The organism is Kitasatospora sp. NPDC001527 (assembly GCF_040298605.1).
GTDB lineage: Bacteria > Actinomycetota > Actinomycetes > Streptomycetales > Streptomycetaceae > Kitasatospora.
Genome location: NZ_JBEPAM010000004.1, coordinates 223,603 through 281,273, shown reverse-complemented (window position 1 = coordinate 281,273; position 57,671 = coordinate 223,603). Strand labels below are relative to the sequence as shown.

Here is a 57,671-nt window from a genome sequence, read left to right as displayed (position 1 = left end):
CACGATCACCACCACGTCGTCGCGGTGGTCCTCCATCAGCTTGACCAGGGTGTCGATCGCCTCGCGCCCGAAGTCCGGGCCGGAGCCCGAACCGGACCCGGCCGAGAGGGTGTACGCCTCGTCGATGAACAGCACGCCGCCGAGCGCCTGCTGGAACACCTCGGTGGTCTTGATCGCGGTGCCGCCGATGATCGAGGCGACCAGGTCGGCCCGGGCCACCTCGGTGAGGTGGCCGCTGCGCAGCACGCCCAGCTCGGCGAGGATCGCGCCGTAGAGGCGGGCGACGGTGGTCTTGCCGGTGCCGGGCGGGCCGGCGAAGACCAGGTGGCGGCTCATCGGGAGGGCCGGCATGCCGGCCAGTTCGCGGCGGCGGGCCAGCTTGTTGAGGTTGACCAGGGTGGCCACCTGCTCCTTGACCCCGGCCAGGCCGACCAGCGACTCCAGCACCTCCAGCGGGCCGGGCGGCGCGGCCGGGGCAGGGGCGCCGCCGGGCGCGCCGCCCGGCTCGGCGGCGGGTCCGCCGGGCGCCGCCGGGCCGGAGGCGGCGCCCTGACCCTCGGCGCGCGGGCCGCCGGACGCGGAGCTCGCGGTGCCGTGGGCGTCCGGCAGACCGTTCTCCTCGCTGGTGAGCTGCTCGACGGCGAGGCGTTCGCTCGGCGTGGTCTGCCGCAGCCCGGAGCCGCGGTTGCGGGAGAGCGTGCAGCCGGTCAGCCGGACCGCCTCGGTGGAGTCCAGCCGCACGCCGTCGCCGATGTTCTCGACGGCGTCGACCTGGGAGAGCGCGGCCCGGCCGCCCGCCCCGATCCGCACGCCGTGCCGGCGGTTGCCGTGGCTGCGGGCCCGGGTGCAGGTCAGCTCCCCGCCGTCCTCGACGGCGAGGCCGTCCTCGCCCGAGCCGCTCACCTCGCAGTCGCGCAGCGCGGCCCTGCCCACCTTGCCGACCACCACGCCGCAGTTCCTGGAGCCGCGCACCACTCCGGCGCCGACGAAGGTGTCCGCGCCGTCGGTGATCCGCAGGCCGGCCCGGCCCGCGTCGGTCACCTCGACGCCCTCCAGCCGGCCGCGGCCCTCCCGCAGCACCTCGACGCCGTCGGTGCCGGCGTTGGTCACGGTCAGGTGGCGCACCCGGGGGTTGGCGCCGCCGCCGATCGACAGGCCGGCGCCGGTGACGTCCCGGATCTCCAGCCGGTCGATGTCGGCGGCGCTCTCCTCGGCGAGTTCGACGCCGGCCGCGCCGCAGTTGCGCACCACGGTGCCCTTGAGCACCGGACCGGACTGCTCGCCGATCCAGATGCCGGTGCCGTCGGCGTCCGCCACCTCGCAGTTCTCGAACTGCCCGCGCGAGCGGCCGGTGACGTGGATGCCGTGCCCGGCGGTGCGGGAGGTGGAGCAGCGGCGCAGCTCCGGGTCGGTCCCGGCGGCCAGCGCGATGCCGTGGCCGGTGGTCGCGCTGACCACGCAGTCCTCCAGCAGCACCCGGGCCTCGGAGCTGATGTAGACGCCGATGGTGGTGTCGCGGACGGCGGTGCGCACCAGCCGGGTGGTGGAGCGCTCCTCCAGGGCGACGGCGGGCTTGTCGGTGACCGAGATCTCGCAGTCCTCGAAGGTGCCGCGCGCCTCGCCGTTGGCGCACACGCCGTTGCCCCGGGCGTCGCGCAGCACGCAGTTGCGCAGCAGCGGGTTGGCCCGCTCGCCGACCACCACGGCCGAGGTGCCGAGGTGCTCGATGACGCAGTCCTCGATCACGCTGGTGCCGGTGGAGGTCTCGACGATGCCGGCGCCGGCCGGGTTGGTGACCCGGCAGTCGCGCATGGCGAGCGAGCCCTGCTGGCGGGTGAGGACGGCCGTCCAGGAGCTGCCGACCACCTCGCAGTCGGAGAGCGCGGCCTGCCCACGCGGCACGTCGACGGCGGGCATCTCCTCGTCCTGGCCCTGCACCACCAGGCCGGTGAGCTGGACGGCCTCGGCCACCACCTGGACGACGCAGCCGCGCCGGGCGGTGATCCGCACGCTGCCGCGCGGCTCCTCGGCGGTGATGGTGACCATCTTGGTGATGACCAGGTTCTCCTCGTAGCGGCCGGGGCGCACGGAGATCACCGCCCCGCTGCGGGCCGCCGCGAGCGCGTCGCCGATCGTGCGGTACGGGCCGCCCCGCTGTTCCGGGCACACCGTCAGCACATGGCGCGACATGGCCGTCCTCTCCTGGGGTCTTCGTCGTTCGTCGGGGGTGGGGCGGTGGTCGGGACCGTCAGGAGGCCGTGCAGTCGGCGCGGACGGCGGAGGCCGCGATGTGCGCCTTCTCGGTGGAGGTGCCGGCCCAGTCGAGGCCCCGCGAGTGCAGCATCACGGCGATCTTGCCGCCGGTCACCGCATAGGTGCCGCCGGCGGTCACCCAACTCCCCCGGCTGCTGGTCTGGTTGACCGAGAAGTCGCCGATGGTGCCGGAGTTGGGCGTCGAGGTGTTCTGCACGGTGTAGTAGGCGGGCGCGCCGCCGACCGCCTTGAGGTCGGAGTTGTTCGGCACGTAGACGGCGATCTTGCAGGTGCCCGTGGTGACCGGTGCGGTGGAGAACGTCCAGACCACCCAGTTGTCCTTGTCGTCGGTGTTCGCGGCCCCGGACATCGGCATCGAGACGTACTTCCCGTTGCAGCCCGAACCGGTGTAGCCGCCGGCCGAGTTGGTCAGCCAGCCGGTGCTGCCCTGCTCCCACCAGCCGTGCTGGGCGTAGGCGACGGAGGAGGTGCCGCACCCGTTGCCGCCGATGGCGCTGTAGGTGGCCTTCGCCGCCGCCGGCGGCGGGGCGGGCTGCTGGGGGGCGGGCTGCTGCGGGGCCGGCTGCTGCGGCGCGGGCTGCTGCGGGGCCGGCTGCTGCGGCGCGGGCTGCTGGGGAGCGGGCTGCTGCGGGGCCGGCTGCTGACCGGAGGCGGGCTGCTGGTTGGAGGCCGGCTGGCCGCCGCCGGTGGCGGGCTGGGTGGTCTTGCCGCCCTGCGCGGACGAGCCGCCGCCGACCGAGGTCTTGGCCTGCGGGGCGGGCTGGCCGCCCGGCTGGGAGCCCGTGTTCGCCGGGACGCCGGCCGTGCCGGCGCCGCCCGGCTGGAGGCCGGGGACGGTGCCGGAGGTGTCGACGGGCACGGTGGGCTGGGCCGGGGTCTCGGCGTTGACCAGCGGTGCGGTGGTCTCCGCCGGGGTGCCGGTGGCCGGCGGCTCGGTGGGCACCGTCGGCACCGGCGCGTCCTCGATCTGCGGACCGTCGGGGAGGTGGTTGTCGGGCTGGTTCACCCCGAGGTTGTCGCCCCGCTTGTGGTCCTTGTCGGCGCCGTCGGTGATGAGGAACGGCAGGCCCATGAGCACCACGCCGGCCGTGGCCGCGGCGACCAGCGCGGGCCGCTTGAACCGCCGGCGGCGGCTGTCCGGCTCGGCGGGCGCGTCCGGGTCGTCGGCCCCGATCGGCTCCAGGAGGCCCGGCTCCTCGGCCGGCCCGTACCCGGCGTCGGGCGGGAGCTCCGGTCCGGCACCCGTCTCCGGGGTGGCCGGCCCGTAGTGCGGCACGGCGACCTGCTCGGTCGGCGACTCGGCCGCGACCACGCCGGCGGCGGCCCCGGCGCCCTCGGCGGCCTCCGCCGCCGGGGCCTCGGCCGGGCCGCCCTCCTCCTCCATCTCCCAGTCCATCGACGGAAGTTGGATCCCCGTGTTCCCGCCCGTACTCGTGCTCACCGCAGCTCCTCCGGCCTCGGATGCAGTCCCTGTCGACGGGACCACCCGGCCGACAGGTCTTCGGATGCTCCCACTGCGTCTCTACGGCCCGCCCGGGCCGAACGGTTCACGCCTCCCGCCGCCGGTCCGGCGGCGGGGTGGGGTTCAGGACGGCGAGGACGAGGTCCAGGAACTCGGGCTCCGGATCGCGCTCGATGGGCACGAGCTCCGGCGGCTCGGCTCCCGCCGGGCGCGGCGGCAGGTCGCGGTCCGGCTGCGGGGGGCTCGGCACCATCGGCGGGTTGGCCCCCTGCGCGTACAGGTCGGAGCCCTGCGCCTGCGGGGCGGGCCGGCCGAGGTCCACCCACGAGTCCTCGGACAGCTCGCTCCCGGTGTCCGACAGGTAGCCGCCCTCCAGGTCCGAGTCGCCCTCGTACTCCTGGGCCGTGCGGAACGTGGCGTCCGTCGGCCCGCGCCCGTGCGTCGGCTTCTCGTCGCCGTCCTCCTGGCTGAACTCGCGCCGGATCGATCCCTTGAGGGACGGGGCCGTCACCATCGAGTCCTCGGAGAGCACGCGCTCGTGCCCGAGGTTGGCCGGCGGCTCCTCGGGCGTCGCGTGCCGCAGCGACCGCTCCGTGTCGTTCGCGTCGTAGGCCGGCACGTACCGCACCGGCCGGACCGGACCGCCCGGGTTGCCGAAGGGCCGCACGGGCGGCGCGACGACGACGTCCTCCCCGTCCGGCAGGTCGCCCGGCGTCTCCTGCACGCCACCGAGGTCACCGTCGCGCGGGGTGAACGGCCCCTGGTCCCCGCCCAGCGGCCGGAAGGCCGGGTACGGTCCGGCCGCTGGGATCCGGTTCCCGCGCCGGTTCACCGGCCCGAGCAGGGTCTCCTCCTCGCTCTCCTCGCTCTCCTCGGAGTCGTCGTCGGCGTCCTTCCGGTTCTGCGGCTGCTCCGGGAGGTTCACCGTCGCGGCCGAGTCGTCCTCCGGCGCGCTCGCCTTGATCACCTCGGGCACCTCCTCCGGCACGTCGGTCGGCCGCTGCCGTGACAGGTCCTGGGCCGACGAGTCGTTCCCGTCCTTCACCCCGGCCCCGGCCGGGGTGAGGTCCGACTCCGGCACCTCGTGCAGGGTCTCCATCGGCGTGAACCGCTCCCGGGGCCGTCGCCGGGTCGGCGGAACGTTCTCCACCGTCGTCTCCCGCAGGTCCTGCGGACCGGGCCGCCGGACCGTGGTGTCGTTCGACCCGGCCGGGGCCGAACCGATCTGGAACTGGCGGGCGGCGCCCCTGGTCCTCGGCGGCCGGACGCTCTCCTCCGGGTTCGGCACCGGGTTCTGCCCCTGGTCGCGCACCGGGGCCTTCCCCGCGTCGGGCTTCGGCGGCGTCACCGGGTCGTCGGGGGTGACCACGATCACGTCCACCTCCTGCTTCAGACCCCGGGTCAGCCGCCGGAGCGTCCGCTCCAGGTCCTTCGCGTGCCGACGCGCGTCCTCGGCCGCCGTTTCCAGGGTGATCTCGACCAGCGGCCGGGGCGCACCCTGGGCGGCCGGCTCGGAGAACGCCGTCCGCAGCCCCGTGACCACCTCGTTGAGGTAGGTCGAGGAACCAGCCCTGACCGTCCAGCGGAAGTCCGGCTCGGTCGGCTCGTGCAGGACGAGGTCCGACTGCCGCTCGGTCACCGGCCCGTCCCACCGGTCGCGCACCTGCTGCTCCGACAGCACGTGGGCGGCGGCGACGTGGTCGACGACGTCCTGGAGCCGGTGGCGGTCCGCCCTCGGCAGTTCCTCACCGGCGAGCAGGTCGCGGATCCGGTCGAACGGCGCTCCGGACGCGCCGGCCCTGGCCAGGTCGATGACCTGGCCGAGGCCGTGGAGCCACTGCCGCGCCCGTGGGGTACCCGCGGTGAGCGACTCCGGGAGCAGGCTCCCGGCGGCCCGGCCCACGAGCGCGATCCTCGCGTGGTGGTCCGTCGTCGAGGCGTTCAGCCCCAGGGCGTCCGCCACCGCGCCGGCCGCGCCGGGCGGCCGACCGTGCAGCAGGATCTCGCCCTCGGCCGCGTTCTCGCTGAACCTGAGGTAGCCGTTGCCCGGCACCTGCTGCCCGGCCTTGGTGTGGGCGGTCGGGATGTCGATCTGGATCGCCATGAGCTCCTTGCGGGCGAGCGTCCGGTCGCCCTTGTGGTAGACCACCTCCACCTCCGCGAAGCCGTGGTAGCGCGCGGTCTCGTTCTTGATCTTGGCGTTGTTGACGAGCTGGCCGGCGGTGCCGGTGGAGAGATCGGTCCGGCCCTGGTGGCCGAGGTCCCCGTAGCCGCCGATCCGGCCGCTGACGAAGGTGCCGATGTCGCCCTTGAAGCCGCCGGTGGCCCTGGCCGAGATCTGGAGGGTCCGCTGGGCGTTGGTGCCGTCGGCGACCGAGGTGGTGTTGGTCGGGTTGGACTCCGAGGCCGTGTCGATCCGGACGAACTCCAGCTCCGTGATCCTCGTCCGGACCTCGACCCGGACGTCCCCGCTCAGGTCCGGCGGGCCGATCAGGAAGGTGGAGTTCCCGGGACGGCCCGTGGGCACGGGCGCCTCGCCGTCCGCCGTCGGGCGGGGCGGCAGGGCGGGCGGGGTGAGCGGGGTGGTGAGCTTGCTCGCCAGTGACACCGGGTCGATCATCCGGTCGACCGTGCGCCGGATCCGGTCCCAGTCCTTCGCACCGAGGAACTCCTCGGCACCCGCCGTCAATTGCCTGCGGGCGGCCTCGTCCATCGTGACCGAGCGCACGACGTCGGTGTCCACCAGCCCGTGCGTCCACACCCGGTCCGGCGGCGCCTTGGCCGTCGTGGCGCCCGCGGCCTGGTCGACCAGGGAGCGCAGGGCGTTCCCGCGGGGCGCGGACGCGCTGTCGAAGGCGTTCAGCGGGTTGGGCCGGTCGCCCGCCGGTGCCTTGGGCATCGTCTCGTTGAAGTCGATCACCGTCTCCATGCCCAGGGCGCGGCGGTAGTAGGCGAGCTTGGTGCCCCCGAGCGCGCTCTTCGTCTCGACCCAGAAGTGCAGGTCGGCCTCGCCGGTGAAGACGCTGCTCTTCAGCTTCACCTTGGTGGTGTTGCCGGAGCCCGCGCGGTTGGCCCAGGTCTCCTGGATGTCGTGGCCGGTCGCACCGGCCACCGCCAGACCCGCGTACCAGTTGCCGCCCGCGACGTTGCCGGTCACGCGCAGTTGGTGGCCGCTGCCCTTGCCTCCGCCGGTGGCGCCGTCGGCCGCCGAGTGGGTGTGCTCGGTCTGCGTCCCGGTGTTGAACTCGGTGGTCGCGGTCGTGCCGGTGTTGGTCAGGTTCCTGACGGACGCGCCGATCCTGATGGTGACGTCCCCGTCCGAGACCACCAGCCGGCGGCCGTTCATCATGCCCTTGAGCCGGTCCTGGAGGTGGTCCGGCGTGAGGGTGTCGTACAGCTTGTGCCGGAGGCCGGACCTGCCCGGTCCGTGCAGCCAGGAGTAGAGGTCCTTCCCGCCGGGTTCCGCCGTCTCCTTCGACCTGCCGAGGATCGCCTTGGCGAAGTCGAGCCGCTCGGTCACCGCCATCCGGTCGACCGCGACGGAACTGCCGGTCCGGTCCGACGACACGGAGGAGTCCTGCGGGTGGAGCGACGTGGAGCCGCCGCCCGGCTGCGACGAGGCCGAGCCGCCCCCCGGGTGCGGCGAGGCCGAGCCGTTCCCGTCGAGCGCGGACGAGCTCGCGTTCCTGCTCGCCGCGGTCGAGCCGGTGTTCGCGCCGCCCGGCACGAAGACGTTGGTGACCACGTCGGAGGAGCCCAGCACGTGCGTCAGCCAGACGCGGTCCGGGACGGCGCGCACGTCCTCCGGCTCGACGGGGTCGTACCTCGGGGTGAACACCTCCGTCCTCATGGTGATCGGGCCGAGCTTGGTGGTGCCGGGAATCAGACCCAGCGTCCGGCCGCGGATCTCCACGTCGAACACCACGTCGGTCTCCGACACGACGGCCGTCGAGACGTTCTTCGCCCGGTTGACGGTGCTGCCGGCGGTCTCCAGCGCGATCCCGGTCGACGTGTCCCTGCGGTAGGAGTAGTCGACCGTGACCCCGTTCTTGGCGACGGTGGCGTTGACCCCGAGGGTGCCCGTCACCCGGCTCCGCTCGTCCTGCGAGACGCCGTGACCGGTCCGGTTCTGCGCGCCGACCTCGAACTCGGCCCCGCCCACCTCGCGCACGGGCTTCGGCGCCGTGTTCAGCCGGGCCCGGACGATCACGTCGGCCGACCAGCCGACACCGCCGACCGGCACCTTCAGCACCCCGCCACGGGTCAGCTGGGAGATGTTGGCCTGCAGCGTGGTCGGCCCCAACTCCTCGGCGAGGATGCGGTCCAGCGACCGCGAGACCCCGCCGACCGGGCCGAACCGGCTCTTCAGCGCGCTGCGGACGTCCGCGAGCACCTGCCCGCCGCCGCTCTTCCCGTCGCCGAGCTCCTTGAACGAGACGACGGAGGCGGCACTGATCTCGTTGCGCGGCAGGACGACCTCCCCGCCCGACGTCTTCGCCGCCTTCGGCGATCCCACGCTGAACTCGGTCGAGAGGCGTTCCTCGACCGGGCGCGGCGCACCCCGGCCCTCCAGGACCAGCGTCAGCCTCACCGTGCCGCTGTGGACGTTCTGGGCGTCGCGGATCTTGCTGTTCATGTACAGCTTGTCCGCCTCGGAGTCACGGGTGCCGACGCGGACCCGCTTCTGGTGGCTGAGCTCCGTGCTGCCGGAGGGCGGGTTCCCGGCCACCGGGAAGCCGACGGCCCCCTGCTTGACGTCGTGCTTCCCGCTCTGCCGCCGCTCGGAGGTGAACGTGCTGCTCTCGTTCTGCCGGCTGAGGTCGGCGTCCTTGGAGTGCCGGACGAACGCCGTGTCCTCCAGCGTGGCCCTGACCGTCACCTTGAGACCGCGGCCCAGCGCGGAGTCCGTGAACGCCCCGGGCTTGCTCCGGTCGAAGGAGGTCAGCACGAACTCGTCACCGCGGGTCATCGCGCCGAGCCGGGAGGCCAGCGCGGGCTGGGTGGCGAGCTGCATCACCTCGTCCCGGATGGACGGCCAGAGGCTGCCGTAGTACTCCCGGCCGGCCTTCTCCAGATCGGCCCTGAGCTTGCCGACCGATCCGAGATCACGGATGACGGTGGCCTCCGGCAGCGTGGTGAAGGTGCGCTCCCATCCCTCCGGCCCCGTGCTCCCGGCCTCCTCCGTGGTCCTCCTCGGCGGCGTCTGGACCGTCAGGTCGGCCTTCGGCATCAGGGAGCGGAAGCCGATCGGCACCTCGACGGCGTCGCCCACCTGCGTGTCGCCCCTTCGGACCACCACCTCCAGGTAGCCCTGGCCGTCGAGGATCGAGCCCGGCTCCTTGGTCTTGGTCGTGACCGCGGTCTCCAGCGTGCGGCCGGAGATCCGGATCTCGTCCGAGCCCCTGCGGATGCCGTAGCCGCCGCCGACGTTCCGGTCGTCCGCACCGAGCCGCCCGGCGCCCTGGATCTGCCAGAGCCCGCTGACGACCTTCCGCCGGAGCTTGGTGACGATGGCACCGGCACCGGTGTTGAACTCGGTCTCCTTGGTGTCCGCCACCAGCTCCAGCCGACGGCTGGCGGCCTTGACCTCGATCACGACGTCGCTGTCCGGCAGCCGGAGGACCACCGACTCGCCGTTCGTCATGCCCTTGAAGTCCTGCTGGAGACGCCGCTGACCGAACTCCGCCACCAGCTGGTCGGACAGCTTCCGGCTGTTCCCGCGGAACGCCTGCCGGACGTCGTCGTGCTGCATCAGCAGGTCGACGACACCCGCCATGACCTGACGCTGCACGGGGCGGCGGCCCGCCACCCCGAGGTCGGTCAGTTCCGTGCTCCCGTCCGGGTTCGGCCCCGCCGGCCGGATCCGCGGCTCGCCGCTCACGTGGACGTCCAGCATCACGTGGGACAGGTGCAGCCGCGGGTCGGTCCGGATCCCCTCCTTGAAGTCCGCCGGCCAGGGCTTGTGCGCGGCGTCGGGGGCATCGGCGGTGGCGCGGGCCTCGCGCTGCGGGATGCCGACCTCGATCGGCGTCGACGTGACGTTCTCGGCCTCCCGGTTCAGCCGGCCCGTGAGCGCCGGGTCGTCCCGCCGCCCGGCCGCCTGGTACCCGACCTCCAGGAACAGCCGGCCGTCGAACGTCAGGGTGGTCTCGGTGGTCTTGGAGCGCGAGAACAGCCGGGCCCGGGTCGTCAGACCGTCCCAGCCCGTGACGTCGCGCTGGTAGCCGGCCGAGCCCTGGAGGCGGAACAGCTTGAAGAAGTCGAACCGCCCCTGCGGACCGAGGCCCCAGCGCCCACGACCGCCCGCGACCGTGCCGAGCGACACCACCCGGTCACTGCCGCCCTCGTACTCGAACTTCTCCTTCGCCTTCTCGCCCACCCGGTGGGCCAGGTTCCCCACCTCACCGCGGACGGTGATGGTGCCGTGCCCGGCGTCCGTCCCGACCGGGATGTGCAGGACCTCCCCGCGGGACAGGGCCGACACCTGGGCGCGCAGGCCGGAGCCGCTGAAGACGCCCTCCGCGAGCGTGCGGGCGAGGGCCTGCGGGTTGGCCGTCCCCTCGGGGAGCTTCGCCTCGATCAGCTTCGCGACCTTCACGACGAGCGCGCCGTTCGGTTCGCCGATCGAGGTCACCATGTGCGCGCCGGAGAGGAGACCGGATTCGTCGACGGCCCTCGGCGGCAGCAGCGGCGACGGCGGTGGTGGCGGCGGCGGGTCCGCCGGGAGCTCCTTGACCTCGTCGGCCTCCTTGCGCTCCTCGACGATCTCCTCGATCTCGCTCTTCGCCTTGGGCTTGAGCGGCCCGGCCGTGCTCTCCTCGACGTCCCCGTCCTTGCGGCCGGTCGTGAGGTCCCCGTCCCGGTGCGAGGTGACGGACGGGTGCGTGCCGGAGCTCCCCGCTCCTGTCGCGGCGGTGCTGGTCGCCGCGTCGATCAGTGCGACCTGCCGCCGGAGCTCCTCCATCGACAGGTGGTCCTCGGCCTCCGGCTCGACGAACGCCGCCTTCGCCTTCGCCTTGCCCTTCCGCCCCTCCGACTCGTCGCGCGGCTGGAGGTGGACGCCCGTGTTCCCCGTCCCCTCGTCGTGGTGGATCGAGAGGCGGCGCCCGTTCACCGGGCCGAACACGACCATCTCCCCCGGGCCGTCGGCCCGGGTGTCCGAGCGGACGATCCGCAGGTCCAGGGCGGAGGCCATCAGGACGAGGAACACGTCCTGCACGTGGCGCTGGGCCCGCGCGGGATGGACGCCCCACTCCCGCCAGGTGGCGAGTTCGTCCCGGAGGGACTCCCTGAAGGACTCCCAGTCCACCGTGTCACGCCGCTGGCCGCCGGCCCAGTCGAGGTAGAAGCGGTACGCCTCGTCCGCGAGGTCGGGGTCGTCCAGGAATCGCCGCTCGACCTCCTCGCGCAGCGCGCGCTCGGCGGCGTCCGGGTCCCCGGCCACCCGGTCCGCCCCGTCCTCGCCGAGGGCGTGGACCAGCAGTTCCCGGGGGGCCGCACCGGCGATCGACCGCAGCACCGGCAGGCCGCCGTGCTTCCCGTCCTCGTTCTCCGGGAGCACGGCGTTCCGCAGCCGCGGCGCTCCGTTGTCGGCCGGCGTGGAGTGCTGCCGGGAGTTCTCCTGGCCCGGCTCGCCCCAGATTTCGGCGATCCGGCCTCCCTCCCGCCGGACGTGCACGGTGACGCCACCGGCGGTGCCGTCGACGACGCCGTTCTCCGGCAGCCGCCCGGACCGGTGGGCGCGGTCGAGCACGACCCCGGCCGCGTAGCGGATGTCGTCGGCCGACCACTCGCGCGGCAGGCCGGAGCCGCGCGGGTCGCGCCAGGCGTCCTCGGTGAACTCCTGCCGGAGCCGCCGGACGTCGTACTGCGGGGCGGACGCGGGGATCTGCTCGTCCTGACGGCGCGGGCCGGGCTCGCGCAGCGCGTTCGGCCCCTCGGTCGGCATCACCCGGTCGGACAGGGTGGTCACCGGGCCCGCGTGCCTGAACAGCTGGGCCGGCGGGCCCTGTTCGTGGTTCGGGCCGAACCCGGGCAGCAGTCCCCCCAGCAGCGTCGGGAGGCCGGTCTCGCCGGCCTGCCGCGCCGTGAGGCTCCGGTAGGCGCCCTCGGGACGGTCCACCGGTATCACGGTGACGTTGACCAGCAGCGGCTGCCCGCCCCGGTTGCCCTGCGCCCACTGCTGCCGGACGCTCCGGTTCAGCTGGTCGGTGTAGGCGTGGACCTGCTGCTCGGTGATCCCGCCCTCCCGGCTCACGTGGAGGGGGACGACGATGTCGACGCCCTGCTGTCCGGAGTTGAAGAGCACCCGCCGGACCTGGAGGAAGCCGTCGCCGGCGGCGATCCGCCGGCCGTCGCCGGTGGCGATGATCCGGTGCCGGTCCCAGCCGTCCGTGCGCCCCTCGGGCTGCACGTCGGTCGGGCGGTAGGCGAGGTGCTGGCCGTCGCGGCTGAGACCCTCGATGCGGACGCCCCCGGCCTCGCCGACCCACCGGTAGGTCCGGTCGTCGATCCGGACCTTGTGGAACGCCGAGGCGTGCGCCGACTCCACGGCGTCCAGGACGGTCCGCCGGTTCCACTCACGCGGGAACATCGTCCGCGCGGAGTTGTCCGGCTCCCGCCAGTGGTTGCGGAACTCCGCGAGCGGCGCGTCGGGAGCGACGGTCGCGTCCAGGAAGCGCACCCTGGCCCGGTAGGTGCCGTTGACGTGGACGGGGCCGCGCTCGATCACCTCGACACCGCGCCGGCGGAGCCAGGTCGCGGCGTCCACGCCCGAGCCCGGGGTGATCTCGTGGTGCAGCCCGGTGAGGAACTGCCGGTCGCCGTAGCGGGCGATGTCCTGCGCCCTCTGCCCGTACCGCAGCAGGTCCCACGGGCGCGAGGGCGCGTGGGCGAGGTCCGGGTCGCGGGGCGGGAGCGGGCCCAGGTCGGACAGGCCGTCCCACGGCACGGCCTCCCGCCTGGGCCGGGTCGGCGGGGGCGGCACCGGTGCGTCCGGCGTCGTCGGTGGGTCGGGCGTCAGCGCCGAGTCCGGCGTCATCGGCGGCTCGTGCGGCTCGTGCGGCTCCGGCTGGGTGTCGGAGGGCCGGAAGGACAGGAACCGGTCGCCCCGGATCTCGCCCTCGATCCGCACCCCGGCGTACTCGCCGACCCAGCGGTGGCGCCCGCCCCAGAGCGGGGTGACCGCGTCGTGGGCCAGCGCGTGGAGGTACGCCTGCTCGGCGGCGTAGACCGCGTCCGCCTCCGTCCAGTTGCGCGGGAACAGCCGTCGGCGGTCGGCGGTGTCGGTGGTGTCCAGGATGCCCGCGGCGCTCTCGGTGTTCACCGTGGCGGCGCGGCGCCGGCCCCTCGGCGCGGCCTCGTACTCGACGTGCAGCACACCGTTGGCGTGCTGCTCGACGATCCCCGTGGGCAGCCGGCGGTCCGCACCCGCCACCGGGAGCAGGTGCCCGCCCTGGCCCCGGCGGTCGCCGTACAGCGCGGTCTGCCGGGCATCCGCGTCGAACGCGGCCCGGGGCGGCAACGGCCGGCCGTCCGGCGCCCGGTGGGTCGGGGTGAGCCGGGACGGCTGGGTGCCGAAGACCTCGTCGATGGCGGCACCCAGCTCGCGCAGGCTGCGCGGCGCCAGGTTCTGGACACCGTCCAGCCTGCGGGACGGGATGCCGGCCACCTGGTCGGAGGAGACCCGGCCGTGCTCGACGTGCGGGCTGTTCATGATCGTGGCGTCGTTCTCGACGACATGCCGGTTCTGGAAACGGCGGTACTCGTCGTCGAAGCCGATCAGGTGGCCGATCTCGTGGGCGAGCGTCTCCGGGGTCGATTCGAGGGACCAGGTCTCGTTCTCCTCGTGCAGCTCGCGGCTGAACAGGTCGACGATGTGGACGTGGTGGTTGACGTCGGCCGAGTGGTCGACGAACTCGGGACGGACCCGCAGCACGCTGCCGTCGGGCAGCCGGTGCCCGGTGTTGTACACCAGGTTGACGCCCTCCCAGGCGCGGTCGATCACCAGACCGATCTGTTCGTCGGTGAACTGCTCGACCTGCGCGTCGTAGCCGTAGCCCTCCTCGATGCCCGCCTCGGCGGGCTCCCGGCGGATGTGGATGCGCACCACGACCTCGGTGGCCGGCTCGCCGTTCTCCAGGAAGCCGCGCCGGGCCTCGTACCCCCGCAGGAACGAGGCCGAGACGGACCGCTGGAACGCGTCGACGGGGGCCCGGACCTCGCGGGCCCCGGTGACGCTCGCCAGGGCGGACTCGTCGAGGTCCACCAGCATGGTGAGGTCGTCGCCGTGGTCCGTCCCGGCGACCGAGGACTCCCGGTCGGACGCCATGTCGGTGTCCTGGTCCTCCGTGACGTGCTGCTGCGCGTCGTCCTCGGAGACCCGCACCACCAGCTCGCTGTCCGGGCCGTACTGACGGACGGTGCCGTGCCGGTCGGTCACCTCCAGCCGGACGTGCAGGGCGTGCGCCAGCAGCGGGGCCAGCGCGCCGCCGAGCCCGGCGTCGTGGGTGCCGTCCCCGGCCTCCAGGGCGTCGCTCAGGCCGTGGAGCTGCCGGGCGGTGGCCGGGTCGGGCACCGCGCCGGGCCGGAACGCGGTCAGCGCCTCGGCGGGGAGGTGGTCGGGCGGGGTGTTCCGGAGGTAGTCGGCGACCTCCCGGGCCATCAGCCGCAGCAGTTCGGGCCGCGGGGTGCCGGCCGGGAGGTCGTGGTGGGCCAGCAGGGCCGCGGCGAGTTCGGGGGACGCGTCCGCGACGGCGGTGAGCAGCGGGTCCGCGGCCGGCGGCGCGAGGTGCGGGACCGCGGGGCCGCCGGGGCCGCCGGTGTGCGCCGGCGCGTAGCCCGCGGGCGCCTGCGGGGCGTGCAGCTGCGGAAGGTCCCGCTGGTCGCCGATGCCCCGGTAGCCGTGGATCATGCCGTCGACGATGTCGACCTCCAGCAGGACGCCGCGGAAGTCGCCGAAGACGACGCTGTTCTCGTTGGGGCGGACCTGGTGCCGGTCGACGAACTGCGTCACGGCCCAGCGGGCGTCGGCGGCCGTCCACTCGCGCGGCAGGCTCTCGTCCTCGGGCAGGCCGCGGGGGTCGAGGTCGAGGCCCTCCCGGCTGAAGCGCTCGTCGACGGCCTCGGCGAGCGGCCGGCTCCGCGGGTGGCCGTCCTCGGTGACGACGACCGCCGGGTGCTCCTCGGTCTCCCGGCGCGGACCGGGCTCGCGCAGGTCGGCGGGGACGTCCGGGGTCCCCTCGGCGTCCCGGTGGCCCCGGAGCACGTCCGCCCGGGTGGGGGCGGACTCCTCCAGCAGGTAGAGCGTCCCCTGGAAGCCGTCCGGGTCGTACGGGTCGGCGAGCGGGCCCAGCAGGGACCGCACGTCGTCGAGGTCGACCGCCATCCGGTCGTCGGGGCGGGGCGAAGCCTCGTGGTCGGCCGGCGGGGTGGCGGCGTCCCGCGGCCCGTCCCCGAAGTCGAGCCGGACGGTGACCAGCATCTCGGGCAGACCGTCCGCGTCGGCGGTCGCCCGCACCCGCTCCCGGACGAAGGTGTCCACCTGGCGCCGGAGTTCGGCCCGGTCGCCCTCCCGGTCGCGGTGCGCGAGGTCGCCGTCGACCCGGACGGTGATCTCCAGGCCCAGCTGCCCGGAGTCGAACAGCACCCGGGAGAGGCCGACGGTCCGGCCGTCCAGGTCGGTGTCCGCGCCCCGTTCGACGTGCAGCACCCGCGCGTCGTCCCAGGCGTTCAGCGGCGGCGCGGGCTGCGTCCCGGCCGGGCGGTGGGCCAGGTGGGCCCCGTCCCGCGAGAGGCCCTCGATGCGGACGCCGTCGGACTCGCCCACCCAGTAGTAGGTCCGGCCGTCGTCCAGGGGGACCCGCAGCTCGTGCGGGACGCTGTCGTGCGCCTCGTCGACGTGCGTCAGCAGGTCGGTGGACGACCAGCGCCGCGGGTACATGACGCGCACGCCCTCGTCGTCCGCCCGGACCCGCCAGCGGGTCCGGAAGTCCGCGAGCGGCGAGTTCGGCGCGACGGTCGGGTCCAGGAAGGCCACCCGCGTCAGGTAGGTGCCGTTGTGGGCCCGCGGCCCGGTCTCGACGATCTCCACCCCGTGCGCCCGGAGCGCGCTGCTCCGCTCGGACCGCGACAGGTCCAGGCGGTGGTGCAGGCCGGTGAGGTTCTGCCGGTCGCCGTAGTGGACGACGTCCTCGGCGCGCTGGCCGAAGGTCCCGAAGGCCCGTCGGCGCGCCTGCGGGTCGTCGGTGAGGGTCGTCGGGTCGGGCCGGTGCGGCGCGTTCAGCGGCGGGTCCGTGTCCGGCTGGTCGTCGGCTGGACGGAACGCCGGGAAGCGGTCGCCGTGGACCTCGCCCTCGATCCGCACCCCGGCGTACTCGCCGGTCCAGCGGTGGCGGCCGCCGCCGAGCGGGACGACGTTCCGGCGGTCCAGCGCGTCCAGGTACGCCTGTTCGGCGGCGTACACCGCGTCCTCGGACGTCCAGTTGCGCGGGAACATCCGGCGCAGGCCGGAGCCCGCGACGAGGAGGTCGTCGACGGCCGCGGAGTCGCCGGTGGTCCGCCGGGGGCGCGGCAGGTCGCTGCCGGGCTGGGAGGAGAAGTCGGCGACCACCACGCCGTTGCGCTCGACCCGCACCACCCGGTCGGGCACCGGCCGGTCGGAGCCGGCCGGCACCAGCAGGTGGCCGCCCGGCGTCCGGGTGTCACCCTCCAGCGAGGACCGCCGCGCGTCCAGGCCGAAGGAAGCCCGCGCCGGAAGGTCGTGCACGGCCGACACGGTCGGCCTGGCGCCCAGGCCCCGCACGATCGCCTCGCCCAGCTCGCGCAGGTTGTGCGGGGGCAGCGAGAAGTGGACGACGGTGTCGTCCGCGTGGATCCCGGCGTCCTGGTCGATCCGGACCCGGTCGCGGGCGGCGTGGGTGCTGCCCATGAGGACGCCGGACCCGTCCACGGCCCGCGGCGGGATCCCGGTGACGAGGACCCGCTCGTTCCCGTCCTCGTCCGTGGTCGTCTCGCGGGCGCGCCGCTCCCGGTACTCGTCGGGCAGGCCGAGCAGGTGGCCGATCTCGTGCGCCAGGACGGTGCGGCGGGTGTCCAGGGACCACCGGGCGCTGTTCTCGCGGATGTCACCGTCGACGACCTCGACCCGGTGGTGGGCCGTCGCCGGATCGTCGACGAACTCGGCGCGGACCACCAGGACGTCGCCGTCGGGCAGCCGGTGCCCGGTGTTGTAGTAGTCGTCCACGCCCTGGCGAGCGCGGTCGCGCAGGCTCCGCAGCTCCGAGCCGTGGTCCCCGGCCGGCAGCCCGGCGGTGTCGAGGTGGATGCGCACCACGACCTCGACGGCCGGGCGGCCGTCCGTCAGGACGACCCGGCTCGCCTGGAAGGCGCGGAGCCCGGTGGCGGTGCTGGAGTGCAGCGCGGGGTTGTCCGGGGCCCTGACCTCGGCGGTGTCCAGGACCCGGGCGACCGTCAGGTCGGGCGCCGCCGCCGCGTACGCCGGCCGCGGCGGGGCGGCCGGGTCCGGGGTCTGCGACCGGGTGTCGGAGAGCGCGTCGGACTCGTGCACCGACGCCATGTCGTCGTCGCTCATGAAGTAGCGCGTGGAGTCCGAGTAGGAGCTCGCCACCGACTCCATGTCGTCGTCGGCGTCCCGGTACAGGTCCATCTCCTCGTCGGTGAGGGGCCTGCCGGACGGGGAACCGGCGCCGTGCTCGGAGCCGCGGTCGTGTCCGGGGGTCCGCGGCCACTGGCCGGGCGGGAACGGCCAGACCTCGTCGAAGCCCTCCGGCGTGTCCGGCCGGTAGCCCGGCGAGGAGCCCGTGGACTCCTCGTCGAAGCCCTCCGGCGTCGCCGGACGGTAGCCCGGCGAGGAGGCGGCGGAGCCGTCGTCGGCGCCGGGCGTCCGCGGCGGGGCGCCGTCGTCGTGCTCCGGGGACGAGGGCACGGAGCCGTCGTCCGACCGCGGCGTGGACGGCACCGAGCCGTCGCCGGCCCCCGGGGTCGACGGCAGGTCCTGGCCGGGGTGGAGCGGCTCGTAGTCGTACAACGGCTGGTAGGTCAGCGTGGTCGGATCGACCCGGTACCTGCCGGGCTCGTACACCGGCACGCTGAGCTGCGGCGGCGGGACGTGCCCGTCGGCGATCGAGAAGTCGACGATCCGGTACTGCTCGTCCCGCCACACCGTGATCTCGACACCGGAGAACCGCACCCGGTCCTGGAAGGTGCCGTCGGGCCGCAGCATCTGGTTCTCGATCTGCGCCCCGTAGTAGGCCGCGTAGAGCCGCTCGGCCGGCGTCCACTCCCGGGGCAGGCCGCGGCCCGCGGTGGCGTCCAGGTCCGGGCTGATCCGGTCGGCGGGCACCGCGTCCGGCGGCGCCGACCCGTGGAAGGGGGGCCGGTCGTCGGGCCGCCGGGCGCTGCTGCCGAGCGGCAGCGGCTCGGTGAGCGGGACGGAGCGCTGCGCGTGCGGCGGCAGCACCACGCCGGGCTGCTCGTCCGCCGGGCGGTGGACCAGGTGGCGGCCGTCCCGGGTGATGCCCTCGATCCGGATGCCGTCGCCGCCGGTGCCGGTCCAGTGCACGGCGCCGTTGACGTTCCGGTCGTCGGCCCGGTTCCGGTGGAGGTACGCGTCCTCGACGGCGTCGTGCACCCGGCCGGTCGTCCAGTTCCGGGGGTAGAACGTGTTGGTCGGGTGGTCCGCACGGAGGCGCCAGCGCGAGGGGAAGGACGCCATCGGCGCCCACGGCGACACCGTGGGGTCGAGGAACCAGACGGCGGCGCGGTAAGTCCCGTTGGGGTGCTGGGCGAACGGCTCTCCGATCTTGATCCCCTTGCGCTCCCCGGCCATCGGGCCGCGGGGGCGGCCGCCCGGCTCCCGGGGCGGCGGCCCCGGCGGCTGGTGGTGGACCCCGGTCATGTCGTACCGGCTGCCGTACCGCACCAGGTCGGTGACCTGCTGGTCGAAGGCCACCCGGGTCTCGTGCCAGGGCAGGAAGGCGGGCGCGCCCTGCACGCCCCGGTCCTCGGAGGGGCGGAACGAGACGATCTCGGCCACCTCGACCGGGCCGCCGGGCCGCCGCTCGGTCCGGACGCGGACCTCACCCTCGATCCGCACCCCGGCGTACTCGCCCGTCCACGCCCAGGACACCGGGCCGAGCTCCGTGAACGCCTCGTCGCCCCGGCGCAGGGCGCTCTGGTACGCCTGCTGCGCCGCGTAGGAGACGTCCTCGGACGTCCAGTGCTCCGGGAACATCACCCGGGTCCGCTCGGACGGCGGGAGGGCGAGGTCGCCGGTCCGGTCGCCCTGACCGGTCCGCCCGTCGTCGGACGACCGGTCCCGGACCAGGAAGGTGCCGTTGCGGTGCTCCGAGCCGGGCACCCGGAACGGCTGCGGCCGACCGGTGCCGGGCGTCGGGAACAGGTGGCCGCCGCCGTCGCGCCCGGCCCCCGGGGGCCGCATGCTGTCGCCCGTCAGGGTTCCGTACAGCGCCGTGTGCAGGGCCCGGGCGGACAGCCGCGGCCGCGGCGGGTGGACGCCGTCCCCGGCGGGCCCGCGGTCCGGCCCGAAGGCCAGGTCGACCGCGAGCCCGATCTGCTCCAGGTGCCGCTGGCGGAGCAGCCGCTCTTCCCTGAACGCGGCCGCCGTCGGGTTGTCCACGTCGATCAGCGGCCGGCGGAAGCGGTCGCTCAGGTCGGCGCCCATGAGGCCCTGGGCGTAGGCCGGGCGGGCAGCGTGCGCGGCGGAGCCCTCGCGGTACTCGTCCGCCAGGCCGAGCAGGTGGCCGACCTCGTGCGCGACCGTGTCGGGCCGGATGTCCAGCGTCCAGTCCCTGGCGGTGCTCCGGCCCTGCTCGCGGTGGATCCTCACGACCTGGTGCGCGTCGGCCGGGTCCTGCACGAAGTCGAGTCGCACCCGCAGCCGGTCGCCGCTGGGCAGCCGCTGGTCGCCCCCGTAGTACTCCGCCATCGCGGCGCGGGCCCGGTCCACCATCTCGTCGAAGCCGCGGGCGGTCACCGGGTCGGCCAGGTTCAGCCTGGTGGGGTCCACGTCGAGGTGGATCCGGACGGTGATGCGCGACTCGGTGTCGCCGTCGGCGTACCTCACCCGCTCCACCGTGAACCGCTGCCGGTTCCGGGCCTGGACGCTGTACTGGAACAGGTCCGTCGGGGGGCTCACCTCGCGGATCCCGATCAGCTCGACCGCCTCGGGCCCGCGGTCGGCCCGCTGGTCCGGCACCCGCTGGTCCGGCTGGGCCCAGAAGTCGGTGATCCGGCCGTTCTCCACCCGCACCGTGAGACGCACCCCGGCGAAGCTGCCGTGCGAGAGGACGGGCGCGGTGCCGCCGTCCTGCGGCGCCGGTCCGCCGGGCACGCGGTGCGCCGATCCCGCGACGCTGGTCGCGGCGTAGCGGGCCTCGTCGGCGGTCCACTCCCGGGGCAGGCCGCGGCCCTCGGTCGGGTTGTCCCACGCGGCGGCCGTGAAGAACCGGCGCCGGCCGTCGAGCATCGACTCGCCGGCCACGGTGCGCGGTGCCTCGGGAACCTGCGGCTGCCCCTCCGAGGTCAGGACCTCGGCCAGCCGGTCCGTGCCCGCGGCCCCGTGCAGGAGCGGGATCGCCTGCTCGATGGTGGGGTCCTGCCCGGGGACGAGCCGGACCTCGGTGGCGTCGGCGTCCTCGGTGAACTCCAGTCGGAGGTCGATCGGGGCGTCGTGCGCCGCGCGGTGGCCGTCCAGGTACTCCTCGGCGGCGCGGCGCAGCGTCTCCTCGGCGTGCTGCCGGTCGGCCGGACCGGTGTCCTCCCCACCGACCAGCCGGACCCGGGCGGTGACCCGGAGGGCGTCCCTCCCGTCGAACAGCAGGTCGCGGCGGACGGTGACCGGCCCGAGGCCGTTCAACCGCACGTCGGTGCCCCGGGTGGCCGTCAGCGTGGAGGGGTTGTGGTACTCCGGGTTGTCGAAGCCCTGGTAGGGCGACGGGCGGTGGTAGTAGAGGGCGCCGTCCGGGCCGAACCGGCCCTCGATCCAGACGCCGCCCGCCCGGCCGACCACCAGCCGGGAGCCGTCGGACTCGTGACGGGTGAGCAGCGGGTGGTCGAGCGCCTGGGTGACGTGGGCGCTGAGCTCCGTCGCGCCCCAGTTCTCCGGGTAGTGGACGGTGCCGGGGTCGAGCGCCGACCGGTGCCAGCGGCTGGGGAACCGGGCCAGCGGGGCGTGCTCGCCGAGCCCGGGGGCGAGGTGCGTCTCGAAGACGCGGACGGTGCCGTTGGGCAGGGTCACCCGCGACCGGCCGGGCCCGGGCGGCTGCGGGCGGCGGGGTTCGCCGGTCACCGAGCCGTCGAGGTCGACGGGCTGCCAGGCGGTGGCGGTCGGCCGGCTCGGCCGGAGGGCCGGAGCCACCTGGTTGGGGACCTCCGGCATCGGCGGGACGTGCAGCTGCGCGTGGTCCCGCTGGTCGCCGACGCCGTGGACGGCGGTGATCAGCCCGTCCGTGACCTCGACGTCGACCCAGACGTCGCCGACCGGGCCGCGGACGATCAGGTTCTCGACCTGGCCGTGCTCGGCCTCGTACCGGGTGAGGATCTCGACCGCGGCCCAGCGGGCGTCGAGGGCGCTCCACTGGTGCGGCAGGCTCCGCTCGGCGGGGAGGTCGCGCGGGTCCGCGTCCAGCGCGTCGTCGTGGAAGTACTGGTCCAGGTCCGCGAGGTGCTCCACGGCCGCCTGGTCGTGGCCGGGGCTGACGGCGGGTGCCTCCTCGTCCGGCCGCAGGCCGGGTTCGCGCAGGTCGGCGGGGACGTCAGGGGCGGGCCGGGGCGCGGGCGGGGGCGCCGCCTGGTGCAGCTCCGCGATGTTCCGGTGGAACACGTCCAGGTCGCCGTGGACCGTCAGCGGGGCCAGGACGGACTCCGCGGTGGAGACCGCGTCGTGCTGGACGACCACCTCGGCGAAGACGGCCGGGTGGGCCGGGTCGGGGTCGATGACCACGGAGACCGGCAGCCGCGGCACGCCGTGCGCGTCGGCCCTCTCCTGCGCCCGCGCCTCGACGTACTCGTCGACGGCGCGCTGGAGCCGGCCGAGCACGTACGCCTGCCGCTCGGGCGTCACCCCGTCCTGGACGTGCGTGCGCACGGGCAGGGTGATCTGCAGCCCCTCCTGCCCGGAGTCGAAGCGGACCCGGGTGACGCCGAACGGGAGGGCGCCCGCCGTGACCCGGAGCTGGGGCGCGACGGCCTCCACCCGGTCGGGGTCCCAGCGGGGCAGGGGCTGCGCGGTGGTCGGACGGTGGGCCAGGTGGGCCCCCTCGCGGGAGAGTCCCTCGATGCGGACGCCGTTGGCCTCGCCCACCCAGTAGTAGGTGCGACCGTCCTCCAGGAGGACCCGCCGCTCGGGCGGCGTGTTGTCGTGGGCCGCGTCGACGACGGCGAGCAGCTGCTCGGGGAACCAGCTCCGCGGGTACATGGTGCGCAGGCCGCCGTCGTCCTGGCGGATCCGCCAGCGGGTGGGGAATCCGGAGAGCGGCGAGTCCGGCGCGACGGTCGGGTCCAGGAAGGCCGCCCGGGCCCGGTAGGTGCCGTTGTGGGCCGGCGGGCCGGTCTCGACGATCCGCACCCCGTGCGCCCGGAGGATCTCGGTGGCTTCCGGGCGGTCCGGGGCGAACTCGTGGTGCAGGCCGGTGAGGTTCTGCCGGTCGCCGTAGCGGACGACGTCCTCGGCGCGCCGCCCGAAGGTCCCGAAGGCCCGGGCCGGGTCGTCGGGGCTGGGGCGGTGGGGGGCGTTCAGCGGCGGGTCCGTGTCCGGCTGGTCGTCGGCCGGACGGAACGCCAGGAACCGCTCGCCGTGGACCTCGCCCTCGATCCGCACCCCGGCGTACTCGCCGGTCCAGCGGTACCGGCTGCCGCCCAGCGCCACCACGTCGCCGGTCACCAGCGCGTGCTGGTACGCCTGTTCGGCGGCGTACACCGCGTCCTCGGACGTCCAGTTGCGCGGAAACATCCGGCGCAGGCCGGAGCCCGCGACGAGGAGGTCGTCGACGGCCGCGGAGTCGCCGGTGGTCCGCCGGGGGCGCGGCAGGTCGCTGCCGGGCTGGGAGGAGAAGTCGGCGACCACCACGCCGTTGCGCTCGACCCGCACCACCCGGTCGGGCACCGGCCGGTCGGAGCCGGCCGGCACCAGCAGGTGGCCGCCCGGCGTCCGGGTGTCACCCTCCAGCGAGGACCGCCGCGCGTCCAGGCCGAAGGAAGCCCGGCGCGGGAGGTCGTGGAGGCCCGGCAGGAGGTGGTCCGAGCCGAGGGCCGCCTCGATCGCCCGGCCCAGCTCGCGCAGGTTGCGCGGCGCGAGCGCGAACCGCAGCGAGGTGTCGCTCACGTAGGTTCCGGCGTCCCCGTCGATCCGGGGCTGACCCTGGAACCCCTCGGTGCCGGCCATCAGCGAGGCGTCGGAGTGGGCCGGCCGGGCGCGGTACCCCGCCGTGCTGACGGTGCCGCCGGCGTCCGCCTGCAGGAGCCGCCGCGAGCGGTACTCGTCGGGCAGGCCGAGCAGGTGGCCGAACTCGTGGGCGAGCACGTGCCGGTCGCTCTCCAGGTGCCAGAGGCCGGAGTGCTCGTTCCCGGTCCCGGGCAGGACCTGGATCCGGTGGTGCGACCGGGCCGGGTCGTCGACGAACTCGGCCCGGACCACCAGGACGTCGCCGTCGGGCAGCCGGTGCCCGGTGTTGTAGTACTCGTCGATGCCCTGGCGGGCGCGGTCGCGCAGGTCCCGCAGCTCCGTGCCGTGGTTCCCGGGCGGCATGCCGGTGGTGTCGAGGTGGATGCGCACCACGACCTGGACGGCCGGCCGGCCGTCCAGCAGCACGCCGCGGGCGGCCTGGAAGCCGCGGTGGCGGGTGGAGGTGCTGCTGTGCTCGGCCTGGTTCGCGGGCGGGCGGACCTCGGCCGGGTCGAAGAGCATGGCGAAGCGGAGGTCCGGGGCCGGCGCCTCGAAGGCCGGCCGGACCCTGGCCGGCGGCAAGGGGTCGTCGAGGTCCATGAGCGGCCCACCCGGCGCGTCCCCGTTCCCGGGGTGCTCGCCGGAGTCGGACTGCCAGTCCATGTCGTCGGACAGCTCCCCGTCGGACATCTCCCCGTCGGACAGCTCGCCGTCGGACATCTCCCCGTCGGACGGCTCGTCGTCCTCGTCGTCGGTGCGCGGGACGTCGCCGTCCTCGTCCTGCGGAGCGGGGCGCCGGGGGGCGGCGTGCTCCGTCCCCTCCGCCCCGGGACCGGCCGGCTGTCGCCGGAGCGGGTCGGGCACCGCGACGTGGCGCTGCGGCGGCGGGGTGTGCCCGTCCGCGACCGCGAAGTCGACGATCCGGCGCTCCGCGTTCCGCACCACCGTGATCTCGACCTCGGCGAACCGCACCCGGACGCGGTAGCCGCCGTCGGGCGTCCGCGTCTCGGCCCCGACCGGCTTCCCGTGGTACGCCGCGTAGCGCCGCTCGACCTCCGTCCACTCCCGCGGCAGTCCGCGGCCGGCCGTCCCGGCGAGGTCCCGGGCGAAACCGCTGCGCGGCAGCCGGCTCGGGGCCAGGTCCGAGACCACGAGGGGGCGGCGGCCGGTACCGGGCGGGGTGGGCTCGGCGAGCGGGGCGACCAGGGCCGCGCCCCGGTGCGACCCGACCGCGGACTGGTTCTCCGCCGGACGGTGGATCAGGTGGCGGCCGTCCCGGGTGATGCCCTCGATCCGGACGCCGTCGGCGACGCCGGTCCAGTGGACGGCGCCGTCGACGATCCGGTCGTTGGCGGGATTGCGGGTCCGGTAGGCCGTGTCGACGGCGGTCACGACCTGGCTGTGCGTCCACGCGTCCGGGTAGAACATGTTGTACGACCGGTCGGTGCGCCGGTGCCAGCGGGTGGGGAACTGCGCCAGCGGGGCTTCCGGGGAGACCGTGGGGTCGAGGTAGCGGACGACGGCCCGGTAGGTCCCGTTGGGGTTGGGCCGCGAGGGGTTCTCGATCCTGATGCCCATCCGCTCACCGGCCAGCACCACCCCGCCCGGGGTCGACAGCCGGTCCGGCGGCCGGTGGTGGACGCCGCTGAGGGTCTGCCGGTCGCCGTAGCGGACCAGGTCCGAGACCCGCTGGCCGAAGACGTCCGTGGCCGGGCGCCACGGCATGTGCACGGCCGGGCCGAGTCCGCCCTGGTCGTCGGACGGGCGGAAGGAGACGATCTCCGCCACCCTGGCGCCGTTCTCGACCCGGACCGTGGTCCGGCCCTCGATCCGCACGCCGCCGTACTCGCCCGTCCACGCCCAGGAGACCGGGCCGAGTTCGGTGAACGCGTCCGGGCCCCGGCGCAGCGCGTGCTGGTACGCCTGCTCGGCCGCGTAGCCCGCGTCGGCGGAGGTCCAGTGCGCCGGGAACATCGTGCGCCCGCGGTCCGGCGCCCGCGGCGGGAGCGCCAGGTCGCCGGCCAGCTCGCTCCGGCCGGTCCGCCCGTCGTCGGCGGGGCGGTCGTACACCCGGAAGGTGCCGTTGCGGTTCTCCGAGCCGGGGATCCGCTCGGGCCGGGGCCGGTCGGAGCCGGGCGGCGGGAACAGATGGCCGCCGCCGTCGCGCCCGGCCCCCGGGACCCGCAGGCTGTCCCGGGTCAGGGTCCCGTACAGCGAGGTGTGCAGGGCCAGGCCGGTCACCCGGGGGCGCGTCGGGTGGACGCCGTCCCCGGCGGGCCCCCGGTCATCCCCGAACGCCCTGTCGATCTCCTCGCCCAGCTGCCGCAGGTTCCGTGCGCGCAGCACCGGCCGGGGACTGGGCGTCCCCCCGGAGTGGTTGTCCATGTCGAGCGGGACCCGGCCGAACCGGTCGGCGGCGGTGGCGCCCATGATCCCGCCGTCCGTCGCGGTCGGGCGGCTCGGGCGCTTGGAGCGCTCGCGGTACTCGTCCGGCAGGCCGAGCGAGTGTCCGAGCTCGTGGGCGATGGTCCTGCCCGGGATGTCCAGGCCCCAGTTCACCCGGTTCGCCCGCTCCTGGACGGCGTGGACGTTGACCACGTGGTGCGCGTCGGCACGCTTGGAGACGAACTGGACCTCCACCCGGAGCCGGTCGCCGTTGGGCAGGCGCTGGCCGAGGTCGTACGCCTCCGCCATCCCGGTCCGGGCCCGCCGGATCAGGTCCTTGAGCTTGGTCCTGACGACCGGGTCGGTCATGTCCAGGTTCTTGCCGACCAGCCGCACCTTGACGGTGAGCAGGGACTCGGTGTCACCGTCGGGGAGCACGCTCCGGGTGACGGTGAACCGCTGCCTGCCCCGGCTCTCCCGGGTCAGCTGGAAGGGGTCCGTCGGCGGGACCACCTCGCGGGTCGCGATCACCCGCCGCCGCTCGGGCCGGAACGCGGCCGACTGGTCCGGCCGGCGCTGGTCCGGCTGGCCCCAGAAGTCGGTGATCAGCCCGTTCTCCAGCCGCACGGTGAGCTTCACCCCGGCGACCTCCCCGTGCACCAGCACCGGCGCGGCCGTGCCGCCCGGGGGCACCGGGCCCGCCGGGACGCGGTGCGGCCCGGCGGAGACCACGGAAGCCGCGTAGCGGGCCTCGTCGGCGGTCCACTCCCCGGGCAGGTGGCGGCCCTCGGTCGGGTTGTCCCAGGCGGCCGGCGCGAAGCCGCCCCGCCGCCCGATCAGCATCGTCTCGCCCGCGACGGTGTACGGCGGCGGCGGCGCCTGCTCCTTGAGCGCGGCCAGCACGGCGGCCGGACCATCCGTGTCCACCGCCTCGTGCAGGCGCGGCAGCACCTGCCGCAGGGTGGGCGCTCCGCCGGCCTCGACACGCACCGCGGTGGCGTCGTCGTGCGTCGTGAAGGTCAGCCGGAGTTCGACCCGGGTACGGCCCTCCCGGTGGCCGGCCAGGAACTCGGCGGCGGCCTGGTCCAGCCCGCGCTGCGCCCTGATCCGGTCGGACATCGTGACGTTCTCGCCGTCCACCAGCTTGATCCGGGCGGTGATCCGGACGACCTCCGAGCCGTCGAGCCTCAGCTCGCGCTGGACCTTGACCGGCCCGTGGCCGGGCGCGTCCACCAGGGCGCCCCGGCTCGCCTCGGCGGCCGCGGCCGCCGAGGCCGCGTCGTCCGTCGGCCGCGCCCGGTACCGCGGGTCCGGCTCCGTCTGGAACGGGGAGGGGCGGTGGCCCAGGAAGTGGTCCTGCGACGACGGGCCCGTCCCGTGGCCCGGCACGTACATGCCCTCGGTCCACACGCCGTCGGCGAACCCGAGCTTGTAGAGGACGCCGTTCTCCGTGCGCGTGGCGACCGGTCGTTCGAGCGCCTTCCCGACGTGGGCGGCGAGCTTCTCCGCGGTCCAGCCGGTCGGGTAGTGGACGCTGCCCAGGTCGAGCACCGAGCGGGACCAGCGGGAGGGGAAGAGCGCGAGGGGCGATCCCGCCTCGACCGTGCCGTCGAGTTCGGCGCGGACCACGCGAACCACGCCGTTGTGCATGACCTCCTGCCACTCGCCGTCGCCGGGGGCCGGCGGGCGCAGCGGATCGCCCTTGAGCGTGCCGTCGGGCTCGGTGCGGTGCCAGGGGTTGTTGCGGGCGAGCGGGGTGTGCGCCGCCGCGCCGTCCTGCGCGGGGGCCGTCGTGACGGCGTCCGGGTCCGGCCGCGGGAGCGTCCGCCGCCCCGCGTCGCCGTCGCCGGGGGCCATCAGGTCGCCGTGCTCGTCCGGCGCGAAGTCGTGGGGCGCGTCCGCCGGGCCGCCCGGGGCGGGCACGGGCCGGCGGAACCAGCCCTCGCCCACGCCGCCGACGACCTCGGCCCGGACGGCCCTGCCGTTGACGTCCAGTTCCAGCAGCAGCCGGATGCCGCCGTACTCCACCGGGTGCACGGTGAGTCCGCCGCGCATCGGCTGCGGCGGCGGGCCGTCGGGGGTGAAGGGGGTGCCGAACCTGAAGGCGTTGCGGAAGAGGTGGAAGGCGTCCTCCCGGGTCCACGGCGCCGGGAGGCCGGAGTCGCGGGGGGTCCAGCCGGCGCCGAGGGCGAAGGCGTCCGCCACGTCCGGGTGCCGGGTCTGCGTGCGGCTGATCGTCGCGGGCCGCTCGTCGGTGCCGGGGGTGCCGGGTTCGCGCAGCTCCGGCGCGGTGGGCCGGCCGCTGTCGGTCCAGTTCGCGGCCGGCGCGGACCGGCGCGCGTACTCGACGACCCGGGCCGCCAGGGCCCGGTCGCCGACGAGCTGGGGCAGCAGGTTCTGCGCGTCGGGCGGGGTCGTGCGGTCCACCGGGTGGGCGTCCGGGTGGGTGCTCTCGACGAGTCGCACGACCACCCGGACCAGCGCGCCGTCCGAGGTGCGGACGTTCCCGAACTCCTGGTCCACCTGCCGCTGGAGGGCGGCCCGGTGGGCGGCCCGCTCGTCGGGCGTCAGGCCGGGCGCGAACCGCACCTCGACCGGGGCGACGATCCCCAGGCCGGACTGGCCGTCGGCGAACCGGACGTGCCGGACGGCGAGTTCGAACCCGTTGCCGAAGCTCACCGCGCGCGGCGCGGACTGCTGGACGATCTCCTCCGCCCGCCACCGCGAGATCGGCTGCTCGAAGGAGGGCCGGTGGACGAGGTGGACCCCGTCGCGGGTGATGCCCTCGATCCGCACCCCGCGGTGCTCGCCCACCCAGTGCTCGGTCAGCCGGTCCGACTGCCGCGGGTGCGGCCGGTTCCGGTAGGCACCCTCGACGGCCTGGAGGATCTCGTTCGGCGTCCAGGCGTCCGGGTACATCATGTGGGCGTCGCCGTCGGCGCGGCGGAACCAGCGCGAGGGCAGGGAGCGCATGTCCGCGGTCGGGGCGACCACCGGGTCGAGGTACCAGGCGCGCGCCCGGTAGGTGCCGTTGTCGTGCGGCTCGTACAGCGGCTCCACCGAGATGCCGTGGTGCAGCGTGGTGTCGCCGTCCGGCCGGTGGTGGCCGCCGCTGAGCGTCTGGCGGTCGCCGTAGAGGGCGATCGTCTCGGCGCGCACGCCGAACCGCCGGGGGACGACCGGCGGCTCGAAGGCCGGGGCGGGCACCCGGTTCTGGTTGGCGCTCGGGCGGAAGGCGGTGAACTCCCCGTTCACCACCTCGCCCTGGATGCGCACCCCGCCGTACTCGCCGGTCCAGTGGTGCACGCCGGCGCGCTCGGTGATCCGGCCGGTGCGCCGCGCGTCGAGGTACGCCTGCTCGGCCGCGTACACGGCGTCGTCGGACGTCCAGTGCCGCGGGAACATCGTCCGGGTCACCGTCCGGGTCGTGGCGGCCGGGCCGGTGAACAGGGTGCCGGCCGACTCCAGGTGCTGCGGCGGCAGGGCCTCGGTGCGGGCGACCCGGAAGGTGCCGTTGCGGTTCTCGGAGCCCGGGACGACCTCCGGCCGCGGCCGGGCCGAACCGGCCTCCGGGTACAGGTGTCCCCCGGAGCCGTCGGCCGGCCCGTGCAGCACCGTGCGCAGGGTGTCCTCGCCGAAGTTCGCGCGCCGGGGCAGGGCGCCCGGCCCGGCCGGGCCGCCGGTCGTGCCGAACGCGCCGTCCACGACGGACCCGAGGTGGCGCAGGTAGCGGGCCGCGAGGCCCTGCGCGGGGTGGAGGCGCTCGGGCGGGAGCATGCCGTGGCGGTCCGTCATGAAGTCGCCGAGCGCGTGGACGCCGTAGGAGGTCATCGTGGCGCCGTCCGGGTGGACGGCCCGGGCCGGGCCGTTCCCGGCCTCCCGGTACTCGTCGGGCAGGCCCAGCAGGTGTCCCACCTCGTGGGCCATGGTCAGCCGGGAGGTTCCCAGGCCCCAGTGGTGGCTGTGCTCCCGCTCCACGTCGGCGTCCAGGACGACGGTGTGGTGGGCCTCCTCCGCGGTGTCCACGAAGTCCACCTCCACCCGCAGCAGGTCGCCGCCGGGCAGCCGCTGGCCCCGGTTGAACTCCTCGTCGACGCCGCGCGCGGCGCGGGCCCGCACGGCCCGCAGTCCCCGCTCCCGCTCGTCGGGCGCCATCGAGGACAGGGACGTGGTGTCGAGGTGCAGCCGCACCCGCAGCACGGTCTCGGTGTCCCCGTCGGGCAGCGCGATCCGGGTGGCCTCGAAGGACTGGATGCGGCGGGCCGCCAGCCGTTGGCCGAACGCGTCCGCCGGCGGCCGGATCTCCGCGGTGGCGAGGACCCGGTGCGGTCCGGCCTGCGGCACCGGCCGGTCACCCCGGTCGATCGGCGCGAACCGGACGTCGGTGACGCGGTTCCCGTCCATCAGGAGCCGTACCCGGTGGCCGGCGAACACGCCGTCCACGACACCGTGGGCGTCGGGCACGCCCCGGGCCGCGACCACGTGGGCCGCGTACCGGGCCTCCTCGGCCGTCCAGGCCGGCGGGACGCCGTCGATCGGACGCTCCCGGAGGTGATCGGCCAGCGACTCCCGGACGGCCCCCAGCCGGTCCTGCATCAGGTCGGCGGAGCGCGGCGGCGCGGCGGGGTTCTCGGTGCCGGGGACGCGCAGGCTGCCGTGGACCGGCGACGGCAGCGGCAGCGCCTGCCGGCCCGCGCCCGGCGGCGGGGCGAGGAGCGTCGCCGCGGTCTCCAGCCCGGCGCCGCCGGCGGAGTCCAGCAGCGGCCGCAGGTGCTGCTCCAGGACGACGGGCCGGTCGGCCCGGAGCTGGATGCCGGCGAACGCGTCGGCCGCGTCGTCGGTGAACTCCAGCCGCAGCGCGATGGGCGTCAGCGGGTCCGCGGCCGCGACCAGCCGGTCGGCGGCGTCCTGGAGCTCCGCGCGGCGGACGGCGAGGTCCGCGTCGCCCATGCCCTGGCCGGGCATCAGGTGCAGCCGGACGGTGAGCTCGATGCCCTCCTGCCCGGTGGCGAAGACGACCCGCCGACCGGTCACCTCGGGGCCGCCCGGCGCCACCGGCCGGGTGACCGGCTCGGAGCGCGCCAGGACGGGGGCGTCGTCCCAGTGCCGGACGGCGCCGTTCACGAAGTCCGGCTGCCGTTCGGTCGGGCGGTGCGTCAGGACCTGTCCGTCGCGGACCAGGCCCTCGACCCACACGCCGTCCGCCTCGGCGACGACGTGCCGGGTCCGGCCGTCCGGCAGCGGCGACTCGCGGCGCGGCCGGCCGGTCAGCAGCGCCGGCTCGACCAGGGCGGCCGTCAGCTCCGGCGTCCAGTGCGCCGGGTAGAGCCGCGACGCGTCGCTCTCCGCGCTGCGGTGCCAGCGGCTGGGGAAGTCGGCGAGCGGCGAGTCCGGCCGGACCCTCGCGTCCAGGTACCAGGTGCGGGCGCGCCGGGTGCCGTTCGGATGGGGTTCGCCCAGCACCTCCGTCCGGACGCCGAGGGCGTCGCCGGTGGCCCCGTCGATCAGGTGGTGGACGGGGCGCAGCGTGCGCCGGTCGCCGATCGGGGCCGGGCCGCCGGGGCCGCCGGAGTCGCCGGCGCGCGGCGTGGCGGGCCGGCGCGGGGCGTACGGCGGCGGTGCCAGGTCGCCCTGGGCGGGGTGCGGCCGGAAGCCGGTGACGGCGCCGTTCTCGTGGGTGCCGCTGATCACGACGCCCGCGTACTCGCCGATCCAGTGCGGGGAGGAGTCGCCGCCGTGACGCCGGGCGTCCAGGTGCGCCTGCTCGACGGCGTACAGGACCTCCTGGGTGCTCCAGTGCCGCGGGAAGAACGTCCGGTCCTCCTGGCCGGAGCCGATCGGGGCCGGCAGCAGGACGGTCTCGTTCGCGTTCGTGCGGAACCGGCCGGAGAACGCCGCCTCGACGGAGGGCCGCAGCAGCGAGCCGCCGGTGCCGCCCTCGCCGAGGAGGCCGTACAGCGACAGGTCGCGGGCCCGGTCGGTGATCCGGGCCGGGGCGGGGTGGGGGGCGGTGGTCCCGCCGTCGGGGGCGAACGCCCCGTCGACGGCGGCGCCGACGGCGCGCAGGCGCGGCGTCCAGTCCGTGCCGGGGGTGGGACGGGCCTCGCGGGGGCCGTCCTCCAGGCCGAGGGCGCGGCCGATCTCGTGGCCGATCACGTCCCGACCGGTCCGCAGGCCCCAGTTGGAGCCGTCCTGGCGGACGGTGCCGGCGTGCAGCGTCACCGTGTGGTCGGCGGCGGCGGGCGAGTCGACGAACTCGACCCGCACCTGCAGGCGGTTGCCGTCGGGCAGCCGGTGGCCGGCGTTGTACTCGCGCGCCACCGCGTCGTCGACCCGCCGGCGCAGCGCGGCCACCCGGCCCGCGTCGTCCGCCGGCACCGACGAGTCGTCCAGGTGCAGCCGCAGGACCAGTTCGGTGACCGGGTCACCGTTCAGCAGGTGCCCGCGCCGGACCTGGTACGAGCGCGGCGGCGACACCTCGCCCTCCGGCCGGGGCCCGGCCGGCGGGTCGACCCGCCGGGTCTCCGCGCCGGGCCGGAGTGCGGTCGGCGAGTTGGGGTTCGGCACGCCCCCGGCGGCGTGCTGTCCGCCCGCCGCCGGGTGGACCGGGGCCTGCGGCGGGGCGGGGGGCGCGAACGGGGGCGCGCTGAACTGCGACGGGTGGTTCCGGTCGCTCAGCACGTCGACGGCGACCACCCGGCCGTCCTCGTCCCGGTCCACCCGGACCCGGATGCCCCGGTGCTCCAGGACGGCCGCCTCGTGGCCGGGCGGCAGGGTCCCGGCCGCGGGCTCCAGGTGGGGGAACCTCACGCCGCTCCCGTCGGCGTCGTGCAGGAACTGCAGGGCGTCCTGGCGCGACCACCCCGCCGGCAGTCCGGAGCCCTGCGGGGTCCAGTCGGCCGGGAGGGCGAAGTCCCGCTCCAGTTCGGGGAGGTCGTCCGCCGTGCGGCTGGTCGTCGCCGGCCGCTCACCGGTGCCCGGGGTGCCGGGCTCGCGCAGCGGCGGGGCGGTGGGCCGGCCGGTGTCCGTCCAGTCCCGCGCCGGGGCCCGGTCGCCGAGCGCGGTGAGGGTGCCCCCGAGGTCGTCACCGCCGCCGAGCAGCCGGCGCAGCAGGCCCTCCGGGTTCCGCTCGGCGTCCTGGACGCGGATCCGGTTCTGCTGCCCGGTGGTGCCGGTGGTGTCGAGGACGACCCGCACCAGCGCGCCGCCGGCGGTGCGCAGGTCCCCGATCTCCTGGTCCAGGCGCTGCTGGAGGCCGGATTCCGCGATCTGCCGCACCTCCGCGTCGTCCCAGATCCGGTGCTCCAGGGCGATCCCGGCGACGACTTCCAGGCCGTGCCGGCCGTCGGCGAAGCGGGTGTGCCGGACGGTCAGCACGGACCCGTCGTCGAGGGTGACGTCGGTCGGCGCGGACCGCCGGACGACCTCCTCGTCCCGCCACCGGGAGATCGGCTGGTCGAGGGAGGGGCGGTGGGCCAGGTGGACGCCGTCCCGGGTGATGCCCTCGATCACCACGCCGTCGTGCGTGCCCACCCAGTGCTCGGTCCCGTCCGGCAGCCGCTCGGTGGAGACGCGGTCCCGGTGGGCGGCGTGGACGGCGTCCATCACCCGGGCCACGTCCCAGTGGTCCGGGTACATCATGTGGGTGCCGTCGTCGGTGCGGCGGAACCAGCGCGCGTCCGACCTCGCCAGCGGCGCGGTCGGCGCCACCACCGGGTCCAGGTACCAGACCCGGGCCCGGTAGGTGCCGTTGTCGTGCGGCTCGTACAGCGGGTGTTCCTCCACCTCGACGCCGTGCCGGCGGGCCACGTCGTCGGGCGGCAGGAGGTGGGCCCCGGTGAGGGTCCGGCGGTCGCCGAAGCGGGCCTGCTCGTCGGCGCGCCCGCCGAACCACTGGTGGCCGGGGCGGCGCGGCTCGAAGGTGGTGGCGGGGATCCGGTCCTGGTCGGGGGCGGGGCGGAAGGACGTGAACTCGCCGTTCACGATCTCGCCCTCGATGCGCACGCCGCCGTACTCGCCGCTCCAGTGCAGGACGCCGTTGTCGTCGGCGGTCACCCGGCCGGTGCGCCGCGCGCTGTGGTACGCCTGCTCGGCCGCGTACACGGCGTCGTCGGTCCTCCAGTGCCGCGGGAACATCGTCCGCGTGACCGTCCGCGTCGTGGCGGCCGGGCCGGTGAACAGGGTGCCGGCCGACTCCAGGTGCCGCGGCGGCAGCGGGACCGTCTCCGAGGTGCGGAAGGTGCCGTTGCGGTGCTCCGAGCCCGGCAGGACGTCCGGCCGCGGACGGGCGGAGCCCGGCTGCGGGTAGAGGTGTCCCCCGGACTCGCCCGGGCCGCCGAACAGGGCGGCGCTGCGGACCGCCAGGTCGAACGCCGCCCGGGGCGGCGGGGTGCCCGGCGCGGACGGGCCGTCGGCCGGCCCGAACGCGCCCTCCACCACCGACCCGAGCTGCCGCAGATAGCGCGCGGGCAGCCCGATCGCGGGGTGGAAGCCCGTCGCCGGGACCCGGGCGTCCATGTCCACCAGGCTCTGGCCGTACCGGCCGGTGGCCGCGGCGGTCATCAGCGAGCCGTCGGAGCTCACCTCCCGGACGGGCTTCGACGCCTCGCGGTACTCGTCCGGCAGGCCCAGGTGGTGCCCGAGCTCGTGGGCGATGGTGTGCGGAGTCACCGTCAGGGACCAGTTGTTCATGTCCGCGCGGTCGAACCGCGGGTGCAGGTTGACGGTGTGGTGGGCCTCCTCCGCGGTGTCCACGAAGTCCACCTCCACCCGCAGCAGATCGCCGTTGGGCAGGCGCTGGCCGCGGTTGTACTGCTCGTCGACGCCGGTGACCGCGTTCCGCCGCAGGTCGTCCAGCCGTCGGGCCAGCAGCGGGTCCGGCGTGCCGGACAGCCGCGTGGTGTCGAGGTGGACCCGCAGGCGCAGCACGGTCTCGGTGTCGCCGTCGGGCAGCTCGATCCGGACGGCCTCGAAGGACTGCTTGCGGCGCAGCGACAGGGTCCGGCCGAACGCGTCGGCCGGCGGCCGGATCTCCGCGCTGTCGAGGACCCGGTGCGGCCCGGACTGCGCGTCCGGCCGGTTCCCGGCGTGCGGCTCGACCGTGAACTCGGTGATCCGGCCGTCGGCGCCCAGCCGCACCCGGACGTCCGCGCCCGCGAACCGGATCGTCGGACGGCCCTCCCGGTCCGGCATCCCGGTCATCGCCAGGTGGGCCGCGTGCCGGGCGTCGTCGACGGTCCAGCCGGCCGGGAGTTCCCGCGGGGGCCGTTCCCACGCCTCGGTGGTGAAGTCCGCCCGCGACCGCTCCAGGTGGTCGGCCGACCGGTCCGTGGAGCGCGGCGGCACGGCCGGCGCGTCGGCGGGCGGGAGGAAGCTGCCGGCGACCGGCCGCGGGATCGGGGCCGGCACGTCCTCCATGAGGCCCTCGGCCACGTCCCGCAGGTCGCCGTCGGCCTCCAGCAGCACGGCCAGGTGGTCGTCCAGGAAGGGCCGGGCGCCGGCCACCAGCACCACGGGGTGGGCCTTGGTCAGGTCGTCGGTGAAGTCGAGGCGCAGCCGGAGCGGCGGGTGCGCTCCCTGGCTCGCGACCAGCGCGTCGGCGTCGTCCTGGAGGCGCTGCCGCGCGAGGAGCAGCTCGTGCTCCGTGACGCCCTCGCCCGGCGCCAGGTGCAGCTTGGCGACGATCTCGATGCCGTCCTGGCCGGTGTCGAACAGGACGCGCCGGAAGCCGAGTTCGGGGAGGTCGTCGGACTTCTCCCGGTCGAAGAGCCCGGACGTGCCGATCTCCGCGGCGTCGTCCCAGCCGTGGGGCCGGGCGTCGGTCACCCCCGGCTGGCGGTCCGTCGGCCGGTGGTCGAGGACCTCCTCGTCCCGGATCAGGGCTTCGACCCACACGCCGTCGATCTCGGTGACGACGTGCTCGGTCACCCCGTCGTCGAGTGTGTCGAGGTGGAAGTCCTCCCCCGTGCCCAGCCGCTCGGCCAGGGCCTCGACCACCCGCTCGTTCGTCCAGCCCGAGGGGTAGAACCGCCGGTCCGGGGTGTCGGCCGCGCGGTGCCAGCGGCTGGGGAGCTGGGCCGCCGGGGAGTCCACCGGCACCCGCGGGTCCAGGTACCAGGTGCGGCCGCGCCGGGTGCCGTTCTCGTGCACGGCGCCGACCGTCTCCGTCGACACGCCGTAGTGCCGCTCCACGGCCGGGTTCGTGTGCGGGACGACGGTCAGCAGCCGGCGGTCGCCGAACTCGACGGGCCGCTCGGTGATCTCCCGGAAGCGCGGGTCGGGCCGCTTCGGGGCGTACTGCGGCGGGGGCTGCGTGCCCTGCTCGCCGTCGGGGCGGAAGCCGGTGATGACGCCGTCGTTCTGTTCGCCCACGATCCGCACGCCCGCGTACTCGCCCTCCCAGTGGGGGCCGGTCGCGTCCGGGTTGCGGGTGCGGTGGTCGCGGAACGCCTGCTCGGCGGCGTAGACGCTCTCGTCGGCGGTCCAGTGCGGCGGGAAGAACGTACGGCCCGGCTCGCCGGCGGCGTCCGCGGGCCGCAGCCGCACCGTCCGGTTGGTGTTCTCCTGGAACCGCCCGTCGGCGTGGGCCTGCCGCACGGAGTCGCGCAGCAGGTGGCCGCCGGTGCCCTCCGGTCCGCCGGAGCCGTACAGCGAGCTGGTGCGGACCGCCTCGGCGACCAACGGCCGGGCCGGGGCGGCCGGAGCGCCGACGGGGGCGAAGGCGTCGTCGAGGGCCAGGCCCACGGTGCGCAGCCGTCGCGGCGTCGGGCCCTGCGCGGGCCGGTCGGCACCGCCGTCCCGGTAGACCTCGCGGGAGCCGTCGCGCAGGCCGAGCACCCGGCCGATCTCGTGGCCGAGGGTGTCCCGTCCGGCCTTGACGGCCCAGTCGGACTCGCTCTGGCGGACGCTGCGGTCGTGCAGCCTCACCGTGTGGTGGGCGGCGTCCGGCGAGCCGACGAACTCGACCCGGACCCGCAGCAGACTGCCGTCGGGCAGCCGGTGGCCGTTGTTGTACGTCTCGTCGACGCCCTCCAGCGCCCGGCGCCGCAGGGCGGTGAGGGCGGACGGGGGCGTCCGCTCCAGGCCGCTGTCGTCCAGGTGCAGCCGCAGGACCAGTTCGGTGGCCCGTTCCCCGGTCGGCAGGGTGCCGCGCCGGGCCTCGTACGGGCGCAGCGGGGACGGTGCCTCGCCCTGGGCCCGGGGGCCGGCGGGCGGGTGGACCTGGGTGGTGGTGTGGCCGGGGCGCAGGTCCGAGGTGCTGCCCGCGCCCGGCTGGTGCGCCGGGGCGGGTGCGGGAGCCGGGGCCGGAACGGGTGCGGGCGCCGGCTGGAGGGTGTCGGCGGGCTGGACCGGGTTCTCGGCCGGGGCGTTGGGCAGGTCCTGGTCCTGCGTGTCGGTGGTGCGGTCCTGCCGGGGGGACGGGAGCGGGGTGACCGGGCCGGACAGCGAGTCCGGGCGGGGCACCGTCGTGGTGTCCGCCCCCGGGAGGAGCGGGCCGGCTGAGGTGGTGACGTGGGTACCGGCCGGCGCCGCGCTCAGGTCGGTCTCGGTGGCGGCCGGCCGCGGGACGCGCGGCGGCGGCGACAGCGGTTCCGGCTCCGGCTTCGCGGTGGCGGAGGCGGTGGCGTGCTCGGCGGACAGGCGGTCGAGGTCGGAGTCGGAGGCCGTCCGGCGCAGCCTCGGGCGCTGCACGGGCTCCGCCGGCGTCTCCGCCTCCGCGCTGGTCCGGGGCCGGCCGGTGGGGCTCGGGGCCGCCTTGTCCTTGTCCGGCGTCTTCGCGGCGTCGTCTCCGGGCCTGGTGTCGCCGCCCTCGCTGCTGGTGCGCACCGGTGGCTGCGGCCTGGTGTCGCCCGCTGCCCTGCCCGGCGCCTTCTGCTGCTCCTTCGCGGAACCGTCCTTGCCCTGCTCGCGGGGCTGCTCCTTGCCCTGGGCGTCCTTGCCCTGGCCCGAACCGCCGTCCTGGCTCTGGGTGCGGACGGCGTCGCCGGTCGGCACGACCGTGACCTTGTCGTCGTCCCCCGGCACGAGGGTGGCGGTGTCCTCGTCGTCCTTCAGGCCGAGCGCGACGAGGTCCTCGTCGCCGAACACCAGGCTCGGGTGGATGTCCCGGAGCGCTTCGGCGAACGCCTCGCCGTACCCGTCGACCCTGGCCTGCGAGAAGGCCTCGATGATCTCGCCGCGCAGCTGCGAGGGCGTCATGGTCGCGGGATCGGGACGGTCCGTCCCCAGCATGCCGCCGCCGAACGCGTCGCGGAACAGCTTGGCGTTCTCCTCCTCCGGCGTCAGGTGGGTCTTCGGCGACTCCACCTCGGTGCCGCTCGCGTCGACGTGCGCGCCGAGCCGGGGCACCAGCAGCGGCGCCGGGTTGCCGGAGAGGTTGCTGAGCACCGCCAGGACGGTGAGCGGGTGGTAGGGCGGGAAGTACTTGCTGTCGCCGGGCTTGACGTTGGAGAACTGCAGGTCGCGGACCCAGTCCATGTACCGGCTCATGACCGGGGAGGCGGCGTGGTGCAGGCCGCGCGCCATCAGGCCCATGGCCATGCCGGATCCGAAGGTGGCCAGGGTGGTGGTGAACTCGTGCTTCTCGGAGAAGAACAGGTTGTAGAAGCCCTCGACCAGGTTGCCCTGGACGCCCTCCTTGAGCTGTTCGCCGATCGCGTAGCCGATGTGGAACATCCGGTTGCCCTGCGGCATGTCCTCGGCGATGTCGACGAACCTGCGGGCGAGCGCGCCGACGCCGCGCTCGCTGAAGTCGCCGCTGACCTCCATCATGCCCTTGAGGCCGACCTTGAGCGCCGCGTGCTCGGCGGTGTTCTTGCCCCAGCCGGTGACGAAGAGTTCGCCGAAGTCCTTGCCGAGGGCCTTGGCCGCGGCGCTTCCGCCCTCCTTCTTCATCACGCCGCCGAGGTGCTTCTCGAAGATCTCGCTCAGCCGGGTGGAGAAGCGGTCGGCGGCCTTGGAGCCGGCCTTCTCGAAGCCGACCCGCAGGACGTTGTCGGAGGACTCCAGCAGCTTGCCCAGGTCCCGTGCGAAGGCCCGGGAGGCCGACTTGTCCAGCCAGTTGGTGGTGCCCTCGGTGGCGCTCTTCCCGGCCACCGCGCCGATCTTGCCGATGCCGCCCTCGGCACCGGCCGTGACGCCCTTGAGCCCGGACTTCCCGGCGGCCTCAAGCGCCTCCTTCAGCGCCTTCCGGTCACCGTTGATCATGAAGTCGGTCAGCTTGTCGGCGGCGATCCGACCGCCGTTGCGGCCCAGCAGCCGGCCCAGCAGCTTGCCGAGGCCCATGCCGATCAGGTTCAGCGGGCCGGAGATCACACCGCCGATGACGCCGAACAGGACGGCCTGCTTGAGCGCGTCCTTGTCGATCTCCTTGCGGTTGCCCTGCCCAATCTGGATGTTCTGGATGACCAGGTCCATGGTGAGCCCGCTCATGATCCCCGCGAAGGTGTGCAGCAGGATCGTCTTGAGCAGGAACTTCATCAGCTGCTTGAGGACCTCACGGGTCAGGATGGTCTTCAGCGTGACCTCGGCGAGGCTGGCGCCGAAGGTGAACGGCGCCCAGAGGATCGCCAGCGCGATCTCGACCAGCAACTGGACGAGCTGGGCGATCGACATCCACTTGCTGTACTCGGCGGCCGTGGCCACGTCGTTGGCGCACTTGGCCAGCGCCTCGGCGGTCTTGACCGACGCCGTGATGTAGTCGGCGCCGCCGGTCTCGCCGATGAACTGGCGCATCTGCTCGGAGAACTGGCGCGCCGCCTGCCCCTCGAACTGCTGGCGCGCCTTGTTCGCCACCTCGGCGATCAGCCGCCGCAGCTCGGGCAGCTCCTCCGCGATCCGCTGGTAGGCGTCCCGCACCTCCCGCAGATCCCCCTCGGCGATCTCCGGCCAGGGCATGCCGGTGACCCTGCTGAAGAAGTCGGCCGTCGACTTGTCGACCGTGATGGAGGAGTAGGGCACGGGGATGGCCTGCCGTTTCCGGTTGTTCCAGGGGTGCTTCGGTGCTGCTGCGGCGGGTGCTAGAGACCGGCGGCGCGGGCGCCGGCGTCCTCGTTGGCGCGGTCGAAGCTGTCGGACAGGCGCTCGCCGTTCTCGCCCACCGAGCCGACCACCTGGGTGACCTTCTTGAGGAGCTCCTCCAGGTTGTGGGTCGGGTCGTCGACCTGCTCGTGGTACTGCTTGCCGATCTCGTCGTTGCCGCCGACCGACTTGTTCAGCTTGTTGATGATCTTGACGTTCTCGTGGATGTCCGCGAGAACGTCCTTCAGTTCGCCGAACTCGGCGAACGACCGCTTCATGTACTCCGTCTTCGCGAGCACATTGGAGTCGTCAGCCACCGAACTCCTCCTGCTTGCGGGACGCCTTCTTGTCGTCGTCGTGGCCGGGGCGCATCGACCACAGCGGCTCCAGCAGGTCGTCCAGCTCGGTGCCGCCGGTCATCGAGAGCCGCAGGGACTCGCCCACGCCCTCGAACTCCCGGATCCGGGCGGCCACCTGCTCGCCGACCTTGGCACGGGCCTCGTTGAGCACGTCCTTGAGCTGCTCGGCCAGCTCGGCCGGGGCCTTGTCGCGGTAGCCGGTGTTGTGGAAGGTCAGTGCGACGACCTGGCCCTGCGGCCCGACCTTCACCGTCACCAGACGGTCCTTGGAGGTGACGGAGGCGGTGAGCTTCGCCAGCTCCGCCTGCGTCTCCTCGGCCTTGGCGAGCTGCTCGCGCATCGCCTCCATGGTCTGCGCGATCTGGTCCGCGAAGGGGTTGCTCATGGTGGTGCTCCTCGTTCTCTCGTACCGGCCGGACGGCCGGTACCGGTGGACGGACGCCGCGCGGGGCGCCGGCCGCGGCGGGCCGGCGCCCCGGGGGCAGGGGCGGTCAGCGGCCGATGACTCCCTCGACGGCCCCGCTCTCGGTGCCCCAGACCTCTTCGTCCTCGGCCAGCCAGGTGGTGCGCTGGCGGTCCTTCTCGTTGGCGCCCTGACCGCCCGCGCCCATGCCGCCCGGGGGCATCATGGGCGGCATGCCGCTGCCGCCGGTGGTGCTGACCTGGCGTCCGGTCAGTGCCGCCTGCTCGGCCTGGGCGGCGCGGGCCGCGCGCTCGGCCGCGAGCCGTTCGTTGGCCTGGTCGGCCGCGGCCTTCAGGACCGCCGGGTCGCCGCCCGCGGCGACCGAACGGGGGCTCATCCCGGCGCCCACGCCGGTGATCGGCGAGATGCCGCCGGGGCCCAGCAGCCCGCCGGAGGACGAGCCGCCCGCCCCGCCGCCCAGGCCGAAGCCGCCGTACCCGCCGCCGACGCCGTAGGAGAAGTCGTTCGGCGCCAGCAGGTCGTCCCCCTCCTCCAGGTAGTTGCGGCCCAGGTCGTCCAGGAGCTGGCGGGACTGCGAGACCGGGCTGCCGCTGCCGTCCAGCAGGGTGCCGTCGGGGGCGATGCTGTAGTCGCGGCCGACCACCATCGGGTTGCCGTTCCGGTCCAGCACGGGGCGCCCCTCGGAGTCGACCACCCGGCCCTCGGAGATCCGGGAACCGGGCGGCACCGTGACGTTCCGGTTGCCGGAGCCGCCACCACCTCCGCTGCCGATCCCGCCGATGATCCCCGGCAGGAGGTCCGGACCGCTTCCCGAACCGCCGCCGATGGAACCGGTGGGGAGCGTCGAGCCGCCGGACCCGCCGACGACGACCCCGCCCGGCAGCCCCGAACCGCCGCTGCCACCCGAACCGCCGCCCGAACCGCCGCCGGTGGAGCCGGTGGGGAGCGTCGAGCCGCCGCTGCCGCCCCCGACGACGGTGCTCGGCGGCTTCGGGCCGCCGCTGCCGCCCGAACCCGAGCCGCCGCCCGAACCGCCGCCGATCCCGCCGATGCCCGCGCCGCCGCCCGAACCCCCGCCGACCGAGACCTTCGGAGGACCGTCCTTCCCGCCGCCGAGCTCGTCCTTGATGTCCTTGGTGTTCGGGCCGTCCTTGCCCCCGGTGCCCCCGCCGGAGCCTCCGCCCGCGCCGGGCGGGGCGACGGTCGGCGGCGTCCGGGGCGGCATCCGCAGCTGCACGTCGGGCTTGTTGTTCTTCAGGTGGGCGGACAGGGTGCTGTAGGCGGATTCGAGGGTCCGCAGGGACTTGCCGGCGGCCACGTCCAGGGTGTCCGCGACCTGCTTCAGCCAGATCTCCTTGGCCCTCGCCTGGACCTTCTCCCAGAACTCCTTGGTGTCGGGGTCGCCGAACGGGGAGCCGGTGACCTTGAACGTCAGGCCGGAGGTGGACACGACCTCCTTGAGGAGGTGGGCCTTGTCGCCGTTCAGCCCCTCGTAGTTCACACCCTTGTCGGCACTGTTCGTGATCACCATCGTGGAGGGCGCGAACGCCTCCGTGACGGCCGCGCCCAGCGCGCTGGCCGGGTGCCAGAGCTTGTAGTCCCCCTCCGTGCGGAGAACCGTCCGCTTCTCCGCGTCGTCCGTGAAGTCCGTCCAGCCGTTCTTGAGCCCCCACACGGCGGTTTCGAGGTCCTTCCGGACCGCGAGCAGGGCCGCCTCGACCTTGTTGTCCCCCAACTGGCGGCGGAAGCTCGCGGTCTCGCCGTAGAAGGCGCCGAGCACGGTGTGGAAGGCCCCGGCCGCGCTGCCCTGCCAGTCCCCGTCAGGGGCGTCGACCTTGTCCATCCAGCCCTTGGTCCGGCCGATCCAGCCGTCGAGGAAGTACCGGGCCTTCTCGTGGGCCTGGGCCGCCCGTTCGAAGGTCGCGGGGTCGAAGCGGTCGTTGGAGTACGGCGGATTGGTCAGCGGGTCGATGACCCCGAGCGCGTCGTGCATGAACTTGTCGAACTCGGAACCCGAACCGAACTTGCTGTAGTCCAGGTTGATCCCGTAGGCGACCGTGCCGCTGGTCGTGTTCGCGCCGTCGTAGACCTGGAAGTCCCACGACCACCAGGCGTCATGGATCTGGCTGCCGTTCTCCCAGGTCTTGAAGGAGCCTTCGAGGAACTCGCGGCTCCCCCGGCCGTCGCCGGGGCACCACGGGGCGCTGGGGCCCGCCACCGCCGAGCGGTCGGTACGGCTGGTCTGCGTGGAGGACGCGAAGATCGAGACGACGTCCTCCCATTTCTCCGGACGCAACGTATCCGGCGGCGTGGTCATGGTGAACCCCTTTCCGGCCCATCGGCGCGGTGGATCGGGCGCGGGCCGGTCCGCTCCGCGGCCGGCCCGCTCCTGCGTGCGGTGACGCGGGTCAGGTCGTGGTGGTGCTGCTGCCGCCCCCGGGCACGACATTGCCCAGGAGGAACATCAGCTGCGCCACCGTGAGGGCCTCTTCCTTGCCGGTCTGGAGGATCAGATCGGCGTCCAGGAGGTCGCCCTTCATGTTCTTCAGCTGGGTGCCGATCTTCTGGAAGCCGCCGTCCACGGCGCCGAAGTAGGCCTTGAAGCTCGCCGTCACCTCGGTGATGGACTTGCCGGCGTTGCCGGGCGTCCCGATCCGCAGCTCCGCGCTGTTCCCGGTCACCGGCTTCCCGTCCGTGCCCACGGAGCTGGTGAGGGTGCCGGTCCCGTTGGCGTAGTAGCCCATGTTCAGCACGAACGGGTTGGTCGCGATGCCGTCGATGTAGGCCTGGATCTCCTCGTTGGTGAACTGCTGCAGCCAGCCCTCGGTCAGCTCCGTGACGGGACTGCCGCCGGACCCGCCCTCGTTCTTCGCCATCGGTCGGTCCTCCTCGTCCGTCAGGCGCCGATGCCCTGGCCGGCGTGGTTGTCGGCCTCCCACAGGACGTGGTGCATGTCGGCGAGGGCCTTGGTGGCCTCGTCGATGTCGCGGATCATCGCCGAGTCGAGCTGGCCCAGCTCGGTGGCGAAGGTCCTGGCGGCCTCGGCGTAGGCACCCTGGAGGTCGGTGCCGATGTGCTGTTCGAGGATGCTCTTGGTCTCCAGCATCGCGGCCTCCATCGCGTGGCCTTCGTTGCGCAGGTAGTCGATCGCGTCCTGCACGCCGGCGTGGTTGACGAACAGCGAATCCTGGGCAGTCACCATGGGGAACCACTCCTAGTCTGGTGGAGGTCGGCCGGGCCCTGTGCCCGGACCGGGGGGTGTCTCGGGGGGCGCTCCGCAGGAGGCCGGTTACTTCTTGCCGCCGAGGACGTCCTCGATCTCGCTGCCACCGCCGCCGCCGATGCGGTTGGCGATGGTGTTCGACATGTCCTGGCCGCTGCCGATGGTGCGCTCGCCCTGCTCCAGCTGGCTGTGGAAGAGGTCGTACTTGGCCGCCAGCTCCTTGTACTTGAGCCGCCAGTCCGCGATCTTCCGCTGGAAGATGTCGCTGGAGGTGGCCTGGAAGTCCCGCTCCAGCTCCTGGATGCTCTTCTCGATGTTGGCGTCGATCGCCTTCATCGTGTTGAACTGCTTCTCGACGGTGCCCTTCACGGTCCGGATGACCGAGGCTTCCGTCCTCGTCGTCGGCGTCGCCATGGCACTCCCTCTCTCCCGCGCCCCGTCTCCCCCGCCGTTCCCGGCGGCCGGACCGGCCGGGGGCGTCACGGCGGTCCGCCAGACTGAACGGCGAGGGAGTCCGGCCCGGTTCACCCGGATCCGACTCCCGTCGCGGCGCCGCCGGACTGCCGGGCGGTCAGCGGGCGCACTTGCCCTCGGTGCCGGCCGGCTGCACCAGGGCGCCCCCGGCCAGGGCCGCCGGATCGAGGCTCGGACCGGCCGGCAGCAGCGCGAGCAGCCGGCTCGGGACGGCCACCGGGGCGGCCCCGGCGTAGCCCAGCCGCTCGGCGGCGGCCGGGGCCAGCGGGTAGCGCACGCCGTTCTCGGTGACCAGGTACATCGTGCTGCCCTGGCCGGAGCCGGAGAGGGCGCGCACCAGCGCCCCGCCGCCGGGCCGGACGGTGATCCGGTCCGCCGGGGTGCAGCTGGGCACGACGCCCGGCTCGGCCACCGGGGGCAGGCCGAGCACCTTCGCGGCGTCCGGCACCCGCAGGTCCACCTCGCCGCTCCCGGCGCCGGGGCCGCTCGCGGGCAGGCCCGCGCCGAGGGCCGGCCCGGGGGCCGGAGTGAGCAGCGCGGGGGGCCGTTCGGGCAGTCCCGAGGGGATCAGCTCGGCCGCCGCGGCGGCGGGCGCGGAGTGGGCCGCGAGGTCGGCGGCGCCGACCTCGCCGACGGTCACCGGGCCGTTGGCGTACGCCTCCACCTGGGTGCGCGGGTCGCCCTGGACGAGGGCGAGCACGGTGGGTCCGACCTGGGCGAGGCCCTGCGCGGTGAGCAGGTAGCGGTCCTCGCCGGCGCCCGCGAACAGCTGCCCGACTCGGGTCGGCCGGCCTGCGAGGTCGGGCCCGGCGGTGCCCCGGCCGGGCAGTTCCGGGCCGCGCAGGTCCGGGCCCACCGCGAAGGTCTCCAGGAAGGCCGCGGTCACCGGTACCGGCACCGCGTTCTGGTAGCCGAGGGCGCGCACCGCGCCCGCCGCGACGCCCAGCGCGTAGCGGCGTCCGTGCCAGAGCAGTTGCGGGGCGCCGTCCGGTCCGGCGACCAACGCGGCCCGGTCCCCGGCGGAGCCGCCGCCGCTCGCGCCGCCGACGGCGAGCGCCAGCAGCGGCGCGGGCTTGCTGCCCGCGGCGGCGGTCTGCACGGTGCAGGCCAGCCAGTCGGAGCGGTCCAGGGCGGTGGGCGCGGGCAGCCCGTCGGGGGCGCCGACGATCCCGACCGGGCCGCCGCGCGGAGCGCCCTCCAGCGAGTTGCGGGACACCTCGTCGACGATCAGCTGGTCGCCCGCGAGCAGCTTGGCGCTGGCCTGGTTGAGCACCGGGTGGAGCAGCCCGCCGGCGTAGAGGTAGCGCGTCCCGGTCTCCTTGACGACGACCACGGTGCCGGGCTTCCGCCAGCCCACCGCGCCACCGGGCCTGACCAGCCCGTAGACGCCGGCGCCGAGGCCGCCGAGCAGGGCGAGCGCGATGCCGATCGCGACACCTCGGTTGGTCCGGCCGATCGGGGTGTCGGGGGCGTCGGGCTCGGCCCGCAGCACGCCGGCGGCGACCCGGCCCATGACGAAGAGGTGGGCCTGCACCTGGTCACGGCGGGACTGCATCGGGTTGGTCCTCCTGCGGTTCGTGGGATCCGGACCTGCGGGGCGGCCCGTCCGGTCCGGGCGGGTCCGGGCGGGTCCGGCGGCGGGCCGGGGCCGGACGGCGGGTCAGCCGCCCATCCCCCGCATGGTCCGGTAGAAGCCGAGCACCTGGAGGGCGAGCGGCAGCAGGGCGATGGCGGCCAGGGTGTGCGCCATGTCGCCGGCCCGGCCCCAGTACGGCAGCAGCCGGCGGCCCGGGATCGTCCAGGCGACGACGGCGAGCCCGGTCGCGAGGAGCAGCAGCACCGCGAACAGCACCAGCCGGGCCACCGGGCCGCCGTCCAGGCCGAACCGCACCGCCAGCAGCGTCAGGCCGAGGACGCCCGGCAGCAGCACGGCGAGCCGCTGCCGGATGCCGCCGATGTCACGGGCGTGCAGGAGCAGCAGCAGGGACAGGTCGACGGCCGTGGCCGGGGCGCCCCAGCCGGTGTGCCGGGACCAGGCGAGGGCGACCAGCGCCACCGCGCAGACCCCGCCGAGGGCGGTCAGGAAGGCCGCGAGGTAGCGGTCGGCGACCGCGCTGCGGGAGAGCACGTCCTCGGCCGGGAACGGCTCGATCTCCTCCTGGAGTTCGTCGGAGTTCCGCGGCAGGGCGGGCAGCCGCAGACCGGCCAGCTTGAACGACAGGCCGGGGACGAAGGCGCCCAGCACCACCGCGCCGGCGGCGCCCAGCGCGGCGATCCCGGCCGCCTGGACGCCCGCGGCGGCCAGCGCCCCGGCGAACAGCGCGAACCCGGCGGTCACCAGCAGGCCGGGGAAGAACGCCCCGCCGCCCGCCACGGCCAGCGCCACGGCTGCCGCGCCGACCGCGGCGGAACCGCCGGCCAGCAGCCGGGTGGCCCCGTCGAGGCCGGGCAGCAACGCCGCGGCGGCGGCCGCGTGGGCCACCCCGGCCGCGCCGAGCGCGGTGGCGGCCGGGGCGTCGCCGACCGCGCGGCCGGCCGCGGTGGCACCGCCGAGCAGCAGCACGGCCGCGGCGGCGGCGCACGCCCAGCGGAGGTCCCCCTCGCCGGGCAGGGCGAGCAGGAAGAGGCCGACCGCGAGCGCCACCAGGGTGAGCACGAGGGCGAGGTGGTGGGTGACGGCGGGGCGCCAGGTGTCGCCGCGGGCGACCATGCCGCTGCGCACGCCGTCCACCAGGTCGTCGAAGTGCACCTCGGGCAGGGCTGCCCGGCGCGGGCGCAGGTGGAGTTCCTCGCCGTCCTTGACGCCCAGCGACTCCAGGGTCTGCTCCTCGTCCAGCGGCTCGCCGCCGGCCCGCTGGAGCACCCAGCCGTCGTGCTCGACGCCGTTCTCCTCGACGCCGGGGCCCGCGTAGCCGAGCACCGTCGGGAGCAGGTCCGCGAGCACGATGTCGCCGGGCACGGCGAGTTCGAACGCGGAATCGGGTGCGCGGAACCTCAGTCTGCACAACCCGGTCGCCGCCACTGCACCGCTCACCTGTCGCGCCCTCTCGCTCGCCCCGGGCCGGTCCGGCTGGGCACCGGCGGCCCTTCCGGTCCCCACCGGCGACTACGGGCGGCGGGGGCCCGGCGGTTCACCGCGGCGCCGGGGCCGGGCCTCCCCGCGCCGGGCGGGGTGAACCGCGCGGGGCGCACCGGCCGTTGGCCAGGGTGCGGCCCCGGTCCGTCGTCCGGCCGGATCCGCCGACCCGGCGCGGTCGGTGTCCCGGCGCGGCCGGCCGCAGTGGAGCGAGTCGCCGCGCGCGCGGCGGGAGGAGAGTCCTGTTGAGCGTGGTCCTGGTCGACCGTCCGCCCCGGCGCCCCGGACCGGAGATGCCGGACGGCGAGATCCAGCTGCAGGAGCCGCCCGGTCTGCCGGAGCCGCAGAGCGGCGTCTCGCAGATGCTGATGATGGCCCCGATGGCGCTGAGCTCGCTGTCGATGGTGATGATCTTCCTCAACCCGAACGGCGGCAGCGGCCCGCTGCAGTACGTGGCGATGGGCATGATGGGCCTGTCCGCGGTCGGCATGCTGGTCACCCAGCTGATCCGCGCCTCCGGCGACCGCAAGCGGCAGCTGCGCGGCGAGCGCCGCGACTACCTGCGGTACCTGTCCCAGATGCGCCGTCAGGTCCGCCGGAACATCGTGCGCCAGCGGCTGGCGCTGGCCTGGCGCCACCCCGCGCCGGACGCGCTCGCCTCGCTGGTGCGCACCTCCCGGCTGTGGGAGCGGCGCTCGGCCCACCCGGACTTCGGCGACGTGCGGATCGCCACCGGCCCGCAGCGCCTCGCCGTCCGGCTGGCCCCGCTGGCCACCAAGCCGGTGGAGGACCTCGAACCGCTCTGCGCGCACGCGCTGCGCCGCTTCATCCACGCCTACGGTTCGATCGCCGACCAGCCGATGGCGGTCCACGTCCGGGGCTACGCGCAGGTCCTGATCCGCTGCGCCGCCGCGGAGGCCGACGGCGAGGAACCCGTTCCGGCGCCGGACCAGGAGCCGGCCCGCGGCCTGGTCCGGGCGATGCTCGCCCAGCTGGCCTTCTTCCACGCCCCGGACGAGCTGCGGATCGCCGCCGCCGTCGCGCCCGACCGGCAGGCGGACTGGGACTGGCTCAAGTGGCTGCCGCACGCGCTGCACCCGACCGAGGCGGACGGCGCCGGACCGGTGCGCCTGGTGGCGGGATCCCTGGTGGAACTGGAGCAGTTGCTGGGCCCGGAGTTCGGGGAGCGCCCGCCCTACGAGCCCGAGTCGCAGCCCGCCCCGGACGAGCCGTTCACGGTGGTCGTGCTGGACGGCGTCCGGATCTCCTCCGGCGGCCGGGCCGCCCTGGCCGGCTACCGCAACGCCGTCCTGCTGGACCTCGGCGACGCCCTGGAGTGGAAGCACAACAAGTACCGGCTGCGCCTGCGGATCACGGACGACCGGCTCGACCTGGTCGGCGCCGACCGCAACCGCAACGACGAGATCACCGCGCTCGGACGGCCGGACACGCTCCCGCTGGAGGCGGCCCGCCGCTACGCGACCCTGATGGCGCCCTACCGGCTGGGCGACGCGGTGGACACCGCCGAGCCGCTCAACACCGACTTCGACCTCACCGCCCTGCTGGGCATCGGCGACCTGCACCGGCACGACGTACGCCGCGCCTGGGCCGACCGGCCGCGCCACCAGCGGCTGCGCGTCCCGCTCGGTCTGGGCGCCGACGGCCGTCCGGTCGACCTCGACCTCAAGGAGTCGGCGCAGGGCGGCATGGGCCCGCACGGCATGCTGATCGGCGCGACCGGCTCCGGCAAGTCCGAGCTGCTGCGCACCCTGGTGCTGGCGCTCGCGCTCACCCACTCCTCCGAGATCCTCAACTTCGTGCTGGTGGACTTCAAGGGCGGCGCGACCTTCCTCGGCCTGGACCGGCTGCCGCACACCTCGGCGGTGATCACCAACCTGGCCGACGAGGCCGCGCTGGTCGACCGGATGCGCGACGCGCTGCACGGCGAGATGACCCGCCGCCAGGAGCTGTTGCGGGCCGCGGGCAACTACAGCTCCCTGCTGGACTACGAGACCGCCCGGGCGGCAGGCACCCGGCTCGACCCGCTGCCGACGCTCTTCGTGGTGGTCGACGAGTTCAGCGAACTCCTGTCGGCCCACCGGGACTTCATGGAGCTCTTCATCATGATCGGCCGGCTCGGCCGCTCGCTCGGCGTCCACCTGCTGCTCGCCTCGCAGCGGCTGGACGAGGGCCGGATGCACGCCCTGGAGTCCCATCTGTCGTACCGGATCGGCCTGCGCACCTTCTCCGCCATGGAGAGCCGCGGCGTGCTCGGCGTGCCCGACGCCTACCAGCTGCCCTCCCAGCCCGGCAACGGCATCCTGCGCAGCGACATCGCCACGCTCACCCGGTTCAAGGCCTCGTACGTCTCCGGCCCCTACCGGCGGCGGCGCGGCGCCGCCCGGCAGGCCGCGGCGGCCGGGCAGGTGGTGCCCTACGGCACCGCCTACGTGGCGCCGCACCGGCCCGACCCGGTGGTGGTCGAGGAGGAGACCGTCGAGGAGGAGACCACCGTCACGCTCCTGGAGCTGGCCGCCGAGCGGCTGCTGGACGCCGGCCCCCCGGCGCACCGGGTCTGGCTGCCGCCGCTGGAGGTCCCGCCGACGCTGGACGAGCTGCTGCCGCCGCTCGCCCCGGACCCCCGGTACGGCCTCACCCCGGAGGGCTGGTCCGGCCGGGGCGGCCTCGCCGTACCGATCGGCGTGGTGGACCGCCCGTTCCAGCAGATGCGCGAGCTCCTCGTCGCCGACCTGTCGGGCGCGGGCGGCCACGTCGGCATCGCCGGCGGTCCGCAGAGCGGCAAGAGCAACCTGCTGCGCGCGCTGATGACCGGGCTGGCGCTCACCCACACGCCGCAGGAGGTGCAGTTCTACTGCCTGGACTTCGGCGGTGGAACGCTGTCCTCGCTGCGCGGGCTGCCGCACGTCGGCGGCGTCACCGGCCGGCACGACCCGGAGCGGATCGGCCGCACCCTCGCCGAGGTCACCGGCGTGATCAGCCGGCGCGAGCAGAGCTTCGCCCGGCTGGGCATCGACTCGATGGCCACCTTCCGGCGCCGCCGGGCGGCCGGGGACCCCGGGCTGGCGGACGAGCGGCACGGCGACGTCTTCCTGGTCGTCGACGGCTGGAACACCGTCCGCCAGGAGTTCTCGGACATCCTGCCGGTCTTCACCCTGATCGCCGGACGGGGCCTCAACTACGGCGTGCACCTGGTGCTGGCCGCCAACCGCTGGGGCGAGATCCTCGGCGGTCTGCGCGACCAGCTGGGGTCCCGCTTCGAGCTGCGGCTCGGCGACTCCATCGACTCGATGATCAACATGCGGGCGGCCGCGACCGTTCCCCGGCTCCCCGGCCGCGGCCTCACCGAGGAGCGGCTGCACTTCCTCACCGCCCTGCCCCGGATCGACGGCGAGGGCGGCACCGAGGACCTCTCCGACGGCGTCGCCGACCTGGTCGACGCGGTCAACGAGCACTGGACCGGCCCGCGCGCTCCCGAGGTCCGGATGCTGCCGCTGCTGCTCGACGCCGCCGGCCTGCCCGCCCCCGAGGGCCGGCTGCGGGTGCCGCTCGGCCTGGAGGACAGCGCCATCGCGCCGCTGTGGCACGACTTCGAGGAGACCCCGCACCTTCTGGTGGTCGGCGACTCCGAGAGCGGCAAGACCAATCTGCTGAAGCTGATGATCAAGGCCATCACCACGGCGTACACCCCGGACCAGGCCCGCATCATGCTGATCGACTTCCGGCGCGGCCTCTACGAGAGCCTGCCGGAGGAGTACCGGCTCGGCTACGCCGTCTCGGTCGACGTGGTCAAGCAGATCGTCAACGGCGCGGCCCGGGCGATGGAGGCGCGGGTACCCGGCGAGGACATCAGTCCGGCCCGGCTGCGGCTGCGCGACTGGTGGACGGGCCCCGAGCTGTTCGTGATCGTCGACGACCTCGACCTCGTCCCGGGGGCGATGCCGCACCCGTTCGAACCGCTGCTCACCCACCTCGCCCAGGGCACCGAGCTCGGCCTGCACCTGATCGTGGCGCGCGCCGCCAACGGCATCGGGCGCACCTACTCCGACCCGGTGCTGCAACGGCTCCAGAGCGTCAACACCCCGGTGGTGCTGCTGTCCTGCCCGCCCAGCGAGGGCACGCTGTTCGGCAGCACCAAACCGCGTGAGCTGCCGCCGGGCCGCGCCCTGCACATCAGCCGCCGCCGCACGGTGCAGCTGCAGACCGCCCTGATGGCGGAGCCCGGGGAGACCGAGGGGCAGGACGGGCCGGGGTGAGCGGTGAACCGGGGGCGCGGCGGGGGCCGTAGTCCAGGACGATGAGCCTTTCCCGCACCGGTGCGCGCTCCGACGAGCCCGCGCCCCCGGCCGAGCCCCGCCGCCGCTTCGGCTTCCGGCGCGGGCCGCAGCGCGCCCTGCCCGCCGGGGACACCGCCGCCGCGCCCGCGCCCACGGCGCTGCCCGCGCCCGTCCGCGAGCCGGTGCGGCCCGCGCTGCCGGCCACCCGGCCGGCCCCCGCACCAGGGCCGCCGGCGGCGGCCGGCCCCGGGCCGTCGGTGCTCCGCGCGGTCGGCCCGCACTTCGTGATCGCCGCGTCCACCGCCCGCGAGGACGAGCTGTCGGCGGCGATCGGCGCCCTGCGGCCGGTCCCGGACGCCGTGGTGGTGATCGCCGCCGCGCCCGACTCGGCGAAGGTGCTGCGCGACCGGATGGCCGACCTCGGGGTGATCGCCCGCGCCCGGGGCGCGGCCCACCTGGTGCTCGCCGCCTCCGGGCTGGCCGCCCTCGCGCCCAACGGGCGGCGCCCCGCCGAGGTCGTCGCCGAGCGGGCCGGGGTGCCCGTGGTCGCGCCGGACGGCCTGGTGGAGATCACGCCCGGCGGCAACCTCAAGGTCACCGACCCGGCGGGCGCGGTCGAGGCGTCCTCCTGGTGGCGGTGCGAACCGGGCGAGGCGCCGCGCCGGATCAACGACACGATCGGCGCCGCGGCCTCCGTCGAGACGCCGCGCGCCGGGCTGGACGGTGCGTCCTCCGCCGCTCGCGTCGCCGCTCCCGTCGCCGCTCCCGTCGCCGCGCCCGCTCCGGCCGCCGGTGGCCGGGCCGACGCCGTGCGGGTGCTGCGGCTGCCCACCGGCTTCTGGCTCACCGACCCGGCCGACCCGTCCACCGCCCCGCTGCCCGACCTGCGGCTGGCCGCCGCGCCGCCCGGCAACACCGTGGTCCTGATCGGCACCCCGGCCCGGCCGGTCCTGCTGCCCGAGGACTTCACCGAGGCCGTGCTCTCCCTGCCGCTCGGCACCGACCGGCCCCTGGTCAGCGCCCCCTGGGCGGCCCCCGACCAGCTCGCCGCGCTCACCGGCGCGCTGGCCGCCCGCACGGCCCGGCCGGTGCAGGCCGCGATCGGCCTGCCCGTACTCGGCCCCGGCGGCCCCACCTCGCGGGTCCTGGACGGCGGCGGCCGGGCCGGCTGGGAGCCGTTCCTGCTGCGCCTGTCCACCGCCCCCGGCTGCCCCACCACCCCCGCCGCCTGGCGCAACGGCGGCGCCGACTGGCGGACCGACGGGCCCGCCGTCTTCCGGGCGTTCCCGTACTGGGCGCTGGAGGCCGTCCCGGCCGGGCTCTGGCTGCGCCCCGAACCCCCGCACGTGCTCACCCCGCGCTTCCGGCGCCCGGAGGCGGCCCGCCCGCTGCTGATCGTCGGGGAGCGCGACCGGCCGGTGCCGGCCGACGCCTTCGAGGAGCTCGGCAGCCTGCTCGACCGGCTCCCGTCGGCGGGCGCCGAAGGGTTCGGCCTGCTGGTGCACGGACTGCTCGAACCGGCCGCCGAACGCGTCGGGCGCTTCGTCGCGCGGATGCACGAGCTGGAGTGGCTCGGCGCGGAGCAGCCGCTGAACGGGCCGCCGGCCGTGGCGGCGGTGTCGTACGGGATCGGGCGCGCGGGCGCCGGGCAGCGCGCGGGTGCCCCGCGGCGTCCGGCGGCGGGTCCGGCCCTCGCGGCGGCGGGGGCCCCGCCCGCGCTCGGGCCGGCCGCCCGGCCCGAGGGCGCCGCCGAACTCCCGGCCCGTCACCGGGTGCCGCCCGTGCCGGAGGCCGGGGGCGAGGGCGACGTCGCGCCCCGGACCGAACCGCCGGCGCGCCATCAGGTGCCGCCGGTGGCCGAGCCGGTGCCGGAGCCCGAGCCCGCCCCTGCTCCCGCTCCCGCCCCTGCTCCCGCGCCGGAGCCGGAGCCGGAGCCTCGGCCGGTCTCGATGCCCACGCCCGTCCGGGCCACCGCCGGCCCGGCCGGCGGCAGCGCCGCCGGGGCCGCCGCGCCGCCGCGCCGGGTGCCGCCCGTCGGCGGCGAGGCGGGTGCCCCGCCCGCGGCGGTGGGCGGCACCGCCGTCGCCGGGGCCGGTCCGGCCGGCGGCGGCGCGCGCCCGCCGTTCCGCACCCCCGAGGTCCCCCCGGTTCCCCCGGTCGAGGCCCCGGCCGGGCCGGAGAACGGCGAGCTGCCGCAGGAGCCGTCCGCCCCGTCCGTTCCCTCCGCCCCGCCTGTTCCCTCCGTACCGGAGGAACCGGCGGGCCCCGACCCCGTCGAGGAGCCCCGCTCCGCCCCCTCGGCCGGTGACGAGCCGTCCGGCCCGCCCCCGCGGAGCCCGCAGGCCCGCTACTTCGGCCTCGACGACTCCCCCGCCCCGGTCACCACCAGCAGCGCCGCCGAGCGCGACGCCGTCCGCACGCTGCTCGGTGACCACTACCACCGCTGCACCGGCCGGCTGGACCAGCTCGCCACCCGGCTCCCGGGGCTGCGGTCCACCTCCCAGGACGACTTCAAGCCCGACCTGGCCGCCGTCCTGCTCCACCACACCGACACCGGCGTGCCCGCGACCCGGGCCGCCCTGGTGGCCGCCGCGCGCTCGGGGGATCCGGAGCTGCTGCCGTTCCTGCGGTGCCTCGGCTCCGGTCTGCGCCGGCTGCCGAGCCACCACGGCGCCGTCCTGCTCGGCACCGCCGCCGGGCCGGACCCGGAGTCCGTCCTCGCCCACTACCCGACCGGCCGGCAGTTCCGCGAGCCCGCACCGCTCTCCGGACTCACCGCACCCGGAGCCGAACTCCCGGGATCCTCCGTGGAGTTCCTCGTCTGGTCGGCCACCGGCCGGCGCACCTCGGTCTTCGACTCCGGCGGCGACGGCCTGGCCCAGGCGGTCTTCCCGCCGGGAACGGCGTTCACCGTCGTCGGCCTGGTGACCGCCGACGGCGACCGGCCGGCCTGCGTCCTGCTGCGCGAGTCGGGCGGCGACCCCTCCGAGCGCAACCGCAACGCCCTCTCCCGCCTCCGCTCCTGGCTCGAACGGCGCGCCGCCATGCCCCCGGCCGAACGCCCCCGCGCCGACTCCCCCGCCCGCTTCCACCTCACCCCCGGCGTCGATCTCGACAGCCCCGGGACCCAGCCGGACGCCTGACCACCACGCCCCCGCGCCCCAACCCTCGGATCCCGCCACCACCGGCGGGACGGCCGAAACGGACAGACCGACCGGGCGGGCACGCGGCCACGGCGAGGGCCGCCGACGCCCAGCTCCCACCTCACCCCCAGCGCCGACCTCGACAGCCCCGGGAACCAACCGGACACCCCAGCCACACCCTCACCGCCACCATCCCGTGGGCGGCCCGGGACACGACACGGCCCCGGGCACCGCGCACCGGCACCCAGGGCCACGATCGAGCCGCCACAGGCGGGAGCACCGAAGCGGACGGAGCAACCGGGCGGGCCGGGGGTCACCGCGAGGGCTGCCAACGGCCGCCGACTCCCCCGGCAACAAGCTCGACGGCCCCGGGAACCAGCCAGACGCCCGACCGCCACGCCCCCCGCATCCCAGCCGGGTCCCGGCCCCGAGCACCACACACCCGTGCCCAGGGCCGCGGCCGGGCCGGCCCCACCCGAACCCTCGGCCCCCGCCACCCCCGACGGGACCGCCGAAACGGACTGAGCGACGGGCGGGCCACCGACTCCCGGCCTCGACCTCGACGGCCCGGGGAAGCAGCCGGACGCCCCAGCCGCACGCTCCCGTGGGCCGGTCTACCAGCCCCTCGCCCAGCCCTCGGATCCGGCCGTCAGGGGCGGGACCGCCGGAGCGGGTGGGGTGACCGGGGCGGCGGTCACGGCGGGGGCGGTCAGTGGCTGCGCCGGCGTCACCCGGGCCGCCTCCGTCGGGACGGCTGCCACGTAGTGCCCGGTCCGGGCCGCCGGCACCTGGACCGGGCCCACCGGCACCGCCATGCCGGGAGCCGCGCCCGCGCCGTACGCGGGTACGCCGTACGCGGGGGCCCCGGCCCGGGCGGGCGTCCCGGCGTACCCGGGGACACCCGGAACGGCCGTTCCGGCGACGGGCACGCCGGTCACCGGCACGGCGGGCACCGCCGGGACGGCTGCGGCCTCCTGGCCGCCCACGGTCCCCCGGAGCACGGCGGGGGCCTCGCCGCCGCTGGTCCGTATCCCGCCGCGGGTGGCCGGGCCGAGCCCCTCGGTGGGGGACGCCGCCTCGCCCGGACGCTCGGCGACCGTCCCGGACAGCCGCAGGATGAGGTTGCGCTCGGTCGGGTCGCCGTTCGGCCAGTCGCAGTCCTTGCTGCGCACGATCCGGCTGCGCACCCCGCTCCGCGAGGTCTGCCACGGGTAGGGCAGCACCCGGACGTTGGGGCGCCATCCGACGCCGGGCACGCAGTGCTGCAGTTCCATCTCCCACTCGTCCGCCCGCACGTCCAGCGAGGCCCCGATCCGCCCCTCCAGGACGAACGTGCCGTACGGTGCGCGCACCACCACGCGCTGCTCGTAGTAGGCGTCCTTGTCGAGGACCGTGATCCGCAGCGGCCCGTTCATTCGCAGCATGATCGCCCTTTCCGGCGGTCGGAGCCCGCGGAACCGCCACAGCCCCGCCACCCTGGTCGACGGCGCGTCCGGAGCCCCGGGTTCACCCGCCGCCGGTCCGCCCCGGCTTCCCGCCCCGCGGTCGCCGGCCCGTGAACCCGTCGCCGCCGCCCGTCCGTTGAACACCCGTGACGGCCGTTCCCGGACGGCACCGGGGTCCCGTTCGACGGGCCGGCGCGGCCCGCGCCGCTTTCCCCTTCGGGCAGGCCCGGCCTCCCCATCGCGCACACCTCCCGAACCGCCGCGCACGCACGGTGCACCGGAGGAGCGGCCCGCGCCAGGACCTTGGTCCCAGCCGGTACCGTCCCCCGGTCGTCAGCCGGCCCGTGCGCCCCACCTGCCGCACGGTCCGCTCCGGTCCCGCACCGCTGCCCGGCACCGCCCGGAAACCGGGCCTGGTTTGCACCCGGAAGACACCGCCCCGCCAGCACCACTGCGGCCGCCGTCGCAACCCGACCGCCCTCCTGCCGCGTCCATGACCATCGGGGGAGCGCCGGCCGACCGTCGCCGCGAGCCCGGCGAACCGGCTCCCGTCAACCCCCCGAACGGTCCGAACCACGCCATTTCCCCAACCGCGCACCGAACGTCACGAAACGCACCCCGGCCGTGGCTAGACTGCGCCCCGCACAGGGACGGAGACCCTCGTCCACCCGCTCTCACCAGGGAGGATCCGTGTTCGTTCGGCTGCTGGGCCCGGTGGAACTGCGGACCGCCGACGGCCGGTCCGTCGAGCCCGCCGCCGCCAAGCGGCGCGCCACGCTCGCCCTGCTGGCGCTCGAACTCGGCCGCACCGTCCCGGTCGGGCGGTTCTTCGAACTGCTCTGGGGGGAGACGCCCCCGGCCCGGGCCCGGGCCGCGCTGCAGGGCCACATCGCCGCACTGCGCAAGCTGATCGCGGGCTCGGAGCTCGTCCTGACCACCCGTCCGCCGGGCTACCGGCTGGACGGTCCGGAGCACGCGGTGGACTCGCTGCTCTTCGAGCAGCTGGTCGCCCGGGCCGCCGCGGCGGACGCCCCGGGCGGCGACGAGGCGGCGGCCGGAATGCTGCGCCGGGCGCTCGACCTGTGGCACGGTCCCACCGCCCTGGCCGACCTGCCGGAGACCGACCTGAGGGACGCGCTGGCGGACCGGCTGCGCAAGGACCGGGCGCTGGCGCTGGAGGCCTGGGCCGACCGGCTGCTGCGGCTCGGGCGGGGCACGGACGCGGTGTCCGAGCTCGACCGCGCGCTGGAGGGCGATCCCTGGAACGAACCGCTCGCCGCCCTGCTGGTGCTCTGTCTGAACCAGGCCGGACGCCCGTGGGACGCGCTGAACGCCTACCACCGGACCCGCCGCCGGCTCGCCGCCGACCTCGGGGTCGGCCCGGGCGTCGCGCTGCGGTCGGCGGTGTCCGGCCTGCTCGCCGAGCAGCCGGCGGCGCGGCGGCCGGCCACCGCGGCGCCCGAGGCCCCCGTCCGCGTCATCGGCCTCCCCCGCCCGGGAGGGGCCACCGGGGCCGCCGTGCCGGGCGCCGCCCGTCCTGCGCCGGTACCGATGCCGTCGCGGGCACCGTCGCCGATGCCCGCGCCGATGCCCGCGCTGAGCTGCAAGCCCGCCCCGCGTCCGTCCACCGTCCGGGGCTTGGCCGCCCCGGCCGCCGGATCCGCGCCCG

At 75.6% G+C, this 57,671-nt stretch carries 15 protein-coding genes (2 of these 15 only partly in view); 3 read left to right on the top strand and 12 right to left on the bottom strand.

Annotated features, from left to right (window positions below; translation table 11 throughout):
- From ABT238_RS06440 to eccD, 11 genes are all read right to left on the bottom strand, one after another.
- Positions 1-2,190: the 5' portion of a right-handed parallel beta-helix repeat-containing protein gene (locus tag ABT238_RS06440; RefSeq protein ID WP_350755753.1), read on the bottom strand. 1,191 nt of this gene lie to the left of the window's left edge; the window shows 2,190 of its 3,381 coding nt (coding positions 1-2,190); it begins with the start codon at positions 2,188-2,190; its stop codon lies off the left edge, out of view.
- Between the two features lie 58 nt (positions 2,191-2,248).
- Positions 2,249-3,715: a hypothetical protein gene (locus ABT238_RS06435; protein ID WP_350755751.1), complete on the bottom strand. Its 1,467-nt coding sequence runs from the start codon at positions 3,713-3,715 to the stop codon at positions 2,249-2,251.
- 106 nt (positions 3,716-3,821) lie between these two features.
- The gene (locus ABT238_RS06430) at positions 3,822-39,503 is read right to left on the bottom strand and encodes an EndoU domain-containing protein (protein WP_350755749.1); all 35,682 of its coding nucleotides are present in this window, start codon (positions 39,501-39,503) and stop codon (positions 3,822-3,824) included.
- Positions 39,504-39,562: 59 nt separating this feature from the next.
- Positions 39,563-39,880: a hypothetical protein gene (locus ABT238_RS06425; protein WP_350565834.1), complete on the bottom strand. Its 318-nt coding sequence runs from the start codon at positions 39,878-39,880 to the stop codon at positions 39,563-39,565.
- The gene (locus ABT238_RS06420; protein WP_350565833.1) at positions 39,873-40,307 is read right to left on the bottom strand and encodes a YbaB/EbfC family nucleoid-associated protein; all 435 of its coding nucleotides are present in this window, start codon (positions 40,305-40,307) and stop codon (positions 39,873-39,875) included. The genes ABT238_RS06425 and ABT238_RS06420 overlap by 8 nt, the downstream gene beginning before the upstream one ends.
- A 106-nt stretch (positions 40,308-40,413) precedes the next feature.
- The gene (locus ABT238_RS06415) at positions 40,414-42,663 is read right to left on the bottom strand and encodes a hypothetical protein (protein WP_350755747.1); all 2,250 of its coding nucleotides are present in this window, start codon (positions 42,661-42,663) and stop codon (positions 40,414-40,416) included.
- A gap of 91 nt (positions 42,664-42,754) precedes the next feature.
- A complete protein-coding gene (locus tag ABT238_RS06410; RefSeq protein WP_350565829.1) occupies positions 42,755-43,222 on the bottom strand; it encodes a hypothetical protein in 468 nt (155 codons plus the stop codon).
- Positions 43,223-43,242: 20 nt separating this feature from the next.
- On the bottom strand, positions 43,243-43,548 hold the full coding sequence (locus tag ABT238_RS06405; protein WP_350565827.1) for a hypothetical protein: 306 nt from the start codon (positions 43,546-43,548) through the stop codon (positions 43,243-43,245).
- 87 nt (positions 43,549-43,635) lie between these two features.
- Positions 43,636-43,983: a hypothetical protein gene (locus tag ABT238_RS06400; protein WP_350565825.1), complete on the bottom strand. Its 348-nt coding sequence runs from the start codon at positions 43,981-43,983 to the stop codon at positions 43,636-43,638.
- A gap of 157 nt (positions 43,984-44,140) precedes the next feature.
- Positions 44,141-45,598 (bottom strand): type VII secretion protein EccB, encoded by a 1,458-nt coding sequence (gene eccB, locus ABT238_RS06395; protein ID WP_350755745.1) that lies wholly within the window; start codon positions 45,596-45,598, stop codon positions 44,141-44,143.
- Positions 45,599-45,703: 105 nt separating this feature from the next.
- Entirely contained in the window at positions 45,704-47,065 is a 1,362-nt protein-coding gene (eccD, locus tag ABT238_RS06390; RefSeq protein ID WP_350755817.1) for a type VII secretion integral membrane protein EccD, read from the bottom strand.
- 347 nt (positions 47,066-47,412) lie between these two features.
- Between eccD and eccCa the strand changes: the two genes are divergently transcribed.
- A complete protein-coding gene (eccCa, locus tag ABT238_RS06385; protein WP_350755814.1) occupies positions 47,413-51,393 on the top strand; it encodes a type VII secretion protein EccCa in 3,981 nt (1,326 codons plus the stop codon).
- A 41-nt stretch (positions 51,394-51,434) separates the two neighbouring features.
- Positions 51,435-54,557, top strand: a complete 3,123-nt coding sequence (locus ABT238_RS06380) for a hypothetical protein (RefSeq protein ID WP_350755743.1) — start codon at positions 51,435-51,437, stop codon at positions 54,555-54,557.
- A gap of 614 nt (positions 54,558-55,171) precedes the next feature.
- On the opposite strand, the gene ABT238_RS06375 is transcribed toward ABT238_RS06380, so the two are convergent.
- Positions 55,172-55,981 carry a hypothetical protein gene (locus ABT238_RS06375; RefSeq protein WP_350565820.1) on the bottom strand — a complete coding sequence of 270 codons (810 nt, stop codon included), beginning with the start codon at positions 55,979-55,981 and terminating at the stop codon, positions 55,172-55,174.
- Positions 55,982-56,692: 711 nt separating this feature from the next.
- Between ABT238_RS06375 and ABT238_RS06370 the strand changes: the two genes are divergently transcribed.
- On the top strand, positions 56,693-57,671 hold the 5' portion of the coding sequence (locus tag ABT238_RS06370) for an AfsR/SARP family transcriptional regulator (protein WP_350755741.1). It continues 2,087 nt past the right edge of the window; the window shows 979 of its 3,066 coding nt (coding positions 1-979); the start codon lies at positions 56,693-56,695; its stop codon lies off the right edge, out of view.

Excerpts from the sequence above, each read along its gene's own strand:
- ABT238_RS06400 (WP_350565825.1), bottom strand. The coding sequence starts at position 43,983 with ATGGCGACGCCGACGACGAGGACGGAAGCCTCGGTCATCCGGACCGTG.
- ABT238_RS06410 (WP_350565829.1), bottom strand. The coding sequence starts at position 43,222 with ATGGCGAAGAACGAGGGCGGGTCCGGCGGCAGTCCCGTCACGGAGCTG.
- ABT238_RS06420 (WP_350565833.1), bottom strand. The coding sequence starts at position 40,307 with ATGAGCAACCCCTTCGCGGACCAGATCGCGCAGACCATGGAGGCGATG.
- ABT238_RS06405 (WP_350565827.1), bottom strand. The coding sequence starts at position 43,548 with ATGGTGACTGCCCAGGATTCGCTGTTCGTCAACCACGCCGGCGTGCAG.
- ABT238_RS06415 (WP_350755747.1), bottom strand. The coding sequence starts at position 42,663 with ATGACCACGCCGCCGGATACGTTGCGTCCGGAGAAATGGGAGGACGTC.
- ABT238_RS06380 (WP_350755743.1), top strand. The coding sequence starts at position 51,435 with ATGAGCCTTTCCCGCACCGGTGCGCGCTCCGACGAGCCCGCGCCCCCG.
- eccB (WP_350755745.1), bottom strand. The coding sequence starts at position 45,598 with ATGCAGTCCCGCCGTGACCAGGTGCAGGCCCACCTCTTCGTCATGGGC.
- eccCa (WP_350755814.1), top strand. The coding sequence starts at position 47,413 with ATGCCGGACGGCGAGATCCAGCTGCAGGAGCCGCCCGGTCTGCCGGAG.
- ABT238_RS06375 (WP_350565820.1), bottom strand. The coding sequence starts at position 55,981 with ATGCTGCGAATGAACGGGCCGCTGCGGATCACGGTCCTCGACAAGGAC.